Consider the following 48,986-nt stretch of genomic DNA (forward strand, 5'->3'; position numbering starts at 1 on the left):
AGAACTGTCACAAGTCTACCACTACATGGGCCTTCTCCCATGGTACTTTGACGACTGGCTGTGCAAGCTGTCATGCGACTTACAGCACACCGGTAAAACCTGCTAACCACACTGCAAACAACTGGACTATTTGTGAGACCTGTCATAAGTCTACGCTTGCATGGACATTCACTTATTCCCACGGCACAGCAACAACCGGCTGTGCAAGCTGTCATACGGCATACAGCAAACCTGCAAAGACGGCAAGTCACGCAACTAATAACTGGACTGTCTGTGAGACCTGTCATAAGTCTACTGTATCATGGGCTTTTACGCATCCTACTGCGACAACCGGCTGTGCAGGCTGTCATGCATCTTACAGCAAACCTGTAAAACCGGCGAGTCATGCTGCTAACAACTGGACTATTTGTGAAACTTGTCACAAGTCAACTACTGCATGGACATTCTCTCATGGCACTTCAACAACTAACTGTACGACCTGTCATGCAACCTACAGTAAACCTGTAAAGCCGGCAAGCCATACGACGAACAACTGGACTACTTGTCAGAATTGTCATACATCAACTACTGCATGGACATTCTCTCATGGCACTTCAACAACTAACTGTACGACCTGTCATGCAACGTACAGTAAACCTGTAAAGCCGGCAAGCCATACGACGAACAACTGGACTACTTGCCAGAATTGTCATACATCAACTACTGCATGGACCTTTTCTCATGGCACGTCAACGACAAACTGCACGACATGTCATGCAACATATAGTACACCTGCACGTCCGGCAAGTCACACAACGAACAACTGGACTACTTGTCAGAACTGTCATAAGTCAACGACCACATGGGCATTTACTCACCCCGCTACTACGTTCCCTCTCAATCATGGAGGCACTAACCCGAGCAGCTGTGCCTCATGTCATCCAGGGGGGGCTTACTCTAACAAGGGCGGGTGTATTGAATGTCATACAGCAAGAGGGAAAAAAGTTCATAAGACGACGCTGAACTCTGAATGTCTGCGATGTCACCCTGCTGGTAGAAAATAGAATAGAATGAAAATGACATCTATTGTTACATACATCATAGCTATATTAATTATCATTATATTACCAGCGAGTCATGTGTCAGGTGCCGAGTATCATGGCCTTGTCTCTATAGATGACTACTATTCCAACGACTCTTCCTCATCGTACGATTTTCATTTATTAACAACCCGGCTGCGCCTTGACGCTGAAAAATTAAACAAGGATGGAAACATTGCGGTTCATTTTGAAGGCAGAGAGCGACACAACCTTGGTTCAAAGGATTACAACAAGGGTATCAGCAGTGAACGCTTTGACGCCCTGAACATTGAATACACAGGCATTGGAAATTACTATATAGCAGCGGGGAGGTTAATGCCAAAAGAGCAGTATTCGGAGTCAGTGGATGGTATAAATATAGTCCGGCAATTCAAGGATACTGGTTTTGGCTTCTTTGCAGGGACCAAGCCCGATCCATATAATCAGGGTTTTAACTCTAATTTTACTGCTGCAGGAGCTTATTATTATTATCACAAGCCGACCCTCTCTGCCAATCTTGCCTTTAACCATAATGGGTATAAGGGCAAGACAGACAGACAATACCTGTATGGATTAGCATCATATTCACCTTCAAATAAAATCAGGTTATTTGGTACTATTACCGCAGATATTGATCAGAAATCAAAAGGCATTGATCTTTCTAATGCAATCGTTGAACTATCCTACCGCCCTGATTACCGGAAGGGATTTGCCATTGGGTATACTCAGTTTCGTGCAGTCCAGTTATATCAGTCAATGAACTTTGCTATAGATACAAGCATACAGCAATCATATTATATACAGGGTGATTACCGCTTAAATGACAAATATGCGTTATACGGAAGATTTAATCTTCAAACCCTCTACTATAATTCCCTGAAACAAAAGTTAAGCAGATCCACAACCTATCAGATAGGACTCAGGAATGACAACCTTTTTAACAGTAAGATTTCCATGGATTTAAATGCGACGACGGCGGATAGTTATGGATCCAAATATGACACGTATGAACTGCAATTCAGCCGCTTCTTTAATGAGACACTTCAAATGACCCTGCATAGCGCTTATATGCAGAGCACGAGCGATATTACCGGTTATACCGAAAATGCTATTATGTATGATTTGTCAGGATATTATTCTATCAGCAGGATGTGGAACGTGTCTTTATCATACCAGGTCAGGGATGCTGAAGAATCCAGCACAAACACACTTAGTTCAAGGATTATGTATAAGTTTTAATAATGAGTACCGGAGGAACGGATGATAGATACTATTATTTCACCTTTAGTTATTGCTGTTGCGGTAGGGGCATATGTAGCGCATCAAAGCAAGAGGAGCAGAAAGAACCTGAAGAAAATAAGCAAGGCAAGAGAATACGGCACCCATGAACCGGTTCATATACACCCCCTCGTGGACCCTGGTGTATGTATAGGCAGCGGGGCTTGTGCAACCGCATGCCCTGAAAAGGATATTCTGGGCCTTGTGAATGGGCGTGCAAGTCTGATCAATTCTTCACACTGCATAGGACATGGTGCATGCGCTTCTGCATGCCCTGTAGGGGCAATCAAACTTGTCTTTGGTACAGAGACTCGCGGAGTAGATATACCATATGTAACCCCTAATTTTGAGACGAACGTGAAAGGTGTTTTCATCGTCGGTGAGCTTGGGGGTATGGGACTGATTAAAAATGCCGTTACTCAGGGACGTGAGGTTATTGAATATATGTTGTGCCGTCTCCGGAGTGCTGACAAGAAACGGGATGACATACTTGATACCGTGATAATCGGAGCCGGTCCTGCCGGGATATCTGCTTCCCTTGCGGCAGTAGAAAACAACCTGAGGTTTGTCACATTAGAGCAGGAGGATATTGGAGGAACAGTCCTGCAGTATCCCCGGCATAAGATCGTCATGACCTCTCCTATGGACCTGCCGATATACGGAAAGGTAAAACTTGGTGAGACGAGTAAAAAGGCCCTTCTTGATCTCTGGATGACAGTAATAAATAAGTCCGAACTGAAGATCAGGACGCAAGAGAAGATGACAGATGTTAAACAGGACGATGATTGTTTCAAGGTCTTTACCAATAAGGGTGAGTATGTTACAAGGACGATAGTGCTGGCTATCGGTCGCCGCGGAACACCAAGAAAACTTGGCGTTCAAGGGGAAAAATTACCTAAAGTTGCATACAGGTTATTGGAACCTGAACAGCACAGGGACCAGCATCTGTTAGTCGTGGGAGGCGGGGACAGCGCTGTCGAGGCTGCTATTGCCCTGTCAGACCAGCCGGGCAATGTAGTCACGCTCTCCTATCGTGGCGATGCCTTCAGCCGTATAAAGCCAATGAACAAAGAACGTCTTGACAAGATGATAGAAAAACAATCAGTAGAAGTTATACTGAATTCCAATGTTAAAGAGATAGGAGAGAAGTCAGTCAGGATAGCGATTAAAGACGATGTGACTGATATACCCAATGACTATGTATATATATTTGCCGGCGGCGAACTCCCCAATGAATTCCTCAGCAAGATCGGGGTCAGGATAGAGAAGAGATTCGGGACATAATTTTGATATGTCAATGTTTTTGGAGTAAAATATGCAGTTATGCCGGAATATCTTGAACTATTTCACACAGGTGAACTGCATAAACGATCTGAGGTCATGGAAGAGAAGCTCAGAGGGTGTAAGCTTTGTCCACGTGAATGCAAGGTTGACAGGGCTAAGGATGAGTACGGATTCTGCCGTTCCGGCCTCCTTCCCATAGTTGCAAGCTACTGTATCCATCATGGTGAGGAACCTGTACTCTCAGGAACAAGGGGTTCAGGTACAATATTTTTCGGCTACTGCAATCTGCGATGTGTCTTCTGTCAGAACCACCAGATTTCTCAACCTGTAAGTTCAATTAGAAATAAAGAAATAAGTATTGAACGTCTTGCAGACATCATGCTTGAACTGCAGGCAAGTGGCTGTCACAACATTAACTTTGTCTCCCCGTCACATTGCAGTGCCCAGATTGTCAAGGCTGTTGAAATAGCAGCAGCAGAGGGGCTTAACATCCCGCTTGTATATAACAGTAACGGTTATGATTCCATTGAGACGCTTAAATTGCTGGATGGAATAATTGGTATATACCTTCCTGACATAAAATATGATGATGACAATACTGCATTTAAATATTCAATGGCTGCGGATTATGTGATTCATTCAAAGGCTGCAATTTGTGAGATGAAACGGCAGGTTGGTGATCTTGAGGTTGATGAAAAGGGAATTGCAGTAAAGGGGTTGATAATCAGACACCTCGTATTGCCCAACAATCTGTCTGACAGTGAGGCAGTTTTCAGGTTTATAAGTGAAGAGATTGGAGAGAAGACATTTATCAGCACAATGTCCCAATACTTTCCTGCGCATAAGGCACTAAATCATCCACTACTTACGAGATCAATACGCGAGAGTGAGTATGACAAGGTTCTGGGATGGATTGAAAAGTATGGGCTTGATAACGGGTGGGTGCAGGATTTTTCAAGTCGCGACTACTATTGTCCGGATTTCGAAAGAGATCAACCATTTGCCTTAGAGTAAAAAGATTTACCACATTAGTTGCCTGAATTTTTCCTTGACATTCTACGGTATGTAGAATATTCTTTTAGAAAACCAAAAGTGCCTCGAAAGAGGCGAGAGATGAAGGAGGAGGAAAATGAAGATAAAGATTAAAAGCACATTAATAACACTTTTTACTCTGTTTGCGGCATTTGCATTTATAGGAGGTATTTCCTGGGGAGAAATGAAGCATGTCCCTTCAGAGGGGGTAAGTAAAATAGAGAATGGAATAAAGGCCACTCTCAAAGTTACGCCATCTAAAAATATGGTTGACTTGATACTTAAGGATGCTAAGACAGGAAAGCTGGTAACAGAGGCCGATGTAAATGCAAAGATTCAATTGCCGAACGACAGCTATGTGGAAAAGAAACTCATCGGGATGAAGATGGGAAGCGTATTCTCCTTTATGAACTCACTCGATATGAGCAGGAAAGGGACATACTATTTAGAGATTACTGTAAGGGCTGCAAATAAAGAGATAAGGTTTAATTTCGAACACCAATTAAAGTAGCCTAAAGGGACGGAGATAATATGCATGAGGAACATTCCATAGGTACAGCTCACGCTGGTCATGAAGGACAAAACCATACGGAGAAGCATGACCACGGGGCGCATCACGCACGCATGGTTGCGGACTTTAGGAAGCGTTTTTGGATCTCCATAGTTATCACATTTCCCATCCTTATTCTCTCTCCTATGCTGCAAAGGGTGGTCGGACTTCGGGAGGCTATTCACTTCACTGGGGATATCTATCTCCTGTTTGCACTTTCTTCTATCGTCTTCTTTTATGGCGGCTGGCCATTCCTCAAGGGATTGTTCGATGAATTGACATCTTTGAAGCCTGGAATGATGACCCTCATTGCTATCGCCATTACAACAGCGTATGTGTATAGCAGCGCTATCGTGTTCGGCCTCGCAGGCAAAATGTTTTTTTGGGAACTGGCAACATTGATTGACATCATGCTTCTGGGCCATTGGATTGAGATGAAGTCGCTCATGGGTGCTTCGCGTGCACTGGAGGAATTGGCAAAGCTCATGCCCTCAGACGCCCACAAGCTCATGCCCGACGGGAGCATCAAAGAAGTTCCGGTCAGCGAACTCGTGATTGGTGACAAAGTCCTGGTGAAACCCGGAGAGAAAATTCCTGCCGACGGTGCTGTCCTGGAGGGAGAAACTTCAGTGAACGAAGCGATGCTGACAGGCGAATCTCAACCCATCACGAAAAAAATGGGGAGTAAAGTGATAGGTGGCTCCATCAACGGCGAGGGATCCATTACTATCGAAGTGAAAGGAACTGGCAAAGACTCTTTCCTCTCGCAGGTTGTCGTCCTGGTCAAGCAGGCGCAAGAGAGCAAATCGAAAACGCAGGATCTCGCCAACACAGCGGCACTGTGGCTCACCCTCATTGCCCTGGGTGGAGGCGCCATCACGCTTTTCCTCTGGTTGTTCGTCATGAACCGAGACTTCGCCTTTGCAATGGAGCGCACGGTCACTGTCATGGTCATAGCCTGCCCGCACGCGCTTGGTTTGGCAGTACCGCTGGTGGTTGCGGTCTCCACGGCACTGGCCGCGACAAACGGGCTGCTGATCCGCAATCGCGCAGCTTTTGAACGCTCCCGAAAACTCCAGGCGATCATCTTCGACAAGACCGGCACGCTCACAGAAGGCCGGTTTGGCGTAACCGAAACCATTGTATTCTCCAATGATATCAATGAACAGCAAGTGCTGAATTATGCTGCGGCGGTTGATGCCCATTCCGAGCATCCCATCGCAAAGGCAATTGTAGCGTCAGCGAAGGAATCGCTGCCCGTCGAAGGTTTCAAGTCTATTCCAGGCAAGGGAGCGGAGGGCAATGTCAATGGCAAGCAGGTCAAAGTCGTCAGTCCAGGCTATCTGCGCGAGCAGAAGCTTTCTGTCACCGACAAGCGGGCGGAAGGACTGAAATCAGAGGGCAAGACCGTCGTGTTCGTCCTGATTGATGGAGCGTTGAAAGGCGCGATAGCCCTGGCCGACATAGTCCGGCCCGAATCGAAGCAGGCCATTGCGTCGCTCAAAGCAATGAACATTCGCTGCATGATGCTCACAGGGGACAATAAGCAGGTGGCCCAATGGGTGTCGGAACGAATCGGGCTGGATGAATATTTTGCCGAGGTGCTGCCGCAGGATAAAGCGGCCAAGGTGAAGGAAGTGCAGGCCCGGGGTCTGGTCGTCGGTATGACCGGCGACGGTGTAAACGACGCCCCGGCGCTGGCACAGTCCGATGTGGGCATAGCCATTGGTGCTGGAACGGATGTGGCCGTCGAGACAGCCGACATTATTCTGGTCCGCAGCAATCCGCTCGATGTCCTAGCCATCATCATGCTGGCCAACGCCACCTACCGTAAAATGGTGCAGAACCTCATTTGGGCCACGGGCTATAACTTGTTCGCTATTCCTTTAGCTGCCGGAGCGCTCTATGGCTACGGTTTCCTGCTCACCCCGGCGCTGGGCGCGGTGCTCATGTCGTTTAGCACAGTGATTGTGGCCGTAAATGCGAGGTTGCTTCACATTGCAAGGGAAGCGTAAGCGAGTTCGCCATCGCTTACGAAACTGGATCATCCCAGTTCAGGCTGGAACAGCTCAGGCGTTGTCAGATTTAAGGGTGTGGATATATCCAGGGCAACAGCTATAGAACTTGTGATAAAAGATATGGCCGGGGACAAAGATAGCGTCTTCAGGTTTGACATAAAGTAATGTTCATTATAAGATTACTTAAGCTCCAGCCAGAGGAGGTAAGTAAAATGGCGAAGGACCCTGTCTGTAAGATGGATGTGGATGAAATAACGGCTGTTCATTATACCCACTACCGGCACGAAACCATCTATTTCTGTTCCGAGATCTGCAAACAATCCTTTGATATGGACCATGAATCGGTTAAACGGTCATGGTGGCAGCGCCGGATGGATCGGATGATTGAAGCCAACCGGAAACTCTTTGGGGAAAATCCGTCTCAAACCGTGCACGGAGGTATCATGAACACGTTCCCCGAACTCAGTGATAACCTTGGCGAGGCCGGTCTGGTGATTGATCCGGTTTGCCAGATGGAAATTCATAAGGGAGAAGCGGCAGATTCAAGGAGTTATGAAGGAAAAATCTATTATTTCTGTGCTGTGGAATGCGGGATCCGGTTTGATCAACATCCTGAGATTTATACAGGGAAGATGAAAGACCCATTAGAGGGGGAAGTGGATCAGAATGGATAAGATATTCGATACTCCTATGGTAGTATTTCTGAGCCACAGGACTTAACATTACAAGTCCAAAGCTTGTTGACAGAAAAATCTCCTACTGCTAATTTATCCCCAGACAAAACTAATTTCAGAAAGATACATTAATGAAGCTTCAGTTCTTAGGTGCAACTCATACAGTTACCGGATCAAAGTACTTAATTGAACACAACCGCAGAAAGGTATTGATTGATTGCGGTCTTTTTCAGGGGCTCAAGGAGCTTCGTCTCCGCAACCGGGAACCTTTTCCGATTGATCCGCAAAAAATAGACAGTGTTGTGCTTACCCATGCACATATTGACCACACAGGCTATCTTCCAGTACTCATGACACAGGGCTTCAGGGGTTCTATCTACTGCACCTCAGGCACGCGCGATCTTTGCCGGATACTTCTTCCGGATAGCGGAAGACTGCAGGAAGAAGAGGCAGGGTATGCCAACAGAAAGGGGTTCTCCAAACACAAACCAGCGCTTCCTCTTTATACAGAAGAAGATGCCATGCAAGTCCTGGGTCTGTTCCGTACCATTCCTTATGAGACTCAGTTTGATCTCGGTGATGGCATTAATCTGAAACTGATCAAATCAGGTCATATCATTGGATCTGCCTTTGTATCGCTTACAAATGGAAAGACGTCCATTTTGTTCTCCGGCGACCTTGGACGCGAAAAAGATTTAGTACTGCGGTCGCCAGGACTTATAACTGAAAGCGATTATCTTGTTCTTGAATCCACTTATGGCGATCGTTTGCATGATCCGAGAGATCCGCAGGATCAGGTTGAAGAGATCATTAATCGAGCGGTTGCTCGAAATGGGGTAGTCATAGTCCCCGCGTTTTCAGTCGGACGCACACAGACCTTGCTTTACATTCTTCATTTATTGAAGATGAAAGGGCGGATACCGGACATACCTGTGTATTTAAACAGTCCCATGTCCATCAGCGCTACCGACGTCTTTTTTGATTATCCCGGCGAGCAGCGTCTGAATCCGGATCAGCGTGAAGGTATCAGCAATGTGGCCAAATTCATCAACAGCCCTGAAGAATCAAAAGCGCTAAACGCAAAGAAGGGCCCCATGATCATTATCTCGGCAAGCGGGATGGCAACCGGTGGACGCGTCCTTCATCATTTGAAGGCATTTGCTCCTGACCCGAACAATACAATAGTATTTACCGGATTCCAGGCAGCAGGCACACGCGGTGCGTCAATGATTGCTAACGCAGAGAGTGTAAAAATCCACGGCCAGTATATTCCGGTCAGGGCAGAAGTAGATGTAGTTCACAATCTATCGGCCCATGCAGATCAACATGAAATATTAAAATGGTTATCGCACTTCAGAAAACCGCCGAAGACCACCTTTATTACCCATGGAGAGCCGCAGGCAGCGCAAACCCTCAGGGAAAAAATCGAAGATACCCTCCATTGGAATTGTAAAATCCCGGAATATCTTGAGAAAATAGAGCTTTTATAACAATCACATGATTTGAAAACCGGGCGGGAGGATATCACATATAGATTTACTCATTCAATTTGATTCTTCCGGAGCGGAGCTTTTTCTTTTGAGACTGGATTTTCTTATCAGCAAGCATTTTCTCTTTGGATCTTTTTGAACGTTTCCTCTTCTGGCGGCGAATTTTTTCAATTTTCTCTCTTTCTTCGCTCTCCTTTCCCCTTATCATCTGCTCTATTTTCTTAACAAGGAGTACCCTTGCGTGAAATCGGTTCAGAGATTGAGAACGTTCTCTCTGGCATTTAACCTCGAGACCGCTTGGAATGTGTCTCAGATAAACACAGGTCGAGACCTTATTGACATTCTGTCCCCCTTTTCCACTGGAACGGATAAAAGATTCCCTGATGTCATCTTCCCGGATATTCAGGGAATCCATCTTTTCTCTAAGTTCATTTTCTTTTGAAAGACTGACAGGAAACGTTCCCATAATGATTTTGTACCATTCAACCTCTCTCTTGACTCTGCCCTGGTTATGTTTTAGCAAGTTATCACTTTTTCTTAAATAAGTCCAAGCGCAGATTGTTCCTGATTGAGTGATTATTTGACATGCATGGGCCGCTGCTTATATTGACCTTCTGTATGTTAACAACTATAATTCAAGAAGACGGCGACATAAAGATTCTTTTCCTCCTCTTCACAATAAGATGAAATTAATATTCAAAAGTATCACTGATTTTTTTAAAGATGATGGTCCGCTGCTTGCAGGTTCCATTTCCTACTTCTTCGTCATGGCCATCATCCCCTTTTCCTTCATAATTATAGCAATCATTGGTTATGTCCTTGGGGAAAAGCAGGAGTTCTATGCCTTTCTATTAAATAAATTATTAAATTTATTCCCTAAAGCAACTTACTCAATAACCAAAGAATTGGGTAAAATCATTACCTTTAAAAGGATCGGTTTTTTTACGCTATTAATCTATGGGATATTTTCCTATCAGCTGTACTCCGCTGTAGAACGGGCCTTAAATATCATATTTAAAATTGGAAGCAAAAGATCACTTGTTCTTTCTATATTACTTTCTATATCACTGGTGACACTGATGATTACACTTCTTCTCATCTCCTTTGGCGCAACATCAGTTATATCCATGGTGAAAATTCTTGATCAGTTTTTCCCGGGACTGGTAATCAGCAGGATAGCGGGCTTCCTCATAGCCTTTGTTATCCCTCTTTTTCTAACAATTCTCACAGCGACAGCCCTGTATATACTGCTTCCAAAGAGAAGAGTATTATTCATTCATGCGTTGCTGGGCGGGCTTTTTACGGCACTATTCATTGAGGCGGCCAAACATGTTTTTACTTTTTATGTGGCATCGAAACTGTACAAACTCGGAGCTGTATACGGACCTATTTCGGCATTTATCACTTTCTTAATGTGGGTATTCTATGCCGTATCTATATTCCTGATAGGTGCAGAGGTTGTTCACAATCTTGGAGACCGCCGGAAGACAAGAGAGATTTACAAGTCTTTACATAAGTGATTTTCATTTAAACTTCCAGCCCTTCCAAACAATGTAAATCGCCGGCAACACAAGCAATTCCATCAGGGTTGATGTAACCATACCTCCTACCATTGGCGCCGCTATCCTCTTCATCACATCAGCCCCCGCACCAGTCCCCCACATGATTGGAAGAAGGCCGGCAATAATAGCTGTTACAGTCATCAATTTTGGTCTCACCCTCAATACTGTTCCTTCAACTATCGCATCCCGCAGGTCCTCGTAGCTGTTCATCTTTCCCTCCTCCTTTCGCCTCTCATAAGAGTATTTCAGGTAAATGAGCATTACAATCCCTGTCTCAGCATCAACACCCGCAAGGGCAATAAAACCTACCCAAACAGCAATACTGAGGTTGTAACCCAATAGAAAAAGAATCCATGATGCACCTATCAATGAGAACGGTATCGCAAGGAGAATGATCAGCGTCTCTGTAAAAGACTTGAAATTAAAATAAAGCAACAGCACTATAATAAACAACGTCAGCGGTATAATGTATCTAAGTCGTTCCCAAACCCTCGCCATATATTCATACTGACCACTCCATGTTATATAATAACCGGGCGGAAATTTTATATTCTCAATCACTGCCTTTTTTGCATCAGCGACATAGCCGCCAATATCACTGTCACTGACATCTACATAAACCCATGTATTTAAAAGGGCATTCTCTGTTTTTATGCCTGCCACCCCCTTGCTCAGTCGTATATCAGCGACTTGAGATAAAGGGATATGCTGTCCTGTCATGGTCGGCACAAGGACACGGCCTATCTTATCCACACTATCCCTTAGTTCCCTCTTGTATCTGACATTGATGGGGTATCTCTCAAGTCCCTCAACGGTAGTAGATATGTTCTCCCCTCCGATAGCAGACATTATTACCTGTTGAATGTCTGCTATCTTAAGCCCATACCTCGCTGCTTCTTCCCGTTTTATATCAATGTCAATATAGTAACCTCCTATGAGCCTCTCCGCATAAACACTGGCCGTACCTGGAATGGTCTTCACAACTGACTCTATCTCTGTCGCAAGACGCTCAATAGTATTTAAGTCCTTTCCAAAGACTTTTATGCCCACGGGGGTTCGGATTCCCGTAGAGAGCATGTCTATCCTGGCCTTAATAGGCATGGTCCAGGCATTGGTCACTCCCGGCATCTCAAGGGCTTTATTCATCTCATCAATAAGTTTCTTCTGTGTCATACCAGTTCGCCACGTATCTTCAGGCTTCAGGTTTATAATCGTCTCAAACATCTCCATTGGGGCAGGATCTGTGGCAGTCATCGCCCTTCCGGCCTTTCCAAAGACAGACTCAACCTCAGGGAAGCTCTTTATAATCTTGTCCTGTGTCTGCATCAACTCAGCGGCCTTTGTCACAGATATGCCAGGAAGTGTAACAGGCATGAACATCAATGTCCCCTCGTTAAGCGGCGGCATAAATTCAGATCCAAGCCTGGAAAAGGGATAGATGCTGATGGCAAGAATAACAACAGCAATAATGATTGTCGTCTTTTTAAACCTTAATACGATATCTATAGCCGGCCGGTAAATATAGATCAAAAACCTTGAAACAGGATTCTTCTCTTCGGGCATTATGTGCCCCCTTATGAAATATCCCATAAGGATAGGCACGAGTGTAATAGACAATAAGGCGGCAGCAGCCATTGAAAAGGTCTTTGTGTAGGCAAGGGGCTTAAACAGGCGACCTTCCTGAGCTTCAAGAGTAAAAACAGGTACAAAGGAAACGGTTATTATGAGAAGAGAAAAAAACAGTGCGGGGCCTACCTCTTTACTCGCATCAAGGATTATCTCCCATCTGTCTTTCTCCTGAATCATGACTCCTGACTTGTGACGCCTTTCAAAGTGCTTATGGGCATTTTCTATCATAACGATGGCTGCATCTATCATCGCTCCTATGGCTATGGCTATGCCGCCAAGGCTCATGATATTTGCATTGATCCCAAGATAATACATCACGATAAACGACATCAGGATAGCTATAGGCAGCATAAGAATGGCAACAAGAGCGCTCCTGAAGTGCAGTAGAAAGATGATACATACTATGGATACAACAATAAATTCTTCGGTAAGCTTTTCCGTCAAGGTATGTATTGCGCTGAGTATCAGGTGACTCCTGTCGTATGTGGTAATAATCTTTACGCCCGGCGGCAGACCTGGCTTGATCTCTTCAATCTTATTCTTTACATTACTGATTACGTTGAGCGCATTCTCCCCGAATCTCATTACAACGATGCCGCCTACAACCTCACCCTCCCCATCCCGTTCTACAATCCCCCTTCGCTCATCCGGACCAAGCTCAACACGCGCAACATCCTGAATCCTGATAGGTGTCCCGCTTTGATCTACCTTAAGAACGATATTCTCTATGTCAGGCAGTTTCTTTATATAACCAAGCCCCCTGACCATATACTCGCGTTCCGATAACTCAACAACCCTCCCTCCGACATCAACATTTCCCATCTTTATGGAATCCACCACATCCTTAAGAGATATGTTGTAAGTAAGAAGCTTGTTGGGGTCTATATTCACCTGGTACTGTTTTACAAATCCTCCAATGGAGGCTACTTCGGAGACCCCGGGGACTGTCGCAAGCTGGTATCGTACATACCAGTCCTGTATACTCCTGAGCTCTGCAAGGTTGTATCCCTTACCTTCTATGCTGTATTCAAAGACCCATCCAACTCCTGTTGCATCCGGACCAATAGTCGGGGATACACCCTTTGGGAGCTTTCCGGAGGCAAAGTTCAGATATTCAAGTACTCGTGAGCGGGCCCAGTATATATCAGTGCCGTCTTCAAAGATGATATATACGAATGATACACCAAAGAAGGAAAAGCCCCTCACTACCTTGCTCTTGGGAACTGCAAGCATTGCAGTAGTAAGAGGATAAGTAATCTGATCTTCAACTACCTGCGGGGCCTGGCCCGGATACTCTGTATAGATTATGACCTGAACATCAGAGAGATCGGGGATTGCGTCGAGAGGGGTTTTATAAAGAGTCCATATACCCCATATTATTGCCATTGCAGTGAAGAGGAGTACGATAAACTTATTCTTTATAGAAAATTCGATTATTTTGTTCAGCATAATATCCTGGAGATTTAATGCATATGCTGCATGTGCTCATGCTCATTCTTTTCAATTTTTGTCTTCTTCTTTGTTGCTTCAGTCTTCTTGACTTTCTTGTCGGATAAAACCTTTTTGTCTTCCTTTTTGCCTTCCGTGCTTTCTGTCGAATGCTCCCCATGCTGATGGCTTGCCATCCCGCCAAGCGCTGCCTTGAGATTGCTCTCTGAATCTATGAGGAAGTTTGCAGAGGTTACCACTGACTCTCCTGCCCTTACTCCCGTCAGGATCTCATAGTAACCCTCAGCCTTTCCCCCAACCTTCACATTACGGGGCTCAAACCGACCATCACCCTTATCTACAATTACCAATTGCCTGACCCCTGTATCTATCAGGGCAGAATCCGGTACAGCAAGGGCGTTAGAGGATTCTTCAACCCCCAGTTCAATATTTACATACATACCTAATTTTAACTTATGAGCAGGGTTTTTAAGCACAAACCTTATCTTGGCGGTTCTTATTTCTGCGCTGCCTTCAGGTGTATAGGTAACCGTTCCGAGGTGGGTATAAATATGTGCTACAGCAGCCATGTATAGCTCCCCCGGGGAATAGGAAGGGGAAATCTTTGCCATCTGACCCATTCGTACAAACGGTAATTCGTATTCATAAAGCTCTCCATAAACCCACACTGATGTATGATCTATAATCTTAAAGAGAGGCTCTCCTGCTTCGATCCTTTGTCCTTCAACCACCATCTTTTCTGTAACACTTCCTTGAGCCGGGGCCCGGATCGTCATGGTCCGTGTGATCTTTCCGTCCTCTTCCAGTCTCTTTATCTGGTCATCTGAAATATCCCAGTATTTAAGGCGCTGCCTTGCGGCGTTCAGCATTGATTCTGTACTGCTCCTTACCTCAGGATATGGACTATCCTTAACTTTCTTTTTTTCCTTAAACACAAGCAGATATTCCTCCTGTGCAGAGACAAGCTCAGGGCTGTATAATTCCAGGAGGGGTTCATTGTGTTCAACCATCTGATCTGTCCTGTTCAAGTAAAGCTTTTCCACCCAGCCGCCGACCTTGGCGTTAATGATGAACACCTTCGTCTCATCAGGGTCAACCCTTCCTATGGTCCTTATAATCCGTTTCAGATGACGCCGTTTAACTACTTCTGACCTGACTCCTATCTTTTGAATCTTTTCTGTGCTGATCCTGACCGTACCGGGTAATTCCGCTTCTGACGCCACCTTGTCATCTTCTTCATAGACAGGTATGTAGTCCATACCCATATTATCCCTGGCTGGAGTTGGTGAGGTAACGGCCGGGTTCATAGGATTTCGGTAAAATAGTATCTTTTTTCCTTTCGTTGCAGGGCCTGTTTTCATATTTACACCTGCAGGTATTACATAGAACATCATAAGTGCACCGATACCAATACCGATTAATAAGCCTGCTGCAAGAATTATATATGGTTTAGTTTTCATCATTTAATGCAGTTCCTCCCCCACTACACGCTCTAACAAGACCAATCTCTTATAATAAGTTGTTACAGCTTCTATATAATCTATCTTTGTCTTTTTCAGCAATCGCTCTGTATCCAGCAGTGTTAGAAAGTCTACCCTGCCGCTTTGATAGTTCTTGAGCGCTGACTCAAATGAGAGCTCTGCCTGTGGAATGAGGCTTGTCACATATAGCATCGTGATCCTGTCAGCTGTCTCGACCTTAACCACACCCTCTTTAACCTTGGCGTTTATCATATTTTCTTCTGCCTTCACTCTTGACCTCATTGCATCAGCCATGTTTACTCGTTCACCCACCTGATTCTCATACTTTGCCCTCCATAGAGGGATATTTATCTGAAACATGGCATCCCACGCATCGAACCTCCCGTCCCGCTGGATCGGCGCTATCCCCAGCATAAAATCGGGGTAGTAGTTCTTCCTCGTAAGTTCAACCTCGCTCTCTTTATTTTCCACTTCATATTTCATAAGTTTGAGTTCCGGATTAACTTCAAGCGCCTTATTTGTCAGGCTGCCGAGATCTAATTTAACTTTTTCTTCAGGCAATTTTTCTGATGAAATAGTAAGGGTATTATCATCCTGCGGCCTGTTTAATAATGCCTTTATTTCCGCATGAACTACATCCTTTTCCGCTTCAAGCTCAAGGACTTCGTTTAAAAGCATGGTCAACTCAACCTGTGCTTTTATGACATCCTGCTGCGATACCTCTCCAACAGCATATTTAGTCTCAGCAATCCGGATCATACTGGATAGCAAACCCTTGATTTCTTCAAGAGTCCTGATTGATGTTGTCAAAAGAAGATACTCATAGTATGCCTCCTTGACCATTGTAATGGTCTCAAGTTCCTTTGACTGTAGTTCGGCCTCTGACATCATGACTTCCAACAGTGCAATTCGTCTCTCCAATTGAAGCTTGCCGGGATATGGGAGCATCTGGCTTACCTCATACCGTGTCTGCATTGCATTACCAGGGATGGGGAAAGGGTTTTCCTTTGACAGGTCCATCATCTCTATTTTGAGCCTTGGATCATCCAATATTCCCTCTGCCCTGGCCCCTGCCTCTTTGGCCTTCATATTCTGACGAAGTGCCTGAATTGACGGATTGTTAAGTTTTGCCTCCTCTATGACTCGCTTAAGAGTCAGTGTGTCCTGAGCAACGGCAAACGACACAGGCAGCGGGCAGAGGGTAGCAGGTAGCAGAATTAAGAGGAAAATAAAAGAAAGATAACGCATATATGCGTTAATATATTCTACGACTCGTAGAATGTCAAGAAAAACCTTGTGATTTATAATCACGATCACGCAATTTTATTCGTTATAAGATAACAAGCTTAGGTGACAACGAATGCTCATTGTGACTTTAACCCCTGCAGAGGCACAGGAAGCTGACAACATCCTCTTCTTTGACGAGGCTGATACATTCCTGTTCCCAAGAAAATCAGCCCGGCAATCATGGGAGATCAGTTTTACCAACGAAATATTAACGCAACTTGAAAGTTTTAAGGGGACGGTGTTTTTTGCAACAAATGACATGGATGGGCTTGACCATGCTGCACTGAGACGGTTCAAGTTTAAAATAGAATTTAAACCCCTCACGCCTGAAGGCAATCTCATTTTTTACAATACTCTATTAAAAGGACTGGCGTCTGACAGCAACCTTTCGACAGGAGAAGTAATTGCTATAAAGGGCATTAAAAACCTTACTCCCGGAGACTTTGCTGTAGTAAAAGACCAGATGTCTTTTGCAGGGCCTGCTTCTATTACACATAAGATGTTGATAGAGGCCTTGGCAAATGATGTCAGATATAAAAAAATAGGAAAGGAGATAGGGTTTTAACAGGTATGGATTATTTGATAACGTTCTTTACTATGAGAAACAGGGCGTGATTATATAATGCAAAAATGTTTGCCGAGTCATAGGATATTATTGAGTGGAACGTTTTTGGAGATGCAATTTGGATACATTAAATCGACATCATAAAGGATATGGCTATGTTTAAGACTGATATATGGAAAGATTACATACCCAAGGAAAGAGTTGGCAAACTTTGTTATTATTTATGCTCAAAGCAATCTATATTACCCATCCGTGATATATTAGATGACCATGGTGCTGGCAATAAAATGGAGCCGAATATCGAAACAGAGACTTATAATTGGTATTGCTCTTATAACCAGACATCAGTGCAGGCAGCAATAAATAATGGTTTATCTCATATTTTGTTTATCACAAAATACACTGGGTACAAGGAAGAATATCGTAATCGCTACTTCATCGTTGGTTATTACGAAATTGGGGGGATAGCAATAAAAGAAGAGAGAAGAGTAATTCAAGCGGTAAAAACATGTTTTGTTCCTGTTGACAAATCTTCGATATGCTACTCAGAGGATTGCTGGAGATTTACTTGATGAAATAATAAATCATCTTAACAAAGGTAATGCATTCAATGATTTTACACAAGAAGTTGAGGGTCTTAAACTAAAACAAGACCAAAAGAAAAATAGAAATTGTCGTAGTGGTTTACGTAATTGCTGAGGTAGAGTGAATTATGCAAATCCTCTTGCTCAGAGTAGGAATTGATCTTGGAACAGGAGGCGCCTTGGGGCCTATCTTTCCAGGCAGAACTTTCGAGTATGTACCGATTCCTGAGAGCAAACCATCTTCCCGCTCCGTAAAATATTCTAATATCAATGCAAGATATGGAGGTACACTCGACCAGTTTGTACCGCTCAACATCCTCATTGACGGTGGGTATGCTCATCTTGATCCAGAATTTGAAACATTCACTTATGGTGACCCGACGAAGAATAAGAGAGGTCAGCTACTACGCTTGATGGAAGGTGGCCTGCTTGTATTTTATGCCGGGCTGTGTCCACCAGAACAGAACAAAGGCTCTGTTTTGTACCTCATTGGTTTTTTCACTATAGATTGCGTATACGAGGTTAATGATAGACAGCCTTGGCCTCTGCCTGTTTTACGGCATCTCTGGGCAAACGCACACTTTCGAAGGGACAACCCGGATGATGGCCTTGTAGTTGTACAAGGTAAGCTGGATGAAAGCCGTCTTCTTGAAAGAGCTGTTCCTATGTCCGATGAACACCAGAACATCCTGCCTGAATTATATGATACATTAGGTTTAGAGGGTTCTATCAAGCGTAGTGGTGCAGGACGCTGGGTACCCGATCCTTGGGTACAGAGGGCTGCTGAATGGATTCTCCGCCAATTATAAGGGATTACAGAGTGGCAAAAATGTTAATATGTTCAAATTTATGGATCTAAAATTTCCCCTTGAGGATTTATTTGAACGGAAAATTGATCTGGTAACCATTGATGCCCTAAGACCACAATTAAAGGATGATATCCTGCAGGAAGTAATATATGCATAGAGAATATAAGCTCTATCTTGAAGATATTCTGACCTCTGTCAATAAGATCAGTAATTATCAAGGTGATAGTTCCTATGAGTCACTTCTTGCGGATGAGATGAGACTGGATGCTATTGTGAGAAATTTTGAGATCATAGGAGAAGCTGCCAGCAACATTCCTGTAGAAATTAGAGACAAATATCCTGCTGTTGAATAGAGAAAGATTTCTGATTTCAGAAATGTCCTGGCCCATGAATATTTTGGGATAAACTTTAAAATTATGTGGGATATCATAAAGAATAAACTCCCAAAGTTGATGCAGGATATAAAAACAATAGTTGAAAACGAAAATATTTCAGGAGATTCGGGGGACGTACTTAAATAGAGATGTTTGCATTTTATAAGGATTATATGGCAAACTTTAATAAAAAGAATCAAAAAGAGAAAATAAGAAGAAAAGGCAAGTAAAAAAGCTCAACATTAAAAACCTGTAGGAGAACCTGACAAGGTGGCAGAAAAACCACGAAGATATAAACTCTCTCAGGCAAGCCTGTCAGGAAGAGGTTCTAAATTGGATGGTAAGGTCCATGGAGTTCGAGAGGGAGCCAGTGGATATAAACCGCCTGAAGGAGATTCTGGCGAATTCCGGGAATTTCGAGAAGTGAAAGAAAGCGATGTTCAAACCAAAATATACCATAACCTCCGAAATTCTTAATAACCTCATAAAAACAGCCGCAGCAAAGGCAGTAATTGATAATGCTTATCTCATTCCCAGGTGGGAGGTTGCATTGCGGAGAGAGGCGTTAATCAAGAATGCCCATGCCTCGACAGCAATTGAGGGCAATCCCCTTACGCTTGAACAAGTCTCTGAGCTTGCAAGAGGCAGGGATATTATTGCAACGAGAAAGGCAAAGTCGGAAGTCATGAACTATTTGAAAGTGCTTGAGGACCTTCCGGATTTATCTGAAGCTGGCGTGATTACTGAAAAGGTAATCTTAAAGATCCACAAACTTCTTACAAAAGACGTTCTTGAAAACCATGCTGACTGCGGCGTATACAGAAACAGACAGGTGGTGATCGGAAATAGAATGACAGGAGTAATTACTTTCAGACCTCCTGAAACAAAAGATGTTCCGATTCTCATGGGAAAGTTAGTTAAATGGTTAAACAGCAGGGATGCACTTGAAACAAATCCGGTGCTTACTGCAGGGATAAGTCATTATGAATTTGTAAGAATTCACCCTTTTATTGATGGCAATGGACGAACAGCACGGGCGTTGGCAAGTCTCATTTTATATTTAAGAGGATTTGATACTAAGCGATTTTTTGCTCTTGATGATTATTATGACAGCGACAGGCAGTCGTACTATACTGCCCTCCAGAGTGTTGATCCCGCGACACTTGATACGACGAAATGGATTGATTATTTTACCTATGGTGTGGCTCTGCAAACAGACAAGGTAAGAGAAAGGATTTTGTCCCTGAGCAGTGATATGAAAAGAAAACAGCTAAAGGGACAGATAGCCCTTACTGAAAGACAAATGAAGATCGTTGAGAGGGTAAATGCAAACGGACATATTACAAACAAGATAATCAGAGAGATGTTTAAACTGTCTGATGAGGGGGCTCTTAAAGAAATACACAAGCTTGTAAAACTCGGTGTTGTCAAAGCTGAAGGGAAGGGCCGCAGTATCAGATATGTCCTTGTCTGAGTTGGCGATTAGTTGGCAATTGAGTTGGCGATTAAGTAACAGTACAATAAGGGGAAGCCATCTGATGACTTGTCTGACAACACCCTCTCCTCTCCATCCTTAGACATCTTGATATACGTAAACAGTGCACACCTGAAACCCTGGCAGAAGAATTCGGCACTACACAGCGGAACATCTACAGTGATTTGAAAGATCTTGATTCCTCAGGGTTTTCAATTACCTTGCCAGGCGAGAGTTCATCTATGGTTGCAATCTTGATGACATGGGGTGTTTCTTCAGTTGGAATAACTCCCGATGTGGTCCTTGTTGATTTTTTCCCCCATTTAAATTCGATTTCCAACTTTTTTCTTCCGTGTTTTTCCGTTAAAAAATCCTTTGTATAGATTAACTTACAAGTAAGCTTTTGTCGAATAACCCTTACAACCCGAACGATGTTGAATATATAGTACCACTTATTTACAATAAGAATAGATGAAAACCTTTTTTTCTTTATTGCTTACGCTTTTAACTATAATGCTAGTTATAGTTATAGGCTCAGTGCTGTGGGTATATAAACTTTCCCGGGAGATACCGGATGACCGGGTCATAATAAATTTCAGTCATGATGCTGCAACTACAGTTTATGATAAGGATGGGCGGGTACTTATTACACTGAGAGAAGATAAAGATCAGATATGGGTAAACCTTTCTGAAATATCATCATCTGTGCGGGACTCACTGATAGCAACTGAAGACCCTTACTTTATGAGACACAGCGGCATTGATTACAAACAGACATGGGAGTCCATAAAAGACAATCTCAGGGTATGGCGATTAGTAAGGGGAGGGAGTACAATTACCCAGCAGGTTGCTAAAAATGTCTTCCTGACAAATGAAAAGACCTTTTCCAGGAAGATAGGCGAGTTCTTCCTTGCAAGAAGGCTGGAAAAGCTCCTCCCCAAGGAGAGGATTATTGAGATATACCTGAATGAAGTTGGATGGGGCTATGGAATATATGGTGTGGAGCTTGCATCCAGATATTACCTTGACAAGCATGCAGCAGACCTTAATGTTGCCGAGTCTGCATTTATGATTGCTATGCTCCGTAATCCTGCCACCTATAACCCCTATAAGAACTTTGAAAAGGTAATAACCCGCCAGCAACTGGTACTTAAGCTAATGTTGAGGCATAAGTTGATAGAGGAGGAGAAGTATAATGAGGCCCTCTCATATAAAATTGATCTTCGAAGGAATAAAAAAAACAAACGGTTCAGTCGTATTGGTCTTGGTGAAACGAGTGACGAGGAAAAGGTAATTCCCTGTCACAAACGTTTAATAAGGGATTATCTGGTTAAGACACTGGGACATAATTTGATATTTGATGCAGGAGTAGAAATTCGCTCAACTTTAGATGAAGATATTCAGGATAAGTTGGAGAGCATAATTAATAAAGTTGAAAAACAATCTTTTTTTGATTCAAAGAAAAGGGGCAGTCAGCAGAGAAAGATTGTAGTATTATCATCAAAAAACAAGATCAGGGCTATCGGTTGTACCTCGATGGACAGGGAGATATTTAATTACATAAAGACACTTGGGGCACCTGTAAATAATTATGAATACCGTGTGATTCCTGAAAGGGAGGTACCGTGGAATGATATTTTATTGATTGTTGCAGGTAGTGAAAATACCTTGTAAATCAATATATATTCAGTTAAAATATATTATTTTTGATATCGAAAGGAGATATAACGTGTTAAAAAGAGGAACTTTATTTCTTGGTTTATGGCTTTTAGTAAGTATGTCTCTGCTTTCTGTAACAACCCCATCAGTGACATATGCTGAACTTACTGCTGATGAAATTGCTGCTAAGTCAGAGGATGTATATCCTGGAACAGATCAGCAATCAAAGCTTACCTTTATCATCCGGGAGGCTGACGGGGCAGAGAGAAAGGTGGTGTTGAGACGCTACTGGAAAAATTATCAGAAAGATTCTGAATTCGACTCCAAGGTACTTGTTTTCAACGAATACCCTCCCGATACAAAGGGCAATGCATTTATGGTATGGACTTATAAGGCATCTTCACAAAAACCTGAAGATTTATGGATATATCTTCCCATACTGAGGAAAGTCCAGAAACTGCCGGAGCACCCTGACGAGATTTTCAGCGGCGCAAATCTCAGACCCTCCGATATGATACCAAGGGAAGTTTCCCTGGACAGACACAAATTGCTTCGTGAGGAGACTATCGAAAATCAACAATATTATGTCATCGAAAGTACGCCTAAGGTAAAGGATCCTAACTATACATACGGTAAGGTTATTAAATGGGTAAAAAAGAATGATTTTCTAAAGGAACGTATTGACTATTATGATGCTGATGGGACAATGCTTAAGAAACAGCTCATTACATGGAAGAAGGTAAAAGATGCGTATGTCTGGGAAAAGGTCGTCCTTACTAATGTCAAGACAGACGTCCAGACGATTCTGAATATAAGCGATGTTGAAATTAACACCGGACTTACAGATTCAGCCTTTACAGAAAGGGCTATGTCTTCCGGCAGGGTGAAGTAAGCGCTTTTCGGGGCACAAATATATTAATCCCCTCTCCATCAGGGAGAGGGCAGGGTGAGGGTGGGTATTACGAGTGAAAAAAACAGGCCTGCAAAAAAGGCTTATAACCTCTATCCTTGCAGTCAGTTTTGCTGCAGGTCTGATTGTGCTGATACTTGTTTACTATACAGGCCGGTCCACTTTAAAAGAGAGTATTGGCGCTACATTTCGAGAGCTTGCAGAGACTGTAAGCAGTACCATAGACCTTTCTATTGCTTATCATATCGAAGAGGCGAAATTACTCGCATCAGCACAGAGCATCCTGTCGGCAATTGAAGATTCAAACCTGTTGTATGAGGGCGAGACCAATCAGGAAATCGAAAAGAGGATAAAGGAAATAGATGCCAGATGGACAGGTGGTGTTGGAGTCAATGCTTACCTCTTCGAGGTACTAAATAACAGGGCAACCAATTATCTTAAAGAATTTTCCGCGAGTGGTGAGAGAGGTGTATACAATATAATATTGGTTACTAATGAGAAGGGGGCTGTTGTAGGTGCTACAGAAAAACCGAGTCATTACAGTCATATCAATGAGAAATGGTGGCGTTCCGCTTATAATAACGGGGTAGGCGGCATTTATGTCAGCGATATCTATTTTAACGAGGAGTTTGGTGTAAAAACCCTTGACATAGCAACTCCTGTTATGAAAGGCGGAAAGGCAATGGGAGTGATCCTTATGTCCCATAATGTTGACGTCTTTTTAAAATTTATTTCAGCTACTAAGGTTGGATCTACAGATAATGTCATGCTCGCTAACTCTGATGGTACCATATTGTTTTCGCCACCCTCTGGCACAAAAGAACCTCAGATGGACAAGGGACTGCTCCAGGATATATCAAAGGAAACTTCAGGGTGGCTTACAACCAGGGCAGATGTGACGTATCGCGGAAGGCAGTCAATAGTAGGTTATTCTCCTGTTAAGATTACTGCCGAACTTGGAAAAGATAATATCAATGGAAAACGCTGGTATGTATTTACGAGCCAGGACCCGTCAGAAACCTTTATGCCCGTATATTCCCTTCTTCTGCGTATTGGAATAGCCGGCCTTGCAGGTGCAGGCCTTATTGCAATCCTTGCATATATTACTGCAGGAAAGATTGTACGGCCGGTAAAAGAACTTCAAAAGGGAGCTGAGCAGATGGGTGGCGGTGATCTTGACTACAGGATAACAGTCAACACCGGAGATGAGATAGAAGACCTCGCAACTAATTTTAATGACATGGCATCAAAACTGAAGCTCTTCTATATAAAGCTTGAAGAGATGGTGAAGGAACGGACCAGGGAACTGGAGCAAAGAAATGAGGAGATATCAATTCTTTATTCAACTGCTACGACGTTAAATCAGTCACTTGATGCTGACAAGACATTTTCCGAATCATTAAAGACCCTGATAGAGGTAATGAAGGCGGATGCAGGCGTTATCTGGATGCTCGACAATAAACTAAGGAGATTTACTATTGCAGCATCTCAGAATATTGATTTAAAGCCGGAGCGTGAAAAGAGAATGTCAGAGATATTTGAATTTATCGGAGACAAGATTATCCACGACGGCAAGTTGTGGGCGTCTGAAAATATAACAGTAGATGACCGGCTTGAGAACGTACAGGTACCTGAAGAAGAATTTATTTCGATAGCCGGAATACCGCTTAAATCAAAGGACAAAGTCGTGGCAATCATGTTTCTTCTTAACAAGAATATCAAGGCCCTGACGTCAAGAGAAGAGGATATGTTGTTATCAATCGGCAGTCACATAGGTATAGCTGTTGAAAACTCCCTCCTGTTTGCGAAACTGCTCAGACATGATGAGCCTGAAACACTATGATGACAATATAATGTTTTGCTCCTGCAACACAGTGCATTAAAAGGGTATTTTCTGATGATCATAACCCAGATAGTCCCCCCGGAGTGGTGCTTCAAGTGTGACGTCTGCTGTCGTTTTCCTGAAAAGGATAGTTTCCTTGCACCCTACTTTACACATGATGAAATTTTGACTGCTCTCGCATACGTTGCTGAGAGCGCACATGCTGAGGGAACAGCATTTTATTCTGTTCTTAATCCTCCTCCGCACGGTGGCTGCAAAATTTCTCTTATTCCCTTCGAAGAAGGTTTTATATGCCCTGAATTTAACCCTGTATCTGCCCATTGTAAGATATATGACGTCAGACCGTTTGACTGCATCATCTACCCCTTTGCACTAATGTGGTCTGCAGAGGGTAAGGAGATTTTGCTTGGGGTGGACATGAAGTGTCCTTATATTGCAGAGTTTATTAATTCGGAAAGTCTGAGAGATGCTTATATAGAAATGAGCGCTATTATTGACTCATCACCGGTACTCGATATTATTTCAAAAAACCCCGCTTTTATAGGACCTTACCAGCATGATGTCAGTCATGCAGAAACACTAATAAACCTTACTCAGGAAATTACCTGTTCTCGTTACAGGGGTCAGAATTGAGTTCTTTCCCCGCTTTTCCCGGCCTTATCCCACTGAAGATAAAACATAAGCCCCGCATTGACAGCATTCTTACCAGTCAAAATACCATGCTTTCCGCCTATTCGTTTGTTGCCCATTATATCTGGCGTGATCACTTCAATTTTCATTGGGGAATAATAGATGGTTATTTCTGTTTGTTCGCACAGTATGATGACTATGTCTACATGCCTGTTCCTCCGGTATCACTTGAAAAAAATATTTCAAATCCTTCTGCACTCCCTTTTTCTAAAGGTGGGATTAAGGAGGTTCCATCTTCAGCTATCATAAATGAAGTATTCAATATTATGGATAAGATAAATAACAATAAGGCTGTCTCCCGCATTGAAAATATTGACGAGTCCTGGATAGATTCTTTCGTTGCTGCAGGATATAAGATTAAACCGGGTGAGCCTGAGTATGTCTATCTGCGTAAAGACCTTGCCACAATAAAAGGTGATCCCTATAAATCAAAGAGGGTCATGTGCAATTATTTTGAGAAACATTACAGATACAGTTATGAGCCTATTGAATCGGGACATGCCGTCCAATGTATTGAACTCTTTAATTTGTGGAGGCAAATTAGAGCTAAAAAGGTGAGTGATTCCTTTTTTAATGCCATTCTTGAAGACTCCTTTCGGGTACACATAGAGGCCATAAATAATTATGAAACACTTGAGTTATCAGGCCGGGTTGTCATAATTGATAATAAGGTGGAGGGTTATATCTTCGGGTTTGAAAGGAATAAGGATCTCTTATATGCCTTGTTAGAAGTGACGAATCCCTGCATTAAGGGACTGGCACAATTTATTTTCAGGGAATTCTGTAGAGAAAAGGACGGATATAGATACATTAATACAATGGGCGACTCAGGACTTGAGAATCTACGGACAGTCAAACAATCTTACAGACCCGTCTGTCTGGCACAAGCATTCACGGCATACATGGATTAGCGTAACAGCCTGGTGAAGGGTGGTGAAATGTCAACCTGAACCTTGTCAGGGTTATCTTTTTTTCTTCTTGCCTGATGCCAGAATCAGAAAATTTTTTATACAATTTTTATAATCTTCATTATCAATCTTCCGCAAATATTCGATAAATTCCCGTTCTTCGGGAGAAATATACCTTTCAGATTCTTTTACCTGAATTCTATCATCTGCCTTCTCCTCAAAAAGAAATGAAATAGGGATATCAAGGGCGTTTGATAATGCCTGGAGTCTGTCTGTGTTGAGATTACTTTTCCCGCCTTCATATCGCTGAAGCTGTTGATAAGTAACGCCTATAGACTCAGCCAGCTTTTCCTGAGTCCACCCTAATTCTATCCTCCGTCCTCTGATCCTTATGCCAATGAATTTCTTGTCTTTTATTTGGTACATGCAGACATCCTCTTAACTCCCTTTATGACAACATTCCTGAGTCATCAGAGTAAAACGATAATAGTGAGAGAAATAAATGTCTACAACATATGACGTGCATCAAGGCATTGACAAGCACCAAACAAATGATGTATAGATTCTAATTGCAATGCATGAAAAGACCCTGATATTAAATCGCTTTGGAAAACAGCTGCAAAGATACAGGAAACAGCTGCTGTTATCCCGTGAGGACCTGGGGATAAAAACTGGATTAACTGTTAAGGATATAGAAGACCTGGAGAGAGGGATTGGAGACCCTTCATTAAGTATTATTTACCTTCTTGCCGAAGCCATAAAAATTGAACCTGCAGAACTTCTCCTGGTTCACTCTGGATATGATGAAGAATATTTCGCTTACCGCTTTCATCTAATGCAGCTTGTGAACAAAATGACCAAAAAGGAACTGAAAAAGGTTATCGCATCTTTAAATTAATATTTTGAAATGTTCATCTCCTCCATCTTGCCGGTTACCATAAAAACCACGCGTTCAGCAATATTGGTGACCCGGTCTGCAATCCTCTCAAGATTATGGGCAGCCCAGATCATATACGTTGCGCCCTGAATAGTCCTCGGGTTTTCTATCATTATAAGAAGTAATTCCCTGTATGTCTGATCATAAAGGGCATCAACCTCATCATCGTCATAACATACCTGTCTGGCTGCCTCTAAATCCCTGTTAAGAAAAGCCTTCATGCACCTGTCAAGCATGGATAGTCCGAGCTCGCTCATCTTCGGTATGTCTCTAAGCGGTTTTACCAAAGGCTCGTCTCCAATTGAAATATTTATCTTGGCTATTCCCTCCGCATGGTCGCCGATACGTTCCAGGTCAGTGATGATATTTATAACTGCCGCAAGGACCCTGAGGTCTACTGCCATTGGTTGTTGAGTTGCAATAAGTAGGAGACATTTTTCTTCAATATCAAATCTCTTCCTGTTTATAAGATTGTCATCATCTATGATCCTTTTCGAGGTCTCAAAATCTCTGTGCTTTAAAGCCTCCATAGAGTCTTTCAAGGCCTTGCCGACCATTCCTGCCATCTTCATAACATCATCCTGTACATCCTTTAATGACCTGTGGTACGCCTCCCGTGTCATGTTTGCCTCCAGTTAATTCCGCCTACCCCCTTTGAAAAAGAAGGGTTAAGGGCATTTATCCAAATCTTCCGGTAATATAATCTTCCGTCATTCTGTTCGTCGGTGCTGTAAATATATGTTTTGTTATATCAAACTCTATCAACTCGCCCATCATAAAAAAACCTGTCATGTCTGAGACACGAGCTGCCTGTTGCATGTTGTGCGTTACTATGACAACTGTATAATACTGTTTGAGCTCTGTTATCAGGTCCTCTACCTTAGCTGTTGCAATGGGGTCAAGCGCTGAACATGGTTCATCAAACAAAATCACTTCGGGCTCTGTGGCTATTGCCCGGGCAATACACAACCGCTGCTGCTGGCCACCCGACAGTGCAAGAGCACTTGCATTAAGCCTGTCTTTTACCTCATCCCAGAGTGCTGCCTTATTCAGGCTCTCTTCCACAACCTTGTCAATGATGCTCTTCTTCCTTATGCCCTGAATCCGCAGTCCGTAGGATACATTATCATAAATGCTCTTCGGAAAGGGATTGGGCTTCTGAAATACCATCCCTATGCGTCTTCTGAGTTCTGTAATATCCAAACCCCTCGAATATATATTTGTTCCATTATATAGCATCTCACCACTCACACGGAACATAGGCACCAGGTCATTCATCCTGTTAAGGCACCTGATGAATGTACTCTTTCCGCATCCTGAAGGTCCAATAATGGCGGTAACAGACTTGGCAGGTATATCAATATTTACATTCTTTAATGCCTGTTTTTCGCCATACCAGGCATTAACTTCTTTAACTTTAAAGGCCATAAGCTATTACTCCATAATTACTGATAAAACCCATCAGAAATTTACCATCTTATCTTCTTTGAATACTTATGTCTGATCCAGACCGCAATTGCATTCATAAGAAAGGTTATTATCAAAAGTACAATAATGCCAGCCGCTGCATCTGCAAAGAAGCCCTTTTGCGGCCTTGATACCCAGTTGAATATCTGAATAGGCAGCACTGTAAAAGGATCAAATAGGCCCTGAAAACTTATAAAAGGAAATTCAGAAGATATGGGGCTTGTTGGTAAGAATGCCACATAAGTCAGCGCCCCGATCGTAATGAGGGGGGCCGTCTCGCCAACTGCCCTTGACATGGCAAGTATAATACCTGTCATAATACCCGGCATGGCAGCAGGCAATACCTGATGTCTAATTGTCTGCCACTTTGTGGCCCCGAGTGCATAAGATGCCTCTCTTATCGAGAACGGAATCGCCCTTAAGGCCTCGCGGGTGGATAGAATAACTATTGGCAGCACGAGTATGGCAAGGGTTGCCGCTCCGGAAATAACACTCCGCTCAAGAGACATAACCCTGACAAAAAGACCAAGTCCCAACAACCCGTATATAATGGAAGGTACGCCGGCTAAATTTGCAATGTTTATCTCGATCAGGTTTGTAAGCCAGTTCTTTTTGCCATACTCCTCCAGATGTACAGCCGCCATGATACCCAGTGGAATAGCGAGAAGGGCCGTTATCACCATAATCCAGACAGTGCCAATCCATGCAGAAAGTATTCCTGCAGCCTCAGGCTTTCTGGAAGGGTAATTTGCAAAAAACTGCCAGCCAAGCCTTCCGGCTCCATCAAGCAGAATGTCGACGATAAGCACCACGAGAATTGCCAGCCCGATCAGGGTAGCAGCAAATCCTAAGACATAGAAGGAACTGTCAAACCACTTACTTAAGGTCTTTCTATTCATGTATCTTTAATACCCTAATACTCCTCTCGAAATCTCTTTCTAAACCAATAGCTTACCATATTCAATCCAAACGTTACTACAAAAAGACTTATGCCGACTGCAAAAATAGTCCTATACTCAATCGTACCTGTCGGGGTATCACCGAGGCTTACCTGCACAATATATGCAGTTACAGTCTCGACTGGAACAAACGGGTTCATAGTGAGCCTGGGCTGTTGACCTGCCGCTATAGCGACTATCATTGTTTCTCCCACTGCCCTCGATATACCAAGTATGAAGGAGGCTGCAATACCTGAAAATGCAGCAGGAACAACTACGCGTACAGCTACCTGCAGCCTTGTTGAACCGAGTGCATAGGCACCTTCCCTGAGTCCCATCGGTACGGCATGCATTGCGTCCTCGCTCAGTGACGAGATGATTGGAATTATCATTATCCCCATAACAATCCCGGGACTCAGCGCATTGAAGCCGGATAAATTCGGGAAAATCTTCTGAAGTGCAGGAGTTACCAGGAGAAGGGCAAAGTATCCATAGACTACTGTGGGGACAGCAGCGAGTATTTCCAGAGCTGGTTTAACAACGGTCCGTACCCTGACAGAAGCATATTCGCTTAGATAAATTGAACTGGTCAGGCCGATAGGAATGGCTACTATGATTGCAATTAATGTTGTAAGCAGCGTACCGGCAAACAATGGCAGTATACCAAAGTGCTTTTCAGCGAACAATGGAGTCCATTGAGTATCAGTTAGAAATTCTATAATCGAAACTTCCTTGAAAAACTCGAAGGTTTCAAATAACAGGACTGCAATAATTCCCGCAGTAATAAAAATAGAAAAGAGTGCGCTCAACAGCAGCATTCTCTCTATAAGTCTTTCTTTTATTCTCCTGATTTTCTTGGACATGAAGATGCTCTCAGATTATTCCTTTTGCAAAAGCTCCTCAATCTTTACTCCCACCTGAGAGCCGTGACCTCCAAATATTGAGCCGGTCTTGCGAGCTGCATACCGTTTTAAAGCAAGGTCATATGCCATGTCAGGAAGAGCAATGTATCCGACCTCCTTAGTAAGGTCGGCGGCATTCTTCAGGTAAAACTCTACGAATCTCTTTACTTCAGGCCTGTCAGACGACTTCCTGTTTACATATATGAACAGTGGTCTTGATAATGGCTGATATGAACTCTCAGTTACATTCTCATATGTTGGGAGGACAGGTCCTTTGCCATTTGAAGCGTTCCCGTCGTCAACCGGTGCAAGCTTCAGTCTCTCCTTATTGTTCTCATAGTATGCCACACCGGCAAATCCCAGTGCAAGGACATCTGTAGCTATTCCCTGAACAAGGATGTTATCATCTTCGCTCGATGTATAATCGCCACGGCTTGAATGTTCCTTTCCAACTATAGCCTCTGTAAAATAATCATATGTCCCTGAGTCTACGCCGGCTCCGTAAAGATGGATCTCCTTTTTTGGCCAGCCGCTGCGTATCTGATTCCATTTAGTGATCTTTCTCTGTGCAGCCGGCTCCCATAACTTTTTTAATTCTGAAACTGTAATATAGTCAACCCAGGTATTTCCCGGATTTATCATTATGGCAATTCCATCATAAGCAATAGGTAACTCTAAGTATTCAATCCCGTTTTTCTTACAGAGACTGACCTCAGAAGGTTTGATTGGCCGTGAGGCATCAGCAATATCAGTTTCATTATTACACAACTTCTTGAAACCACCGCCAGTGCCTGATATTCCAACAGTAACCCTTGTCTTTCCTCTCTCTGCCCCCTGAAACTCCTCTGCTACCGCCTCAGTAATAGGGTAGACAGTGGATGACCCGTCTACCTTTACAGTTGCAGCAGGATATGCATCTGAAGTTATTGATATGACAAAGAGTATTAAACCCAAACATGGAATTATACGTTTCATGTTACCTCCGGTTTGTTCAAAACCCTGATTCTCAGACATATATTACAGGATTGTGGACTAAATGTTAAGCACCTAGAAATAGAGTTGTGCCTGAAGCTGATATGTGTCTTTAGTATCAGCTTTGGCGAGGACTCCGCTGGCACTGCTGTCAAACTTTGTACTGACACGATTTAACCCTATCTTCATACTGTGACCTTTTAAATACCAGTTGACTCCTACAGTAGTAGTCTTTTCCTGTTTATTATCACTATTTGAGTCCTGGTCATAAACTTCATATCTTGCCACAGGTTCTAAGTCAATCCCCTGAATAAAATATCCAGCCTGCAGGTACCAGCCATTCGGCTCTTTTGCAGGTTTAGCTGGATCAGTAGATTCTTCCTTCCATCTGTTATACTCTACCTGTCCAGTAAAGCCTCCCCAGTGTCCCGATATATCCAGACCTGTAAGGGTCCTTTCCTCTTCACAGGCAGTTGTCTGATACTCAATCCTTTTTTGGGTGGCATAGTTTGCTCCAAGGGTAAGGTGTTTTCCTTTGCCGAGGTGTGCATCGCTCTGACTTGCCTCTGTCCAGCCGGGTGGAGAGACCTCAATCCTTGCAACATACAACGGATCCGATTTATGAACAACAGTACTGGTCGCTATTGGGGTGTTTGGCTCCCACCCATCGCCAATGGCTATGTTATAAGTAAACAGACCTTCTGCAATCTTGCCGGAAAACATAAGATTAGACTGGTAATAGTCATCAAAGAGTTTTTTTGCAGCCTCAGTTGAAACCGGCCTTTCAACAATCAGTTGTTTTGATGAAGACGATAATGAGACCCTTGAGTATGGAAGTTTTGCCTTGCCAAACCTCACTCCAAAAGCATCGTCAAACTTGTAATCAATATTTGCGATCTGTATCTTAACCTCATTAGTCGGTGAACCGCTCGATGCGAACTTCCCATTCTTATCTGCCTCAAAGACCAGGCTGTACTTTAATTCCTTCACCATATTGCCGCCGATCTCAAGACGGAGCCTTCTAAGATAGCTGTCCATTTCAGACTCATATGAAGTCCCTGCTTCATTTTTTATCAGGTCACCCATGTCTATTCTGGGCTGCATGCGGACTCTGATACCAATATCCGTGTCGTTGCTGATCTTTACTTTTAATCCCTTTGTCTCATCACCCATACTGAAATCCCGGGCAAATGCTGCTGTTGTCAGCGATAAAATCGCTACAGGTACTATTAGTAGTTTTGTTAATTTACTCATCTTTCTATGTTCCTCCATTTCCTCACCTCCTTTCATCCTGTGAGGCATTCTATCCTGTGACTGTTACCGGATTACGACAGCAATATTAAGATTGGGTTACGAACTACAGATAGCTTTCCAGAGTAAGGCAAAAAAGGAGTAATGGATATCGTTCGTAAAGGTTGCTCAGGGAGTACTGTCGGTCCAAAGAACAAAAAAAATTCAGAATGCCTGTTTGACAGTTTAGGCCTGAGGTGATAGCATTCTGGCCTGGAAGAATGGTTTAAGTGGCAGCTGTTTGAATTAAGCCCCCGTCAATAGTGGGGAATTGCGGAGCAGGCTGCCGGAAAGTGAGGGACAAAATATCATGAAAAACAGAAAAATCGTTATGATGCAGAATAAGAAGATCGCCCTTGTGGCCCATGACAACAAGAAGGCCGATCTGCTGGAATGGGCAAGGTTCAACCGTGATCTGCTGGCCCATCACGAGGTGTATGCGACCGGTACAACCGGCGCTACCCTCGAGCGTGAACTGGGTTTTGATATCAACCGCCTCCAAAGCGGACCGCTGGGTGGAGATCAGCAAATAGGCGCCAAGATCGTCACCAACGAGATTGATTTTCTGATCTTCTTCTGGGACCCTCTTGAACCCATGCCGCATGATCCGGATGTTAAAGCGTTGCTGCGCATGGCGGTGGTTTGGAACATACCGATTGCATGCAACCGGACATCAGCTGATTTCATGATATCCTCTCCACTGATGGAAGGCGAGTACAATCGCCTGGTGCCCGATTATGATGAATATCGCACAAGAAAAATAGAATGGGGCGGCAGCCCGGCTCAGGGCTCACCAGCGCCCCCCAACCTTGACACATCAGGAAAATCCGAGTAAGTACAACAGCACAACAGCAGGGTCGGACCGCGCTAACCAATAAAATATTATTCAAAACGCGGTCCGACCTTACAATCAATTCCTGTCAGGCTTTGGCGTCTTTTCTGTAGAAGGTGGCAGTACCGGAAGTTCTATCTTAGTCATCTCTCCAGTCAGTGAATTTAAGAACGCTACGATGTATTTTACTTCATCATCTGTAAACTTCGTATTTAACTGTTTCTCTCCCATAATCCTGACTGCTTCATCCAAACTCCATACCTTTCCATCATGGAAGTAAGGATAAGTTAATGCGACATTCCTCCATGAGGCGACCTTAAAGACTTGTCTGTCTGCCTCATTTTTTGTTATATCAAATCTTCCAGGATCATCACTGTAATTGAACTTTTGAAAACTGTCTCCACCCATAGCTGGTCCACGGTGGCAGGCAATGCACCCTTTTGCAATAACAAGATCAAGCCCCTTTTTCTCATCTGATGACAGGGCCTTTTTATCTCCCTTCAGGAAACGGTCGAAACGAGACGGCGTCATGAGTGTCCTTTCAAAAGCAGCTATTGCCTTTGCAACGTTTTCGTAAGTAACAGGATCTTTTTCTCCTTTGAATGCCTTCTTAAAAAGAGATACATATTCCGGTATGGTATTAATACGGTCAAGGACCAGTTGCTTTGAAGATGCCATCTCACCTGGGTTGAGGACAGGCCCCTGAGCCTGCTCCTCAACATCTTTCGCACGGCCGTCCCAGAATTGTGTGAAATGCAGCGCAGCATTAAAAACAGTAGGTGCGTTTCTTTCACCAGACTTCCACCCATGTCCTATAGAAGTGGGAAGGTTATCCACCCCGCCTGTAGTCAGATTATGGCAGGTATTGCAACTGAAGAGACCGCTCTTAGAAAGCCTTGGATCAATGAAAAGCATCTTTCCAAGCATTATTTTATCAGGAGTTAACGGATTCTCTTTGTTATCAACCCTGTCAGGTATTGGTTGAAAGAATGCTTTGTAAGAGTCGGTGCCTGATGATTCAGACCACGCAAATGACGTGATCATCAATGAACTAATAAAAACAACCATTAGAAAAACAAATACATTCCTATTTTTCATTACACACCTCCTCGTATTCCATTTAATAAATTATTGTTTTATAATTAAGCATAAACGAGGAGGATTTCTTATGCAAGCCATAACTTTAGTGATAATGTTTGTCATTTCCATCATTACCTGCCCTGCTTTTGCCGGGGATGATGTTGGAAAGATGAAGACCGGTGCTGTTGCGGCGGCAGAAGAGATTATTCAGATGAGAAGCACCCTTGCCCAGGAGTTTATCAAACCTGATATGGAAATCACAGAGGAGACCTTTAAAAATGTCTGCGGGGCGGTTGGTAAAAGGGTAAAAGAGATCATGGAAAATGATGGGTATAAAATCAGACATGCCTCGGCCAAAAACAGAAACCCTGCAAATGCAGCTGCTCCGGATGAGGTTAATATCCTCGAAACCTTTGACCACAACAGGGAAATCAAAGGTCAATGGGATATAGTTGATACCGACGGAAAGAAATTTCAGAGGTACATGAAACCTATCTTTGTCGAAGACGCCTGTCTGGCTTGTCACGGACCAAAGGACAAGAGGCCGCAATTTATTGTTGATAAATACCCTAATGACAGTGCATATGACTTCAAGACCGGTGACCTGAGGGGTATGGTGGAGGTAATGTTTCGAGACGATTCGGGGCAGGACTAAAAGATTCGTTTGCCATTATATAAACCGTATTTGTCTCTTAACCGGGATGAAGAGCCGTAATATGCTTATTTAACCCTGCCTACTATCTCAACCAGCTTATATTTGCCTGTCGTCCCCTTTATAATCTGAATATGATTTTTGGGGACTCCGAAGTATTTGCTTAAAAGTCTGACAAGGGCATCATTTGCCTTGCCTTCAATTGGCGGCGCCTTGACATGGGCAATGAAGTTTGAGTCATCTACCCTTTCTATATCTTCTTTTTTCGAACCAGGTTTTACCTTAACTGAGATATTCATAGGTCGAGTTTATCATAACTTGACATACATTTCTAAAGGATGTTAGTGTAACAATGATACAGAGGGCAGGAATGTCCCCCTGAAAAATAAGAGAGTAATGAGTACCCCTTAAGCCGGCAAATGAACAAAAAACTTGGCATATTATTATCAACTTCACCATCTGATAAGAATCTTGAGACCGTGATAGGTCTTATTTCTGCTGCGTTGCGCAATAATGTAAGCGTTTATCTCTACCTGGATGATGACGGAGTAGAGTGCATTAAAGATAACAGGCTTGTTTCCATGTCGGGAGATGGTTTGAAACTGTCTGTGTGTGCCTATGGCGCTCAGAAGAAGGGGATAGAGCCGAGTGAAGTTGCAATGTTCGGCGGACTTGCACTATTGTCTGAATTGATAAGCGCCTGTGACAGGTTTATCGCATTCGGGTAAAGGATGAAGATTATATTTCTTATACGAAGCCGTCCCAGTGAGAGTCATAAGCCTGCTGAGGCCATAAGGATTGCTGCCGGTCTGGGAACCGGCAATAACTCTATTAAGATAATTTTATCCGGTGAATCGGTGCGAATACTTTCTCCGGATGAAGATGACCTGGAAGATATTGATATAATAGAAAAATTTCTTCCCATAATAAAAGACTGGGAAATACCGCTTTATGTTGACAGTGGCGCTTTGGCAGCAATAGATCTTAAGAGCAGTCCGTATGCCTATAGAACAGTTGACAATGATGAGATGTCTGAAATTCTTGCTGGCGGTCATAGTATATTTGTCTTCTGACATTTTTATAAATAGATTTTTATATGAAACCAATTCTGCACATAGTTAAAAACCGTGATGATAAGCAGGCAGTTGAGATCATCAGCACACAGGCAAGAGACAATGCCTATGGTGTTGCAGTTGTGTATATACATGATGCAGTTTCCTTACCGCCTGTTGCTGATGCAAGAACGTGTGCCCTTGCACAAGACACCAAAAAATCGGATAATATTAATAGCGTTAATCCTGACGTTGAACTCATAAGATACGACGATCTCCTTAATTTGATATTCAGTGTTGAATCAATTACCGTATGGTAGGTTTAGAAGCGCCGGGGGGTCACACATTGGATAATGACAGAATTCAGAAAGTTTATGACAATTATGCTGTCTTCTATGATGCCATATTCGGGAAGCTTTCTGATGTCGGCAGGATGGCGGCGTTAGACAGGCTATTTTTAAAGCCGGGAGACAAAGTGCTGGAAGTAGGCGTTGGTACCGGTCTTTCCCTGCCGCGGTTCCCGTCTTTCTGCCGTGTTCACGGGATAGATATGTCAGAAGAGATGATAAGGCGGGCTCATAAGAGGGTAGATAGGCATGGACTCTCAAATGTAGTTATTGAAAGAATGGATGCGTGCAAAATGGCCTTTTCGGATGACACATTTGATGCAGTATTTGCAGCCTTTCTGATTTCAGTAGTGCCAGATCCTATAATGCTGCTGTCGGAGATCAAGAGGGTTTGCAAAAAAGGCGGACGGATTACTATGGTAAATCATTTCAAGAGTAATAATAAGGTAATATCATCAATAGAAACAGCCATATCACCATTCTGTAGTAAGCACCTTGGATTTCGGACTGATCTCCCGCTCTCTTTTCTCCTCAACGACAGGGAATTGAGATTAGTAGCCAGGAAACGCACTTCACCGGTGAGTGTATGGGAGGTTGTAGAGTTTTGTAACTTGAAGGAGAGAGGTAATTAAGATGAGGAAAAAACACATCTTTGATGAGATGGATGATCTACGCTGGGAGATGGAGAGGATGTTCAACAGTCTTTTTAATCCTAAACACCCCTTTCACGTCCTCGCCGACCGGCACTGGAAACCTCTTACAGATGTATATGAGCTGGAAAATGATATTGTCATAAAAGTCGAGGTGCCGGGTGTGGATAAAAATGATATAACCATTACAGCAGAAGGCAAACAGCTCGTAATCAGCGGCACCAGAAAGTACCCGCATCAAACACCGGGAATTACATATCATCAGATGGAAATTAACTACGGGGAATTTGAATGCATTATTGGTTTACCGGAGGTTCATGAAGCAGACCATATCAACGCAGAGCTGAAAGACGGGTTCTTGTGTATAAAAATAGCCAAGTCTCAAAAGCCAGGCTGATAATACCACAATCGGAGTGATGGAGTTAGACAGACTATGGTTGCATCAAATCTAAATGAAAAGGTTTTTAAAAATCCTCAAGAAGAGGCGGAGAAAGGACGTCAGGATATACCTGATACTATGCCGATTATCCCTGTCAAAGATACTGTACTATTTCCATTTACCGTTATCCCGCTTTTTATTACAGAAGAAAAGTCCATAAAGGCAGTTGAACAGGCAATGGGCGCTCAACGTATCATCGGCGTTGTTACAATGAAGCCAAATATTGAGGGCGATGTTGGTCGTGATGACCTCTACTCTATTGGTTCTGCTGCAGTTATTCATAAGATGCTCCGGATGCCGGAAAAAGGGATGGCGTTAATAGTCCAGGGTCTTGCCAAGATAGCTGTAAAGGAATTTATCACGGAAGAGCCTTTTTTAAATGCCTCAATTGAAGTGATCATAGAAGATTCAATAAAGAACACGAGGATAGAAGCCTTGATGAGGTCGGCAATTGCGCAGACACAGAAGATGATTTCCCTCGCGCCTTACCTGCCGGAGGAATTACAGGTTACTGCTATTAACCTGGATGACCCGGTCAAGCTTGCTTATCTGATTGCAACTATCGTCAGGATGCCGCTTAATGAGCGTCAGGAACTTCTTGAACTGGAAAGTGTAGAAGAAAAGCTAAACCGTATTGTTTCTGTACTCACCAGGGAGGTCGAACTCCTTGTACTTGGCGGCAAGATACAAACACAGGTACAGAGCGAGATGTCCAAGGCCCAGCGTGAGTATTATCTCAGGGAACAGCTTAAGGCGATTAAGCAGGAACTTGGAGAGACTGACGAGAGGGTTCAGGAAACAAATGAGATAAGGGACAGGCTTGGTGAGGCCAAACTTCCGGAAGAGGTTATGAAAGAGGCTGAAAGAGAATTGGGCCGTCTTGAGAAGCTGCCTGCAGCATCGCCGGAATATAATGTTATAAGGACATACCTTGACTGGATAATGGACCTTCCCTGGGACAAGAGCACTGAGGATAATCTGGATCTCGAACGGGCAGAGAAGATCCTTAATGATGATCATTATGACTTGGAGAAGGTAAAAGAAAGGATAATTGAATATCTTGCAGTAAGAAAGCTTAAAAACGATACAAAAGGCCCTATACTCTGTTTTGTTGGTCCACCAGGTGTTGGGAAAACTTCTCTCGGGCAGTCTATAGCGAGAGCCCTTGGCAGGCAATTTATCAGGATGTCTGTAGGAGGTATGCGAGATGAAGCTGAAATCAGGGGGCATAGGCGGACTTATATCGGGGCGCTTCCGGGACGTATTATCCAGAGCATACGCAGGGCAGGGTCAAACAACCCATTGTTCATGATTGATGAGATAGATAAAGTGGGATCGGATTATCGTGGTGACCCTTCATCTGCCTTACTGGAAGTCCTGGACCCGGAACAGAATTATTCCTTCCGGGATCACTATATGGACCTCCCCTTTGATCTTTCAAAGGTAATGTTTATAACTACAGCGAATGTTCTTCAGACTATACACCCTGCCCTGAAGGACAGGATGGAGGTCCTGAACCTTGTGGGATATACGGAAGAGGAAAAGCTTGGTATAGCGTTAAACTATCTTGTGCCGCGTCAATTGACAGAGCATGGTCTCACCAATGATAATATTGAATTTGATAAGGGGGCCCTGCGCAAGATTATATCAGGATATACAAGAGAAGCTGGGGTCAGGAATCTTGAAAGAGAGATTGCTGCTGTCTGCAGAAAGGTCGCTAAAAAAGTAGCAGAAGGCAAGATTACAAAGGTTACGGTCAGGGTTGATGATATCCACGACTTTCTTGGCGCTGAAAAGACTTACCCGGAGGTAGCAAAGAGGACGTCTGTTCCTGGTGTGGCAACAGGACTTGCGTGGACTGAGACGGGAGGTGATATCCTGTTTATCGAGTCTACCAGGATGCCTGGCAACAAGGGATTTACACTAACCGGTCAATTGGGTGATGTTATGCAGGAATCGGCAAAGGCGGCACTCAGCTATGTCCGGTCAAAGGCGAAGGAACTGGGCATAGCGGAGAATTTTTTTGATACAGATGATATTCACCTTCATGTCCCGGCAGGGGCAATTCCCAAGGATGGGCCATCAGCCGGTGTAACTATGGTCTCTTCCCTGGTGTCGCTTCTGACCGGCAGACCTGTAAGCAATGACGTGGCTATGACAGGTGAAATTACATTGACAGGGCTTGTACTTCCTATCGGAGGGATCAAAGAAAAGATGCTTGCAGCCAGACGGGCGGGGATAAAGACTGTGATCCTTCCAAAGAGAAATGAAGCAGACCTGGAAGATATCCCGGAAGAACTCAGAAAGGATTTAAAGTTCGTGTTCGTAGAGACTGTGGATGAGGTGTTGAAGGCAGCGTTGAAATGAAATAAATGGATAAGATAGAAGCCGGTATTCGTGTAAATCAACTCAGAGAAGAGATCAATTACCACAACTACCTTTACTACGTCCTGGACTCCCCTGAAATATCTGATGCGGAATATGACAGGCTCATGCGTGAGCTTGTTGGTCTGGAAAAATCGTTCCCGGAATTGATTATTCCGGATTCACCTACTCAGAGGGTTGGCGCCAAACCTCTGACAGAATTTAAGCCTGTTTCACATACCATACCCATGTTGAGCCTTTCCAATACTGAAACTGAAGAAGAGACATTTGAGTTTGACAGGCGCATCAGGCGATTTTTGAATGTATCTGAAGACGAGTCAATAGAATATGTAGCAGAGACCAAACTTGACGGGCTTGCGGTTGAGGTAGTTTATGAGCATGGCCGGTTCACAGTGGGCTCTACACGTGGAGATGGTTTCACGGGAGAGGATGTGACATTAAACCTCAGGACGATAAAGACCATACCCCTTAACCTTATAAGTAAATATGAGGAAGTGCAGGAAAGGGTTGAAGTGCGGGGAGAGGTCTTTATGCGGCTGCATGATTTCAGGGAGATGAACAGGGAGAGGGAAGAAGCCGGAGAGACCATTTTTGCCAACCCGAGAAATGCCGCCGCCGGGTCGCTCCGCCAGCTTGATCCGGGGATTACGGCCGCGCGCCCGCTTGATATTTCCTTTTATGGTATTGGTGAAGTAACTGGTATGTTATTTGAGAAACATTGGGAAGTCCTCGATACCTTGAAGAAATGGGGCCTCAAGACAAGTCCGTTAAACAGGCTATGTCAGGGAATTCATGAGGTTATAAGCTATTACAAAGAGATTGAGGATAAGAGGGACTCCCTGGGATACGAGATTGATGGTGTGGTCATCAAGGTTAACAGAATCAGTCTCCAGGAACGTCTTGGGAATGTGGCGCGCAGCCCAAGGTGGGCAATTGCTTATAAATTTAAACCGAGGCAGGCCACTACAAGGATTCTTGATATTCAGGCTCATGTGGGCCGGACAGGAATTCTGACACCGGTTGCTATTATGGAACCTGTAAGGATTGGCGGCGTAACTGTGAGCAGGGCATCCCTCCATAATCAGGATGAGGTTGACAGGAAGGATGTGCGGATCAATGACTGGGTGCTGATACAGCGTGCAGGTGACGTAATACCAGAGGTAGTTAAGGTAATTACATCAAAGAGGACAGGTAATGAGCTTAAGTACAGAATTCCCGGTATCTGTCCGGCTTGTGGATCAGAGGTTTTAAAGGAGGATGTATACTTCAGGTGTACTGGAATTAATTGTCCCGCCCAGTTAAAGGAGCGAATTAAGCACTTTGCGTCAAGACGGGCAATGGATATTGAGGGATTAGGAGAAAAGCTTACAGAACAGCTTGTTGATAAAGGACTTGTAAAAAATGTCTCAGATATATATTATCTTACTAAGGATCAGATAGCCGGACTCGATAGAATGGCCGATAAGTCGGCCGGAAATATAATAGATGCCATAGAAACAAGTAAGGGGAGGGAACTTTCAAGGGTTATATTTGCCCTTGGGATCAGGCATGTAGGTGAGCAAACGGGAAAGATCCTTGCCCGAAGCTTTGGCAGTATAGAAGCTTTAATGGCTGCAGGAGCGGACGATCTTACCGCAGTGGGAACAGTCGGCCCTGAGATTGCACAGGGTGTTGTGAAGTTCTTCAATCAGAAGGACAATATAATAGAGGTTGAAAGGCTGAAGGGGGCAGGTGTAAAGTTTACCCCGGCAGTTCGGAAAAAAGAAGGAAGGCTTGCAGGTAAGGTCTTTGTGTTGACAGGGACACTGAGATCATTTACAAGGGATGAGGCGAAAGAGAGGATTGAATCTCTCGGAGGTCATGTGGCATCAGGTGTGAGTAAGAACACTGACTTCGTGGTTGCGGGAGAGGATCCCGGGTCAAAGGCCCGCAAGGCAAAGGAGCTCGGGGTAAAGTTGATAGATGAGGTGGAGTTCCTGAACATGTTATAGCATCGTACTCGATTGAAACTTAACTAAGGAGGTTTACTTTATGTTCACCAGAGAAGAATTGACAAGACTTAACACAGTAAAGGGTAACGGGGAGTTGTTTACTACGGTTTATCTTAATGTAAATCCGGTCACTAATACGAAGGGGGAATATTTTGTTACATATAGAAATTTAGTCAAATCTGAGGTTGATAAGTTAAGCAATACCGATCAGAAGGTTGTGAAAGAAGATGTAAAAAAGATCGAGACTTATCTGAAAAGCGCTAAGACAGAATTTAAGAAGTCTCTTGTTATAATATCTTCCACCCAATTGGACATGTGGGAGATATACCACCTCTCTGTTCCATTAAAGAATCAGGTCGTAATTGACAAAACCCCTTATTTAAAGCCTCTGACAAGCATTATGGAACAAAACCGCAGTTATGCTGTGGCACTTGTAGACAGGGTGCATGCAAGACTATTCAATATCCAGCTTGGTGAAATTGCAGAGTATGCTGAACTCCTGACACCTGATATCCCGGGTAAACATAAAAAGGGCGGCTGGCAGGGCAGGAATGAGAACAGGTTCAGAAGACATATTGACCAGCATATACACTTTCACCTGAGGGATGTGGTGACGAAGTTGGAAGGCTTGCTTGTCAAGGGTGAAGTAAGTCATATAATAATAGGGGGTTCTGAAGAGTCTCTACTTTTGTTCACCAAGATGCTCTCTCAACCTATAACAGCAAAGACAGCCGGTACGTTTACTGCAGACATGCATGCAGGCAACGATGAGATCCTTGAAAAATCTATGCAGATAATACGGGGAGTGGAAAAAACCGGTGAAGAGGGACTTGTTGAAGAACTGGTTACACGCGCAAGCAAAAATGGTTCTGCAGCAGCAGGTCTTGAAGATGTCCTGTCTCAAATGCAGAAGGGCAATATCCACCACCTGGTTTATCTCGCAGGCTTCAGTTCATCAGGCTATAAATGCCAGTCGTGCGACTTCCTTACCATACAGGACTTGAAGACATGTCCCTTTTGCAATACTGCACTTGAGAATGTAGAACACCTGATAGATTTTACCATACAAAAGGCCATTGACATGGGCTCTCAGATATCAGCTATTGCAGAAAACAGGCAGTTGCAAGAGGTTGGCAATATAGGGGCGCTGCTGCGCTATTAAAATCACCGGTATCATCTGTTTAATTCAGAAACAGATGATACCGCCCGGCCTTGTTCCCTTGTTCCGGGGACACCATACTTAATTTAAAAAAAATCAGGTATGGGTTTCCCCAAGGTTGGTTGTGCTCCCTTAATCTTCCTTTAATTTTTAATCAATATAATGAAATTAAAAATAGTGGATGAAAGGGAGGTGAATAGAGTGGTTGCCGATTTCAAAATATATGCCTTAGTTTCAACAGGATTATTAGTAGCTTATCTGGTGATGGCTGTTACAGTTTCCTATCTGAGCTAAGATCCCAATCAGGGTATGTTGTACAATCCAGACGTATAGGTTAAAATGCGTCCTGTGAAAGACAGCATGACCTTATCAAACGTACTTAAAGACCGGATATTGTCACGTGAGAAAATCCCATTCGCAGAGTTTATGGAAGTTGCCCTCTTTTATCCATCACTTGGTTACTATTCTTCTGAAAGGGTAAAGATTGGCAAGGCAGGAGATTATTTCACTTCAACCTCAGTCCATCAGGTCTTTGGCGAGTTAATCTGCAAGCAGATTGAAGAGATGTGGCGCATTACCGGCAGTGCGAGTTTTTTCATCGTTGAGATGGGGGCCGGTGATGGTACTCTATGCTTTGACATCCTGAATGCAGCAACGGAGAGGTATCCCTCTTTTTTTGAGATGCTCCAATATCTAATTATTGAAGAGAGCGAGGGACTGAGAAAAGTACAGAAAGAACGTCTGAATAATGGAGGTTATTGTGAGGGTGATAAAGTAAGGTGGACCGATATCTCAGACCCCGTTTTCCATGACGGGCTTATAGGGTGTGTTCTATCTAATGAGCTTGTTGACGCCTTCCCGGTTCACATTGTTGAAAAGAGAGATGGTAAATTAAAAGAGGTATATGTAAGTATGACGGATGATGCCTTTACGGAAGTTCTCGATACATTATCGTCTCCTGAGATCGAAGGCTATTTTGACAGGTTGGGAATCGAACTTCAGGAAGGGCAGCGTGCAGAGGTGAATCTCAGGGCGATAGAATGGATGAAGTGGGTGGCAAGGTCATTGAATACCGGTTTTGCGATAACTATTGACTATGGTTATACTTCGGAAGAACTATATGCCCCTGAGCGCAGCAGGGGAACATTCCTCTGTTATTATAAACACCAGGTGGTGGAGGACCCCCTTATAAATATTGGTGAGCAGGACATGACGAGCCATGTTGATTTTACCACCTTAATGATGACTGGGGAAGGTTGCGGGCTGATGACTGCCGGTTTTACAGATCAGATGCATTTTTTGTTCGGCCTGGGGATTGGAAAAAGTATCGAAGAAATAAGTGAAAAGACATCTACCGAGACTGATGCCTTAAATGCAAGACTCCTGATAAAAAACCTGATTATGCCCGGCAGGATGGGTAATGTGTTCAAGGTACTTGTTCAATATAAAGGGTTTGATACAGTGCCTGAATTAAGCGGTCTTAATAAGAATCCGTTTGCTTGAAAGTTCACGGTATGACGCCTCCCTGTTCGATAGGGTAGTTCATTTTTTTATATTCAAGGATGCCGCCCATTATATTAAATACCTTTTTAAATCCATTTTCAGCGAGTATCTCACTTGCTGCCTTACTCCTTCTTCCGGAGCGGCATATTACGTATACTTCTTTGTCCTCAAGTCCCTTGAGCTCAGTTATCCGCTTTTTTAATTCTGAAACCGGAATAAGCCTGTCAGTAGCAGGTACATGCATTTCGCGGTATTCATCCGGAGACCTGACATCGAGGAGAAAAATGCCATTATCGAGTTTCGATTTTTCATAAAATCCGGTGACAGTAATATCGTTATACTGTTTTGGACCTGCCAACACAAAATAATTGAAACCGTAAATAATTGACGTTAGCACAATTATAACCGCTGCTATTTTAATTTTATAATCCATACATATAGCATAATATATTATGCGCCTTCATGCAAACATTAAAGTTTAAAATGAGTGAAACTTCATTATCCAGATAAATTACTTGATTTGTTGGTAATGCTCAGATAATATGCTGTCCTGAAAGGTAGATTTACGGAAAATTACATGAGTGAGCAAGAGGAACCACAATATCTGTTAGACAAAAGAAGATATTTAAGAGAGCCTATAATAGTATTTAAGGTGTCAGAAGACAGTCAACATCAGCCGCTCTTCGGTTATGCCAGAAATATAAGCAGGGGCGGATTCTTTGTCGCATCAATCAACCCTCGTGAACCGGGTCAAAGATTTAGTATCTCTTTTCAGATACCTGATGCAAACATCAAAGTCAGATGTCAATGCGAGGTTGTGTGGGCCAGAAAGTTCAGTGATTCTAATAAGAATGAACCGGGGTATGGGGTCAGGTTTACTGATATAGCTGAAGAGATTGCAGAGGCTATTGACAACTGGGTATCAGAGCAGCGTAAGTGAGCAGACCTCAGATACAGGTGTCTTGCCATCCGGCCCCCGCCCCCCCAGGAGATAGATGGTATCATCTAAGGATGCTACGCTCATTACTATGCGTCCTTCATTCAACTGTTCAAGCTCTTCCCAGGCATCACTGCCTTGTTCAAAACATGCTGCACGATTTTCTATCTTATTGTCGCTTTTTCCGCCAAAGACGAATACTCTGTTGTTAAGAGACAATGCCCCCAGGCCTGCAGCAGGCCAGGGAAGTCTCATCCCTGAATCTCTCCAGCTGTTTGAAACAGGATCATAAGATTCCATAAGGTCAAAATTCATGAATCCATCTTCTCTGAGGCCGGCGCCTCCCATGACCACTATTTCGTCATTGATTACTACTGATACATGGGCAAAACGGGGCTCAGGCATCGGGGCAAGTTTGTTCCACACCGCCTCTTCAGGTGAAAATGCCTCGCAGAAGGAGAACCCGGGGTCTGTCATAGGACCGCCACTTGTGGCATCAGGATGGTGGCCGCCTATCACATAGATCTGATTATTGTATACAACTGAGGCCGGATAATCATGCGGCATGAGCATGTCCGGTCCACTTGTCCATGTGTCATTTTCAGGGTCATATATTTCAACTATCCTGAAAAACTGAAACCTTCCATCATGGAGTTTCAGGCCTCCCCCCATGACATATATTTTATTGTTAAGGACAGCGGCAACTGTGCCTGAGCGCACAGTCGGCATATCTTTTCCCCTGGACCATACATCAGTTTCCGGGTCGTATATCTCAGTGCTGCAGAGGCTGGTAAATCCATCACCGCCACCTCCAAAGACATATATCTTTTCTTTGTAAGATGCCGCAGCAAAATGAGACCGTGCAGCGTGCATTGGAGACCTTTTAACCCAACCGGAATACTTCACTCTGAAAAAATATACCTCCCTGTTGATCTTTTATTGAATCGGTTTCCTGCCCCCGCCCATCACATCCTCTTTGCCTATCCTGACTTCACTGAAAGATTTAATCCCTGCATAATAGTCTGCTCCCAAATAGAGTGCAGGTGTAAGTTTTGAGAGATTAGGCTGTTTGTTCTTTTTATCAAATGCCTTCTCCTTATAGTGAACTGCAAGGACTTCCCCAATAAAAAGATCATGATCCCCTAGTCTGTGTCGTTTCACGATCCTGCACTCATATGCGGCATATGCATCTTTGAGTATGGGGGTCTTTATCTCTGACGAGGGAAGTGTTTTTATCCGGTAAGCAGAGAACTTGTCAAGTTCTCTGCCGGAGGTCCTTCCCAGAGCTGCTATCGTGCCTGCATTGTCAAACTCCAGAAAGTTGACAGTGAATTCGCCGCTCTTTTTCAACATTTGATAGGAGTATCTCTTTGGTGCTATAGACACTGCAAACAATGGAGGTTCAAAGGATACGGCAGAATACCATGCACAGGCAAGGGCATCTATGGAATCCCCTGCTTTCACTACGATTATTGCCGGCACGACCGGATAGAAATGATAAAATCCCGTTTTACTTATATCCTTCTCTGTCTTCATTATTTCACCTCCCCGTGTTGAAAGTCCTTATTCTCCGATTATCTTGACTAATACCCTCTTTTTCCTCCGGCCATCGAATTCTCCGTAGAATATCTGTTCCCATGGTCCAAAATCAAGTTTACCATTTGTGATAGCGACGACTACCTCACGCCCCATGAACTGCCTCTTGATATGAGCGTCTCCGTTGTCTTCACCTGTCCTGTTATGCCTGTAAAATGAAACAGGCTCGTTTGGGGCAAGGCGTTCGAGAAAGTCATCGTAATCCTGCAGTAATCCCTGTTCGTCGTCGTTAATGAATACACTTGCTGTAATGTGCATGGCATTAACCAGGCAAAGTCCTTCGCTTACTCCACTCTTACGCAAGGCGTCTTTCACGTGAGTTGTGATATTGATATACGATCTCCGGGTCTTTATTTCAAACCACAGCTCTTCCCGGTAGGATTTCATTATACGTTCCCTGAAATTAATGAATATGTTTAGATGGATTAATAGTCGCCTTTCAATTTATATCATACATAGTATATTTCTTCAAAGTGTATTTATCGTTAAACTTCCTTTAAGATGTAGTGCTTATCCCATGAATGAAGGTTAAGTTAACGTTTAACGCCCGGGTTTTTTTCCGGAACCATACCCTCTGGGACTTTCAAGAAGCACGAATTGCGGGTCAATATGTGCTTTTCGTTTTGCCACGCCGCGAAAGGAATTTTCCTCAACATCCTCATTACCCCATTGGTCCCAACCTGAACGACGAAATCTGGCAAACAATTCAAGATACGGACCAGGTGAGCATGCTTCGATTAAGTTATAAATTTCATCTGGCTTCCTTGAGTGCTCACGTTTTCGAGTATACAATAAATTTACTTGCGTTCGTCCTGGTTGAAGTGTCCTCATACTTCCGCGCACACCAAAAAGAATCAGTTCGGTAACATTCCTAAAATAGAATCCAACGCCCCTGCCATCTGGACCTCCATCTTTACGTACCTTATACCACACCAGATTTGACTTGTACGTAAATCCCCATGCTTCCATCACCTTAAGACCTTCCTGCAATAAGGCATTTGGCACCCATAAATAACAGTGGGACTTTGCCGCAGCGAGTTTGGACACAGGAAGCTCCATGATCTCTTTCAGCTCCATTGTTTGGTATCTGAGAAGCCTCTTATGCTCCGGAGCCATTTTCCCTGTTCTATTTTGGAATTGCCAGGGTGGATCAGCCAATATGGTCGAATAAATACCTTGAGCTTTAACAAGTAAATCTTCTGAAGGGTTAACCTGTGTTATGTTATACACTTTGCCCACAGCCTGCGCC

At 43.6% G+C, this 48,986-nt stretch carries 50 protein-coding genes and 1 pseudogene; 33 read left to right on the top strand and 18 right to left on the bottom strand.

Going from position 1 to position 48,986, the window contains the following annotated elements; genetic code table 11:
- The 8 genes from IT392_06930 to IT392_06965 form a co-directional block, all read left to right on the top strand.
- Positions 1-1,043, top strand: a 1,043-nt coding sequence (locus tag IT392_06930; protein MCC6544222.1) for a hypothetical protein, incomplete at its 5' end; no start/stop codon positions are given.
- Positions 1,044-1,049: 6 nt separating this feature from the next.
- Positions 1,050-2,297, top strand: coding sequence for a hypothetical protein (locus tag IT392_06935; protein MCC6544223.1), 1,248 nt, complete (start codon positions 1,050-1,052; stop codon positions 2,295-2,297).
- 21 nt (positions 2,298-2,318) lie between these two features.
- The gene (locus IT392_06940) at positions 2,319-3,620 is read left to right on the top strand and encodes an NAD(P)-binding domain-containing protein (protein ID MCC6544224.1); all 1,302 of its coding nucleotides are present in this window, start codon (positions 2,319-2,321) and stop codon (positions 3,618-3,620) included.
- A gap of 39 nt (positions 3,621-3,659) precedes the next feature.
- Positions 3,660-4,634 (top strand): radical SAM protein, encoded by a 975-nt coding sequence (locus IT392_06945; protein MCC6544225.1) that lies wholly within the window; start codon positions 3,660-3,662, stop codon positions 4,632-4,634.
- A gap of 115 nt (positions 4,635-4,749) precedes the next feature.
- Positions 4,750-5,163, top strand: a complete 414-nt coding sequence (locus IT392_06950) for a hypothetical protein (protein MCC6544226.1) — start codon at positions 4,750-4,752, stop codon at positions 5,161-5,163.
- A 113-nt stretch (positions 5,164-5,276) separates the two neighbouring features.
- Positions 5,277-7,217, top strand: coding sequence for a cadmium-translocating P-type ATPase (gene cadA, locus IT392_06955; protein MCC6544227.1), 1,941 nt, complete (start codon positions 5,277-5,279; stop codon positions 7,215-7,217).
- Positions 7,218-7,432: 215 nt separating this feature from the next.
- Positions 7,433-7,894: a YHS domain-containing protein gene (locus IT392_06960; protein MCC6544228.1), complete on the top strand. Its 462-nt coding sequence runs from the start codon at positions 7,433-7,435 to the stop codon at positions 7,892-7,894.
- Between the two features lie 131 nt (positions 7,895-8,025).
- Positions 8,026-9,384 (top strand): MBL fold metallo-hydrolase, encoded by a 1,359-nt coding sequence (locus tag IT392_06965; protein MCC6544229.1) that lies wholly within the window; start codon positions 8,026-8,028, stop codon positions 9,382-9,384.
- Positions 9,385-9,430: 46 nt separating this feature from the next.
- Here the strand turns inward: IT392_06965 and IT392_06970 are convergent, their stop codons facing one another.
- The gene (locus IT392_06970; protein MCC6544230.1) at positions 9,431-9,850 is read right to left on the bottom strand and encodes a peptide chain release factor-like protein; all 420 of its coding nucleotides are present in this window, start codon (positions 9,848-9,850) and stop codon (positions 9,431-9,433) included.
- 217 nt (positions 9,851-10,067) lie between these two features.
- Between IT392_06970 and IT392_06975 the strand changes: the two genes are divergently transcribed.
- A complete protein-coding gene (locus IT392_06975; protein MCC6544231.1) occupies positions 10,068-10,904 on the top strand; it encodes a YihY/virulence factor BrkB family protein in 837 nt (278 codons plus the stop codon).
- Positions 10,905-10,907: 3 nt separating this feature from the next.
- Here IT392_06975 and IT392_06980 read toward each other — a convergent pair whose 3' ends face one another.
- From IT392_06980 to IT392_06990, 3 genes are read right to left on the bottom strand one after another with little or no spacing between them, the layout of a single operon-like run.
- Positions 10,908-14,024: an efflux RND transporter permease subunit gene (locus tag IT392_06980; protein ID MCC6544232.1), complete on the bottom strand. Its 3,117-nt coding sequence runs from the start codon at positions 14,022-14,024 to the stop codon at positions 10,908-10,910.
- A 14-nt stretch (positions 14,025-14,038) separates the two neighbouring features.
- Positions 14,039-15,487, bottom strand: a complete 1,449-nt coding sequence (locus IT392_06985; protein MCC6544233.1) for an efflux RND transporter periplasmic adaptor subunit — start codon at positions 15,485-15,487, stop codon at positions 14,039-14,041.
- Positions 15,488-16,816 (bottom strand): TolC family protein, encoded by a 1,329-nt coding sequence (locus IT392_06990; GenBank protein MCC6544234.1) that lies wholly within the window; start codon positions 16,814-16,816, stop codon positions 15,488-15,490.
- A gap of 49 nt (positions 16,817-16,865) precedes the next feature.
- Between IT392_06990 and IT392_06995 the strand changes: the two genes are divergently transcribed.
- From IT392_06995 to IT392_07045, 11 genes and pseudogenes are all read left to right on the top strand, one after another.
- The gene (locus IT392_06995) at positions 16,866-17,357 is read left to right on the top strand and encodes an AAA family ATPase (protein ID MCC6544235.1); all 492 of its coding nucleotides are present in this window, start codon (positions 16,866-16,868) and stop codon (positions 17,355-17,357) included.
- 155 nt (positions 17,358-17,512) lie between these two features.
- Positions 17,513-17,929 carry a hypothetical protein gene (locus tag IT392_07000; GenBank protein MCC6544236.1) on the top strand — a complete coding sequence of 139 codons (417 nt, stop codon included), beginning with the start codon at positions 17,513-17,515 and terminating at the stop codon, positions 17,927-17,929.
- A gap of 140 nt (positions 17,930-18,069) precedes the next feature.
- On the top strand, positions 18,070-18,750 hold the full coding sequence (locus IT392_07005) for a hypothetical protein (GenBank protein MCC6544237.1): 681 nt from the start codon (positions 18,070-18,072) through the stop codon (positions 18,748-18,750).
- A gap of 149 nt (positions 18,751-18,899) precedes the next feature.
- Positions 18,900-19,271, top strand: a pseudogene (locus IT392_07010) (DUF86 domain-containing protein).
- A 289-nt stretch (positions 19,272-19,560) separates the two neighbouring features.
- Entirely contained in the window at positions 19,561-20,598 is a 1,038-nt protein-coding gene (locus IT392_07015) for a Fic family protein (GenBank protein ID MCC6544238.1), read from the top strand.
- 95 nt (positions 20,599-20,693) lie between these two features.
- The gene (locus IT392_07020; GenBank protein ID MCC6544239.1) at positions 20,694-20,981 is read left to right on the top strand and encodes an HTH domain-containing protein; all 288 of its coding nucleotides are present in this window, start codon (positions 20,694-20,696) and stop codon (positions 20,979-20,981) included.
- 130 nt (positions 20,982-21,111) lie between these two features.
- The gene (locus IT392_07025; GenBank protein MCC6544240.1) at positions 21,112-22,272 is read left to right on the top strand and encodes a penicillin-binding protein; all 1,161 of its coding nucleotides are present in this window, start codon (positions 21,112-21,114) and stop codon (positions 22,270-22,272) included.
- Positions 22,273-22,327: 55 nt separating this feature from the next.
- Positions 22,328-23,149: an outer membrane lipoprotein-sorting protein gene (locus IT392_07030; protein MCC6544241.1), complete on the top strand. Its 822-nt coding sequence runs from the start codon at positions 22,328-22,330 to the stop codon at positions 23,147-23,149.
- A gap of 73 nt (positions 23,150-23,222) precedes the next feature.
- Positions 23,223-25,010, top strand: a complete 1,788-nt coding sequence (locus tag IT392_07035) for a HAMP domain-containing protein (GenBank protein MCC6544242.1) — start codon at positions 23,223-23,225, stop codon at positions 25,008-25,010.
- Between the two features lie 54 nt (positions 25,011-25,064).
- Positions 25,065-25,643, top strand: coding sequence for a YkgJ family cysteine cluster protein (locus IT392_07040; protein ID MCC6544243.1), 579 nt, complete (start codon positions 25,065-25,067; stop codon positions 25,641-25,643).
- Positions 25,640-26,611 carry a DUF2156 domain-containing protein gene (locus IT392_07045; GenBank protein MCC6544244.1) on the top strand — a complete coding sequence of 324 codons (972 nt, stop codon included), beginning with the start codon at positions 25,640-25,642 and terminating at the stop codon, positions 26,609-26,611. Before IT392_07040 ends, IT392_07045 begins: the two co-directional genes overlap by 4 nt.
- A 51-nt stretch (positions 26,612-26,662) precedes the next feature.
- On the opposite strand, the gene IT392_07050 is transcribed toward IT392_07045, so the two are convergent.
- Positions 26,663-27,034 (bottom strand): helix-turn-helix domain-containing protein, encoded by a 372-nt coding sequence (locus IT392_07050; GenBank protein MCC6544245.1) that lies wholly within the window; start codon positions 27,032-27,034, stop codon positions 26,663-26,665.
- Between the two features lie 148 nt (positions 27,035-27,182).
- Between IT392_07050 and IT392_07055 the strand changes: the two genes are divergently transcribed.
- The gene (locus IT392_07055) at positions 27,183-27,506 is read left to right on the top strand and encodes a helix-turn-helix transcriptional regulator (GenBank protein ID MCC6544246.1); all 324 of its coding nucleotides are present in this window, start codon (positions 27,183-27,185) and stop codon (positions 27,504-27,506) included.
- On the opposite strand, the gene phoU is transcribed toward IT392_07055, so the two are convergent.
- The 6 genes from phoU to IT392_07085 all read right to left on the bottom strand — a co-directional run bounded on the left by phoU (position 27,503) and on the right by IT392_07085 (position 33,096).
- Positions 27,503-28,168, bottom strand: a complete 666-nt coding sequence (phoU, locus tag IT392_07060) for a phosphate signaling complex protein PhoU (GenBank protein ID MCC6544247.1) — start codon at positions 28,166-28,168, stop codon at positions 27,503-27,505. The two genes, IT392_07055 and phoU, sit on opposite strands and share 4 nt — an antisense overlap.
- A gap of 55 nt (positions 28,169-28,223) precedes the next feature.
- A complete protein-coding gene (gene pstB, locus IT392_07065) occupies positions 28,224-28,973 on the bottom strand; it encodes a phosphate ABC transporter ATP-binding protein (GenBank protein MCC6544248.1) in 750 nt (249 codons plus the stop codon).
- A 41-nt stretch (positions 28,974-29,014) separates the two neighbouring features.
- Positions 29,015-29,911: a phosphate ABC transporter permease PstA gene (pstA, locus tag IT392_07070; GenBank protein MCC6544249.1), complete on the bottom strand. Its 897-nt coding sequence runs from the start codon at positions 29,909-29,911 to the stop codon at positions 29,015-29,017.
- A 14-nt stretch (positions 29,912-29,925) separates the two neighbouring features.
- The gene (gene pstC, locus IT392_07075) at positions 29,926-30,813 is read right to left on the bottom strand and encodes a phosphate ABC transporter permease subunit PstC (GenBank protein ID MCC6544250.1); all 888 of its coding nucleotides are present in this window, start codon (positions 30,811-30,813) and stop codon (positions 29,926-29,928) included.
- Positions 30,814-30,828: 15 nt separating this feature from the next.
- Positions 30,829-31,827, bottom strand: a complete 999-nt coding sequence (locus tag IT392_07080; GenBank protein MCC6544251.1) for a PstS family phosphate ABC transporter substrate-binding protein — start codon at positions 31,825-31,827, stop codon at positions 30,829-30,831.
- Positions 31,828-31,899: 72 nt separating this feature from the next.
- Complete coding sequence (locus IT392_07085) at positions 31,900-33,096, bottom strand: hypothetical protein (protein MCC6544252.1); 1,197 nt, start codon at positions 33,094-33,096, stop codon at positions 31,900-31,902.
- Between the two features lie 328 nt (positions 33,097-33,424).
- On the opposite strand from IT392_07085, the gene IT392_07090 reads away from it, so the two are divergent.
- Entirely contained in the window at positions 33,425-33,949 is a 525-nt protein-coding gene (locus tag IT392_07090; protein MCC6544253.1) for a methylglyoxal synthase, read from the top strand.
- A gap of 75 nt (positions 33,950-34,024) precedes the next feature.
- Here IT392_07090 and IT392_07095 read toward each other — a convergent pair whose 3' ends face one another.
- Positions 34,025-35,014: a cytochrome-c peroxidase gene (locus tag IT392_07095; GenBank protein MCC6544254.1), complete on the bottom strand. Its 990-nt coding sequence runs from the start codon at positions 35,012-35,014 to the stop codon at positions 34,025-34,027.
- 100 nt (positions 35,015-35,114) lie between these two features.
- On the opposite strand from IT392_07095, the gene IT392_07100 reads away from it, so the two are divergent.
- On the top strand, positions 35,115-35,681 hold the full coding sequence (locus tag IT392_07100; protein MCC6544255.1) for a DUF3365 domain-containing protein: 567 nt from the start codon (positions 35,115-35,117) through the stop codon (positions 35,679-35,681).
- 65 nt (positions 35,682-35,746) lie between these two features.
- On the opposite strand, the gene IT392_07105 is transcribed toward IT392_07100, so the two are convergent.
- The gene (locus IT392_07105) at positions 35,747-35,977 is read right to left on the bottom strand and encodes a DUF167 domain-containing protein (protein ID MCC6544256.1); all 231 of its coding nucleotides are present in this window, start codon (positions 35,975-35,977) and stop codon (positions 35,747-35,749) included.
- Between the two features lie 120 nt (positions 35,978-36,097).
- Here IT392_07105 and IT392_07110 point away from each other — a divergent pair, with 120 nt between their 5' ends.
- From IT392_07110 to IT392_07150, 9 genes are all read left to right on the top strand, one after another.
- Positions 36,098-36,406, top strand: a complete 309-nt coding sequence (locus IT392_07110; GenBank protein MCC6544257.1) for a DsrE family protein — start codon at positions 36,098-36,100, stop codon at positions 36,404-36,406.
- 3 nt (positions 36,407-36,409) lie between these two features.
- Positions 36,410-36,751, top strand: coding sequence for a hypothetical protein (locus IT392_07115; protein ID MCC6544258.1), 342 nt, complete (start codon positions 36,410-36,412; stop codon positions 36,749-36,751).
- A gap of 23 nt (positions 36,752-36,774) precedes the next feature.
- A complete protein-coding gene (locus IT392_07120; GenBank protein MCC6544259.1) occupies positions 36,775-37,050 on the top strand; it encodes a hypothetical protein in 276 nt (91 codons plus the stop codon).
- Positions 37,051-37,076: 26 nt separating this feature from the next.
- The gene (locus IT392_07125) at positions 37,077-37,709 is read left to right on the top strand and encodes a methyltransferase domain-containing protein (protein MCC6544260.1); all 633 of its coding nucleotides are present in this window, start codon (positions 37,077-37,079) and stop codon (positions 37,707-37,709) included.
- Between the two features lies 1 nt (position 37,710).
- The gene (locus tag IT392_07130) at positions 37,711-38,124 is read left to right on the top strand and encodes an Hsp20/alpha crystallin family protein (GenBank protein MCC6544261.1); all 414 of its coding nucleotides are present in this window, start codon (positions 37,711-37,713) and stop codon (positions 38,122-38,124) included.
- Between the two features lie 36 nt (positions 38,125-38,160).
- Entirely contained in the window at positions 38,161-40,533 is a 2,373-nt protein-coding gene (gene lon, locus IT392_07135; GenBank protein MCC6544262.1) for an endopeptidase La, read from the top strand.
- 5 nt (positions 40,534-40,538) lie between these two features.
- Entirely contained in the window at positions 40,539-42,542 is a 2,004-nt protein-coding gene (gene ligA, locus IT392_07140) for an NAD-dependent DNA ligase LigA (GenBank protein MCC6544263.1), read from the top strand.
- Positions 42,543-42,582: 40 nt separating this feature from the next.
- Positions 42,583-43,704 carry a hypothetical protein gene (locus IT392_07145; GenBank protein MCC6544264.1) on the top strand — a complete coding sequence of 374 codons (1,122 nt, stop codon included), beginning with the start codon at positions 42,583-42,585 and terminating at the stop codon, positions 43,702-43,704.
- Between the two features lie 357 nt (positions 43,705-44,061).
- Positions 44,062-45,204: an SAM-dependent methyltransferase gene (locus IT392_07150; protein MCC6544265.1), complete on the top strand. Its 1,143-nt coding sequence runs from the start codon at positions 44,062-44,064 to the stop codon at positions 45,202-45,204.
- 4 nt (positions 45,205-45,208) lie between these two features.
- Here the strand turns inward: IT392_07150 and IT392_07155 are convergent, their stop codons facing one another.
- Positions 45,209-45,637: a rhodanese-like domain-containing protein gene (locus IT392_07155; protein ID MCC6544266.1), complete on the bottom strand. Its 429-nt coding sequence runs from the start codon at positions 45,635-45,637 to the stop codon at positions 45,209-45,211.
- Between the two features lie 144 nt (positions 45,638-45,781).
- On the opposite strand from IT392_07155, the gene IT392_07160 reads away from it, so the two are divergent.
- Complete coding sequence (locus tag IT392_07160) at positions 45,782-46,144, top strand: PilZ domain-containing protein (GenBank protein MCC6544267.1); 363 nt, start codon at positions 45,782-45,784, stop codon at positions 46,142-46,144.
- Here IT392_07160 and IT392_07165 read toward each other — a convergent pair.
- The 4 genes from IT392_07165 to IT392_07180 all read right to left on the bottom strand — a co-directional run bounded on the left by IT392_07165 (position 46,127) and on the right by IT392_07180 (position 48,976).
- Positions 46,127-47,047 (bottom strand): hypothetical protein, encoded by a 921-nt coding sequence (locus tag IT392_07165; GenBank protein MCC6544268.1) that lies wholly within the window; start codon positions 47,045-47,047, stop codon positions 46,127-46,129. The genes IT392_07160 and IT392_07165 overlap by 18 nt on opposite strands.
- A gap of 30 nt (positions 47,048-47,077) precedes the next feature.
- Positions 47,078-47,677 (bottom strand): flavin reductase family protein, encoded by a 600-nt coding sequence (locus IT392_07170; GenBank protein ID MCC6544269.1) that lies wholly within the window; start codon positions 47,675-47,677, stop codon positions 47,078-47,080.
- A 27-nt stretch (positions 47,678-47,704) separates the two neighbouring features.
- A complete protein-coding gene (locus IT392_07175; GenBank protein MCC6544270.1) occupies positions 47,705-48,124 on the bottom strand; it encodes a YjbQ family protein in 420 nt (139 codons plus the stop codon).
- A gap of 153 nt (positions 48,125-48,277) precedes the next feature.
- A complete protein-coding gene (locus tag IT392_07180; GenBank protein MCC6544271.1) occupies positions 48,278-48,976 on the bottom strand; it encodes an S-adenosylmethionine-binding protein in 699 nt (232 codons plus the stop codon).
- Positions 48,977-48,986: the final 10 nt, after the last annotated feature.

The sequence above is a fragment of the Nitrospirota bacterium genome (assembly GCA_020846775.1).
In the GTDB taxonomy this organism is placed as follows: domain Bacteria; phylum Nitrospirota; class 9FT-COMBO-42-15; order HDB-SIOI813; family HDB-SIOI813; genus RBG-16-43-11.

What these genes read in the sequence shown, in the direction of transcription:
- IT392_06935 (MCC6544223.1), top strand. Translation starts at nt 1,050, where the DNA reads ATGAAAATGACATCTATTGTTACATACATCATAGCTATATTAATTATC.
- IT392_06940 (MCC6544224.1), top strand. Translation starts at nt 2,319, where the DNA reads ATGATAGATACTATTATTTCACCTTTAGTTATTGCTGTTGCGGTAGGG.
- IT392_06945 (MCC6544225.1), top strand. Translation starts at nt 3,660, where the DNA reads ATGCCGGAATATCTTGAACTATTTCACACAGGTGAACTGCATAAACGA.
- IT392_06950 (MCC6544226.1), top strand. Translation starts at nt 4,750, where the DNA reads ATGAAGATAAAGATTAAAAGCACATTAATAACACTTTTTACTCTGTTT.
- cadA (MCC6544227.1), top strand. Translation starts at nt 5,277, where the DNA reads ATGGTTGCGGACTTTAGGAAGCGTTTTTGGATCTCCATAGTTATCACA.
- IT392_06960 (MCC6544228.1), top strand. Translation starts at nt 7,433, where the DNA reads ATGGCGAAGGACCCTGTCTGTAAGATGGATGTGGATGAAATAACGGCT.
- IT392_06965 (MCC6544229.1), top strand. Translation starts at nt 8,026, where the DNA reads ATGAAGCTTCAGTTCTTAGGTGCAACTCATACAGTTACCGGATCAAAG.
- IT392_06970 (MCC6544230.1), bottom strand. Translation starts at nt 9,850, where the DNA reads ATGGGAACGTTTCCTGTCAGTCTTTCAAAAGAAAATGAACTTAGAGAA.
- IT392_06975 (MCC6544231.1), top strand. Translation starts at nt 10,068, where the DNA reads ATGAAATTAATATTCAAAAGTATCACTGATTTTTTTAAAGATGATGGT.
- IT392_06980 (MCC6544232.1), bottom strand. Translation starts at nt 14,024, where the DNA reads ATGCTGAACAAAATAATCGAATTTTCTATAAAGAATAAGTTTATCGTA.
- IT392_06985 (MCC6544233.1), bottom strand. Translation starts at nt 15,487, where the DNA reads ATGATGAAAACTAAACCATATATAATTCTTGCAGCAGGCTTATTAATC.
- IT392_06995 (MCC6544235.1), top strand. Translation starts at nt 16,866, where the DNA reads ATGCTCATTGTGACTTTAACCCCTGCAGAGGCACAGGAAGCTGACAAC.
- IT392_07000 (MCC6544236.1), top strand. Translation starts at nt 17,513, where the DNA reads ATGTTTAAGACTGATATATGGAAAGATTACATACCCAAGGAAAGAGTT.
- IT392_07005 (MCC6544237.1), top strand. Translation starts at nt 18,070, where the DNA reads ATGCAAATCCTCTTGCTCAGAGTAGGAATTGATCTTGGAACAGGAGGC.
- IT392_07015 (MCC6544238.1), top strand. Translation starts at nt 19,561, where the DNA reads ATGTTCAAACCAAAATATACCATAACCTCCGAAATTCTTAATAACCTC.
- IT392_07025 (MCC6544240.1), top strand. Translation starts at nt 21,112, where the DNA reads ATGCTAGTTATAGTTATAGGCTCAGTGCTGTGGGTATATAAACTTTCC.
- IT392_07040 (MCC6544243.1), top strand. Translation starts at nt 25,065, where the DNA reads ATGATCATAACCCAGATAGTCCCCCCGGAGTGGTGCTTCAAGTGTGAC.
- IT392_07050 (MCC6544245.1), bottom strand. Translation starts at nt 27,034, where the DNA reads ATGTACCAAATAAAAGACAAGAAATTCATTGGCATAAGGATCAGAGGA.
- IT392_07055 (MCC6544246.1), top strand. Translation starts at nt 27,183, where the DNA reads ATGCATGAAAAGACCCTGATATTAAATCGCTTTGGAAAACAGCTGCAA.
- phoU (MCC6544247.1), bottom strand. Translation starts at nt 28,168, where the DNA reads ATGACACGGGAGGCGTACCACAGGTCATTAAAGGATGTACAGGATGAT.
- pstB (MCC6544248.1), bottom strand. Translation starts at nt 28,973, where the DNA reads ATGGCCTTTAAAGTTAAAGAAGTTAATGCCTGGTATGGCGAAAAACAG.
- pstA (MCC6544249.1), bottom strand. Translation starts at nt 29,911, where the DNA reads ATGAATAGAAAGACCTTAAGTAAGTGGTTTGACAGTTCCTTCTATGTC.
- pstC (MCC6544250.1), bottom strand. Translation starts at nt 30,813, where the DNA reads ATGTCCAAGAAAATCAGGAGAATAAAAGAAAGACTTATAGAGAGAATG.
- IT392_07080 (MCC6544251.1), bottom strand. Translation starts at nt 31,827, where the DNA reads ATGAAACGTATAATTCCATGTTTGGGTTTAATACTCTTTGTCATATCA.
- IT392_07085 (MCC6544252.1), bottom strand. Translation starts at nt 33,096, where the DNA reads ATGGAGGAACATAGAAAGATGAGTAAATTAACAAAACTACTAATAGTA.
- IT392_07090 (MCC6544253.1), top strand. Translation starts at nt 33,425, where the DNA reads ATGAAAAACAGAAAAATCGTTATGATGCAGAATAAGAAGATCGCCCTT.
- IT392_07095 (MCC6544254.1), bottom strand. Translation starts at nt 35,014, where the DNA reads ATGGTTGTTTTTATTAGTTCATTGATGATCACGTCATTTGCGTGGTCT.
- IT392_07100 (MCC6544255.1), top strand. Translation starts at nt 35,115, where the DNA reads ATGCAAGCCATAACTTTAGTGATAATGTTTGTCATTTCCATCATTACC.
- IT392_07105 (MCC6544256.1), bottom strand. Translation starts at nt 35,977, where the DNA reads ATGAATATCTCAGTTAAGGTAAAACCTGGTTCGAAAAAAGAAGATATA.
- IT392_07110 (MCC6544257.1), top strand. Translation starts at nt 36,098, where the DNA reads ATGAACAAAAAACTTGGCATATTATTATCAACTTCACCATCTGATAAG.
- IT392_07115 (MCC6544258.1), top strand. Translation starts at nt 36,410, where the DNA reads ATGAAGATTATATTTCTTATACGAAGCCGTCCCAGTGAGAGTCATAAG.
- IT392_07120 (MCC6544259.1), top strand. Translation starts at nt 36,775, where the DNA reads ATGAAACCAATTCTGCACATAGTTAAAAACCGTGATGATAAGCAGGCA.
- IT392_07130 (MCC6544261.1), top strand. Translation starts at nt 37,711, where the DNA reads ATGAGGAAAAAACACATCTTTGATGAGATGGATGATCTACGCTGGGAG.
- lon (MCC6544262.1), top strand. Translation starts at nt 38,161, where the DNA reads ATGGTTGCATCAAATCTAAATGAAAAGGTTTTTAAAAATCCTCAAGAA.
- ligA (MCC6544263.1), top strand. Translation starts at nt 40,539, where the DNA reads ATGGATAAGATAGAAGCCGGTATTCGTGTAAATCAACTCAGAGAAGAG.
- IT392_07145 (MCC6544264.1), top strand. Translation starts at nt 42,583, where the DNA reads ATGTTCACCAGAGAAGAATTGACAAGACTTAACACAGTAAAGGGTAAC.
- IT392_07150 (MCC6544265.1), top strand. Translation starts at nt 44,062, where the DNA reads ATGACCTTATCAAACGTACTTAAAGACCGGATATTGTCACGTGAGAAA.
- IT392_07155 (MCC6544266.1), bottom strand. Translation starts at nt 45,637, where the DNA reads ATGGATTATAAAATTAAAATAGCAGCGGTTATAATTGTGCTAACGTCA.
- IT392_07160 (MCC6544267.1), top strand. Translation starts at nt 45,782, where the DNA reads ATGAGTGAGCAAGAGGAACCACAATATCTGTTAGACAAAAGAAGATAT.
- IT392_07170 (MCC6544269.1), bottom strand. Translation starts at nt 47,677, where the DNA reads ATGAAGACAGAGAAGGATATAAGTAAAACGGGATTTTATCATTTCTAT.
- IT392_07175 (MCC6544270.1), bottom strand. Translation starts at nt 48,124, where the DNA reads ATGAAATCCTACCGGGAAGAGCTGTGGTTTGAAATAAAGACCCGGAGA.